This window comes from Luteimonas sp. MC1825, from assembly GCF_014764385.1.
GTDB lineage: Bacteria > Pseudomonadota > Gammaproteobacteria > Xanthomonadales > Xanthomonadaceae > Luteimonas.
The window spans coordinates 957,912-1,013,753 of record NZ_CP061714.1 but is presented as its reverse complement, the minus strand read 5'-3'; the positions used below and the strand labels follow the sequence as shown (position 1 = coordinate 1,013,753).

The following is a 55,842-nucleotide window of genomic DNA, read 5'->3' as shown; positions in this document are numbered from 1 at the left end:
GTTCAGCCGCCTCCCGCCATTCCGGCCTCCCCTCACGTGCCGCCGACGCCAGCCGTCGCGCCGCGGGCAGGCCTGCAGGTTCCACTGCGGTCGCAACAGCAACTCTGTGGATAGGGCCGGCGCCGTGAAAAGCGCTCGGATCGATTAAAGGGAGAGAGGATCGAAATGACACGACGCACTCGCAGCACCACGACAACGACCGCGCTCGCGGTGGCCATTGCAGCCGCCCTGGTCGCAGCACCCGCGGCTTACTCGGCTGGCCGGCAGCCCGCACTCGGCGGCGGCGCCAAGGTCTCCAAGGCCGCCAAGGGGCCGGTGTTTTCCAAGCCCGCACTGGCCTATGGAACCAACCTGAAGGCTCCGACCAACGAGGCCCATGACAGCTTCATCATCAGCTTCCAGAAGGGTGCCGCGCCCAGCGCGGCCGCGCTCCGCAACCACCTCCAGGCCGTGGGCAAGACCCTTGGCATCCAGATCGCGGTCGACCGCGACACGGCGACCGGCGCCAAGCTGGTCCGCACCAGCCGCGCACTCGACCGTGACGGCCTCAAGCAGCTGACCATCGAGCTGATGAAGAGCCCGATGGTCCGTGCGGTCGACCCGAACGGCCGCATGTATCGGGCGATGACGCCCAATGACGAGCTGTTCCCGCAGCAGTGGCATTACAAGGGCGGCGGAGAGGGCATGAATGCCGTCGAAGCCTGGGACTCGGTGGACGGCAGCGGCTACATCATCGCCGTGCTCGACACGGGACAGGTGGACCACGCCGACCTGGCCGGGCAGTTCATCGCCGGCTACGACTTCATCAGCGATCCGGCCAACGCCCGCGACAACGACGGCCGCGACAACAACCCGAACGACGAAGGCGACTGGGACGACAAGTACGACAGCTCCTGGCACGGCACCCACGTTGCCGGCACCGTGGCCGCGCTCACCAACAACACCCTCGGTGTCGCCGGCGTGGCGCACGGTGCCAAGGTGCAGCACGTGCGCGTGCTCGGCAATGCCGGTGGCACGTTCGCCGACATCAACGACGCCATCGTCTGGGCGTCCGGTGGCACGGTGCCCGGCGTGCCTGTCAATCCCACCCCGGCGCATGTCATCAACCTGAGCCTCGGTGGCTCCACGGTGTGCCCGACGGCCATGCAGGATGCGGTCAACATCGCGATCACCAACGGCACCACGGTGGTCGCGGCTGCGGGCAACTCCAGCGGCGACGTAGCCGGCTTCTCGCCGGCGAGTTGCGCCGGCGTGATCGCGGTCGCCGGCACCGGGCCGAACAACACTCCGTACGCGTCCACCAACTTCGGTCCGCGCATCAACGTGGCCGCGCCTGCCGGCAGCGGTTCGACTCCCGCCACCAACCAGGTGCTGTCCACCCTGAACACGGGGCTCGAAGGCCAGGCTGAAGATTCCTATGCCTGGTACGCCGGTACCTCGATGGCCTCGCCGCACGTCGCGGGCACCATCGCCCTGATGCTGGAAGCGGCCGGTGGCGACCTGGATACCCCGGAGATCGAGACGATCCTCGAGAACACCGCCTACGCCGCCAACGGTCTGATCCCGGGCTGTGACAACGCGGAGCGCTGGTGCGCCAGCATGATCGACGCCGGCCTTGCCGTCGCGGTCGCCGCCGGAGACGAACCGCTGCCCCCGGCTCCGCCGGCCCCGCCGGAGCCGCCGCCGCCGACCCCGCTCGAGAACGGCGTGACGGTCAACCTGCCGGACATGACCGCGAACGAAAGCCTGTACTTCGTGCTCGACGTGCCCGCCGACCAGGGCCTGCTGGAGTTCAACCTCGGTGCCGGCACCTCGGGTGACTCGGACATCTACGTCCAGTACAACCAGCGCCCGTCCAACTCCGTCTGGCAGTGCCGCCCGTGGACCGGTGGCACGGTGTCCGAGCTCTGCTCGTTCACGGCTCCCACGGCCGGCGAGTGGCACGTGCGGGTGAACGCGTACACGGCATCCGCCGGGTACACGCTGACCGGCACCTACGACGAGGACGGCCCGGAGCCGCCGACGACGACCGTGCTCCAGAACGGCGTCACGGTGTCCGGCCTCAGCATCGCGGCCGGCCAGGAACTGTTCTTCGTGCTCGACGTGCCTGCAGGCGCGACCGACCTGAAGTTCCAGATGGCGGGCAGCAATGGTGATGCCGACCTGTACGTCCGTCGCGGCAGCCTGCCGACCGACACGGCCTACGATTGCCGCCCGTACCTGGGTGGGACAAACGAGACCTGCACCATCGCGGCACCGGAGGCGGGCCAGTGGTTCGTCCGCCTGGACGGCTGGTCGGCGGCGACCGGCGTGAGCCTGACCGGCAGCTACGTGGGCGGCCCGGTGGGCGAGGCACCCACCAACGTGCGCGGCGCCTACGCCTTCGCCCTCAAGGCGCTGCGCATCCGCGTGCCGCTGTACTGGGACGGCGGCGATGGCGAGCAGGTGGACATCAAGCGCAACGGCGTGACCGTGGCGACGGTGGCCAACACGGGCTATGTCATGGATACGTTCACCGCCAGCGCGCCAGGCGCCGGCACGGTCACGTACCAGGTCTGCAACGCCGGCACCACCGAGTGCAATTCGGCCACGGTGAACTACACCGCGCGCCGCTGATCACCCGGTAACACGCCGCAAGCAAGGGGCCCGGTTCGCCGGGCCCCTTTCTGTTGCCGGCCGGGCCGCGCCGCCACGGCACCCGGCGCTGGCAATCCGCCGATTTGCCCCCAAATACCCGGCTCGGTAGGCTGCCTGATTGCCTTTGCCGGCCTGCCCCACCCCCCCTGCCCCACCCGGACCCCCACCCGATGGCGATGGACTACATCCGCATCCGCGGCGCGCGTACCCACAACCTCAAGAACATCGACCTCGACCTGCCGCGCGACAAGCTGATCGTGGTCACCGGCCTGTCCGGCTCCGGCAAGTCGTCGCTCGCGTTCGACACCATCTATGCCGAAGGCCAGCGCCGCTACGTCGAGTCGCTGTCCGCGTACGCGCGGCAGTTCCTGAGCGTGATGGAAAAGCCCGACATCGACCACATCGAGGGGCTGTCGCCGGCGATCGCGATCGAGCAGAAGTCGACCTCGCACAATCCGCGCTCCACCGTCGGCACCATCACCGAGATCTACGACTACCTGCGCCTGCTGTATGCGCGCGTCGGCCAGCCGCGCTGCCCGGACCACCACTACCCGCTGGAAGCGCAGATCGTCAGCCAGATGGTCGACCAGGTGCTGGCGCTCGACCCCGAGCGACGCTGGATGCTGCTGGCGCCGGTGGTGCGCGAGCGCAAGGGCGAGCACGCCCAGGTCTTCGAGCAGCTGCGCGCGCAGGGCTACGTGCGCGTGCGCGTGGACGGCGCGCTGTACGAGCTCGACGCCGTGCCACCGCTGGCGTTGCGCCAGAAGCACACCATCGAAGTGGTGATCGACCGCTTCAAGGTGCGCGACGACATCGGCCAGCGGCTGGCGGAATCGTTCGAGACCGCGCTCAAGCTCGGCGACGGCATGGCGGAGGTGCGCGCGATCGACGGCGAAGACGTGCCGCCGCTGCTGTTCTCGTCGCGCTACAGCTGTCCGGTGTGCGACTACGCGCTGCCGGAGCTGGAGCCGCGCCTGTTCTCGTTCAACGCGCCGGCCGGCGCCTGCCCGACCTGCGACGGCCTCGGCGTAAGCGAGTTTTTCGACCCCGTGCGCGTGGTGGTGCATCCGGAGCTCAGCCTCGCCGCCGGCGCGGTGCGCGGCTGGGACCGCCGCAACCACTACTATTTCCAGCTGATCGCATCGTTGGCCAAGCACTACGGCTTCAACGTCGACACGCGCTGGCAGGAACTCCCCGAGGACGTGCGCGAGGCGGTACTGTTCGGCAGCGGCAAGGATCTCATCGGCTTCACCTACGTCACCGAGGGTGGTGCGCGCAGCCAGCGGCGCCACCGCTTCGAAGGCGTGGTGCCCAACCTCGAGCGTCGCTACCGCGAGACCGAATCGGCCGCGGTGCGCGAGGAGCTGTCGAAGTACGTCAGCGAGCGCGCCTGCCCGGACTGCGGCGGCGCGCGCCTGAACCGGTCGGCGCGCAACGTGTTCGTGGCGGAGCGGCCACTGTCGTCGCTGGTGGTGCTGCCGATCGACGAGGCGCTGCGCTTCTTCACCAGCCTGGAGCTGCCCGGCTGGCGCGGCGAAGTGGCCAGCCGCATCGTCAAGGAGATCCGCGAGCGCCTGGGCTTCCTGGTCGATGTCGGCCTCGACTACCTGACCCTCGAACGCAAGGCGGACTCGCTGTCCGGCGGCGAGGCCCAGCGCATCCGCCTGGCCAGCCAGATCGGCGCAGGCCTGGTGGGCGTGATGTATGTGCTCGACGAGCCGTCGATCGGCCTGCACCAGCGGGACAACGAGCGCCTGCTGGGCACCCTGGTGCGCCTGCGCGACCTCGGCAACACCGTCATCGTGGTCGAGCATGACGAGGAGGCGATCCGCCTGGCGGACCACATCGTCGACATCGGCCCCGGCGCCGGCGTGCACGGCGGCGAAGTGGTCGCCGAAGGCAGCTACGACGACATCCTCAAGGCGCCGCGTTCGCTGACCGGGCAGTTCCTGTCCGGCAAGCGCCGGATCGAGATACCTGCCGTGCGCCACAAGGCGAACCCGAAGATGCTGCTGACCCTGCGCGGCGCGTCGGGCAACAACCTGAAGGACGTCGACCTGACCATCCCCTCGGGGCTGTTCACCGCGATCACCGGCGTGTCCGGCTCCGGCAAGTCCACGCTCATCAACGACACCCTGTACGCGCTGGCCGCCAACGAGATCAACGGCGCGTCGCACACGCCGTCGCCGGTGCGCGAAGTGCACGGCCTGGACCTGTTCGACAAGGTGGTCGACATCGACCAGTCGCCGATCGGGCGCACGCCGCGCTCCAACCCGGCGACCTACACCGGCCTGTTCACGCCGCTGCGCGAGCTGTTCGCGCAGGTGCCGGAATCGCGCGCACGCGGCTACGGCCCCGGGCGTTTCAGCTTCAACGTGCGCGGCGGTCGCTGCGAGGCCTGCCAGGGCGACGGCCTGATCAAGGTCGAGATGCACTTCCTGCCGGATGTCTACGTGCCCTGCGACGTCTGTGGCGGCAAGCGCTACAACCGCGAGACGCTGGACGTGCTGTACAAGGGCCACAACATCCACGACGTGCTGGAAATGACCGTCGAGGCCGCGCTGGACCTGTTCCAGGCGGTGCCGTCGATCGCGCGCAAGCTGGAAACGCTGTCCGACGTCGGCCTGAACTACATCAAGCTCGGCCAGTCGGCGACCACGCTGTCGGGCGGCGAGGCGCAGCGCGTCAAGCTGTCCAAGGAACTGTCGCGCCGCGATACCGGGCGCACCCTGTACATCCTCGACGAGCCGACCACCGGTCTGCACTTCCACGACATCGAGCACCTGCTGGGCGTGCTGCACAAGCTGCGCGACGACGGCAACACGGTGGTCGTGATCGAGCACAACCTCGACGTGATCAAGACCGCCGACTGGGTGATCGACCTCGGCCCGGATGGCGGTCACCGCGGCGGGCAGATCATCGCGCAGGGCACCCCGGAAGAGGTCGCCGCCATGCCGCAGTCGCACACCGGGCGTTTCCTCGCGCCGCTGCTCGGTGCGCACGCCGGGATGCCCGCGGCCGCCCCCGGCGACAAGCCCGCTCCACCCCGATCCAGGGGCCGCACCGGCACGCCGACGCGCGGCCGCAAGACCAGGAAGATGACATGACCCACGCTCCCGGAGAACACGGCAAGCTGCTCCACCGCATGCCCATCGAACTGCGCTGGCGCGACCTGGACGCCTTCAACCACGTCAACAACTCCAACTTCATGACCTATCTCGAAGAGGCGCGGATCCGCTGGTTCGAGACCTTGGGCGAGGAATGGGTGACCGACGCGGTCGCGCCGCTGCTCGCGGCGGTGCAGATGAACTACCGCCAGCCGATTCCCTATCCGTCGTCGATCGTGGTCGAGTTGACGGCGGACCGCGTGGGCAGCAGCAGCGTCACCCTGGGCCACCGCATCACCAGTGCCGACGGCCGCGTGCTGCACGCCGACGGGCACGTGGTGATGGTGTGGGTGCTGCGCGCAAGCGGCCGGCCCACGGCGCTCCCCGAAGGCGTGCGCAGCGTCGCCGGCGGCTGACGCGCCTGCGTCAGCCGGTTCCGGCGGCGTCGAGCCTGCTGCCGCGCAGGCCATGGCGGATCATCAGCCGATACAGCGTGACCCGGGAAATCGCCAAGTCGCGCGCCGCGGCCTGCAGGTGGTGGCCATTGCGCAACAGCGCGCGCTCGATCGCCATGCGCTCGCCCTCCGAGCGCGCCTCCGACAGGGTCGTCGGTTCGTATGCCCTGCTGTCCAGGCGCAGGTCGCGGGCGCTGATCCTGGGACCCTCGGCCATCACCACGGCCTGGCGCACGCGGTTGACGAGTTCGCGCACGTTGCCCGGCCAGGCATGGTCGTGCAGCGCGCGCAGTGCATCGCGGCTGAAACCGCGGGTGCGGCCGCCGCCTTCGCGGCCGTGGCGCACCAGCGCCCAGCCGGCGAGCAGCGCGATGTCGGCGCCGCGTTCACGCAGTGGCGGCATGTCCAGCTCGATCACGCGCAGGCGGTGGTAGAGGTCCTCGCGGAAGCGCCCGGCGGCGACCGCCGCTACCAGGTCGACGTGTGTCGCGCAGATGATCCGCGCATCGGTGGGGATGTCGTCGTGGCCCCCGAGGCGCTGCAGCGTGCCCTGCTCGAGGAAACGCAGCAGCGACGCCTGGGACTCCAATGGCAGGTCGCCGATCTCGTCCAGGAACAGCGTGCCGCCATGGGCGAGCTCGATGCGTCCCAGCTTGCGCTGGTTGGCACCGGTGAACGCGCCGCGCTCGAAGCCGAACAGCTCCGACTGCACCAGGCTCTCTGGAATCGCTCCGCAGTTGATGACGACCAGCGGGCCGGCGTGGCGCGATGAATGGCGATGGATGGCCGAGGCGGCCAGTTCCTTGCCGGTACCGGTCTCGCCGCTGATGAACACCGGCGCGTCGGTCATCGCCGCACGCTGCAGGCGCCGGTACAGCGCCTGCATCGCCGGGCTGTCGCCGATCATGCCTTCCGGGCGCGGTGCCACCGGCTGGCCGACCCCGCCGCAGTCGCCCAGCCCCGCCATGCCATAGGCATGGCCAAGCACCATGGCCAGCAGGTCGTCGTGGCAGGGCAGTACCACGTAGTCGTGGCAGTGGTCGAGCACCAGCCGCCGGATGCGATCCATGCGTAGCTGGCCCGAGGAGATCCCCGCCACCCAGCCCACCCCGCCGCAGGCAAGCGCCGGCAGGATGTGGCCGAACCCGCGCTCGCCGAGGCGGTCGCAGTCGCGCAGGTCGATCAGCCCGACCTGGCAGCGCGGGCTCGCGCCGGCCAGGAGTCCGAGCACCTGGTCGGCCTCGGTCACCAGTCGCGGTTGCCATCCCCGCTCCACCACGCCCGCCGGGAAGGCATGGTCGCCATCGCGCCCTGCGACCACCCAATGGAGAATCTCGCGCACCTCCGCGCTTTTCGGCATGCAGTCGCTCCGTTCCCGCCCCCCCGGGTCACGCCTCGTTCCGGTCCACAGCAGTCAACGCACGCCCCGCGCGCGACCGGACATGGCCGGGGAAACGTCACGGGCCTAGAACGCGACGGGTACGCGCACCACGAGCGACAGGTCGGGCGTATCACGGGTGAGGCCGGCGCCCAGCGCGAAGTTCAGGCTGGTGCGGTCATTGAGGCGGTAGGTCGCGCCGAGCAGCAACGTGCCCAGCACGATGCGCACCGAGCCCGGCATGTCGCTGCCGTTCTGGCGCGCGCGGCCGATGATGTTGTGGTCGTAGCCGATGCTGATCGCGGCCTTCTCGTTGAGCGCCAGGCCCATGCCGATGTTGAAGCCGAGGACGTCGCCGGGATCGATCTCGCCGATGAACTCCGTGGTGGTCTGCGGGAATCCCTCCGGCGCGCCACTCAGCACGGTCCGCGAGAGGTCGTCGCGCGCGAAGTTGTGCAGGTAGCTCAGGCTGCCGAAGAACACCACCGGGTCGGAGGCGAACACCCAGGTCACGCCGGGCTGCACGGCGGCGAAACCGCTGCCGGTCGGCAGTTCCAGCGGCAGGCCGGTGCCGGTGGCGTTGGACACGCAGCGCGTCACGCAGTCGGTGACCACGTCGAACAGGTCCTTGCCGGTGCGCGTCTTGTAGCGCAGCCACAGCACGTAGTACGGGTGCTCGGGGCCGCGGTTGGCCAGCTGGTAGCGCGCGCTCAGCTCGATGTCGCCCACGCCGCGGCCGTCGGAGGTGAACACGCTGTCCTGCGCGGTGCCGGTGAAGATCTCGCGGCTGACGGTGTCGCCCTTGATGTAGACATACGGCACCCGCGCTTCCACCTCGAAGCGCTTGCCCAGGCCGTAGCGCGCACCGAGGGTGGCGGTCACGCTGGTGGTCTTCACCTGGCGCACGTCGATCAGGCCGATGAGGATCGCCGGGATGATCGTGTACCCGATCAACGCCACGCGGTCGTTGGCGTAATAGCCGGTCTGCAGCGAGGGCTCGAGGATCAGCTTGCCCTTCGGCGTCAGCACGCCGGGCTGGTCGAAGATCTGCGCCACCTCGGGGGGCCGGTCGTAGGTTTCCGGCGCCTGGCCCACGCGCGTGTCGCCCGGTGCGTCGCCGCGCGCTGCCATCGCGTCCCCGGCCGCACCCGCCGGCGCCGCCTGGCCGGCCGGGCCGCGGGCACGGAAGTCATCCAGGGCCAGCGCATCCACGCCCGATGTCGCCGCGTCCCAGGCCGCCTGCTGGTGCATCACCTGCGTGCGCAAGGCCTCGATTTCGCGCGCCTGGGCCTCGACGCGCGCTTCGAGTGCCGACAGCCGGGCATCGTCCTGGCCAACAGGCAGTGGCTCGCCTGCGCGCGCGGACAGCACCGGCACCAGCGCCAGTGAAATCGCCCAACTCAGGACAACACCGCGGCGGCGCGGCAGCGCCCCGCTCCCGATCCGCATCTCCATGCCTTGCGCTCCCCGTTGGCTCACGGTGTACCGATGGCGCCGATGCCGGCCATGCCCATGGCGTCGGCGAAATTGGCCGCCTGCAACATTCCCAGCGCGGTCGTGCCCGCCTCGATCGTGGTCATGACGCGGATGTCGGCGCCGTCCAGCGTGTTCTGCAGCACGAGCCCCGCGCCGACGCCGGGCTCGAACACGTTGCCCGCGCCCACCTGCACCAGCTGGGTATCGCGCAGCCGCGCGAGTTCATCCGTCTGCGCCGCGGTGATGTTGGCCACGTCCGGGACCTCGATGCGCAGCGACGACACCAGCTCGCCGTTGACCCACGCCTGGCGCTCGAACCCGAAGGACACCAGCATCCCGCCCGGCAGCACGTAGCCTCCGCGCAGGGTGGCCAGGCGGTCCGCATCAACCGGCGTCCAGCCCGCCGGCAGGCCATCGGCCGATGCCGCGGGCGCCGACCAGCCGACCGCCCCGGCCGCAAGCAGCCCGGTGACCAGCAGATGCCACATCCAGCGTTTCGTCGAGAACGTCTTCATGGTCAGATATCCCCCGGTCCGCGGCGGCTCAGCACCACGTCCTGAAGTCCCTGCCGCTGCACGGCCAGGGCGATGGGCGCCAATGGCGCGGCGCGCCAGTCGCGTGAAGCGTTGAATGCCGCGAGCTCGCGGCGGTTGTGCACGACGAACAACACCCGGTTGTCCCACAGCCGCTCGAGGTCGCCACGCTTGAGCAACCGCGTGCCACGCGCCGGGTCGCCGAGCAGCACGCGCCCGTCGCGCATGCCCTTGACCACCACGAAGTGGCGGTAGCCGCGGTCGTTGATCAGGATGATCGCCGGCAGGCCCTCTTCCAGCAGCTTGTCGAGCGGCAGTTCGAAGCCGTCCGCCTCGTAGCCGCGCGCCTGCAGGTACTCGCGCATGTCCAGCAGTGAAAAACCCTCGCGACGGATGCGCGCCTGGTCGCCGCGCGCGTACATCGCCTTGAACACGTCGGCCTCGCCAACCGGCTGGCCGTACTGGTAGGTGAGCAGCGTGGCCACCGCCGCGGAGCCGCAGCTGAAGTCGTATTGCTGGCGGATGGTGGTGCGGTAGCGCGCCTCCTTGAGGCTGGTGACGCGAATTGCGTAACTGCCGCCGTTGGGTACGCGGATCTCGGCAGGTGAACCGCTGGCGCCGCACGGTGCGGCCGCCTGCAGCAGGCCGGCGACGGCCAGCACGAGGCACGGCGCGGCCAGGCGCGGCGTCACGGGGCCGGTCCGCCGAACTGCACGTTCACCGCGGTGCCGTTCTGGATGAGCACGTTGTTGCCGCTGTTCTGGATCACGGTGCTGATGCCCGCGGCATTGCCGAACGCGCCGCCACCGACCACGTTCTGGCCGGTCACGTTGTCGTGTGCGACGTTGCCGGTCACGGTGCCGGCGTTGTCGACTTCGACCAGGATGCCCGGATCCAGGCCGACGTTGCCCGATTGCATCTGCAGCGCGTCCCCACTGACAACCGGCCCGAGGCCGGCCACGGCAGCCGTATCCGGCGCCGGTGACGCCAGCGCAACGGCGCCGGCCATGATCAAGATCGCGATAGCAGGCATGGCGGTTGCTCCTGGGCGCAGCGCGGGTGCGCCGCGGACATGCCGCGGCGCACACATCCGGTCAGACGCTCAGGTCACGGACCGCCCACGCTGAGGTTGGCCTGCACCGTCACGCCCTGCTGGATCAACGAGGAGGCGCCGCTGTTCTGCGCCATCACCATCAGCCCCGCAGCGGCATTGGCCGTGCCATCCATCGAGTTGGACATGTCGAACGAGCCCGCGTCGGCCCAGGCACTGCCGCCACTGCCGCCGTCGCCGCCGCTGCCGCCGGTGCCGTCACCGCCATTGCCCGCGCCGCCGGTGCCGGACCCGCCGTTGCCGCCAGTGCCGGACGTGGTGCTCGCGTTGCCACTGCTGCCGTCGTTGCTGGCCGTGGTCGCGCCGCCGGTGGCGGTCGCATCCGCGGTCGCGCTGCTGTCGGACGTGGCGGACGAGTCGGAACTCGCATCACCCGCGCCGCGCTCACGCGCGCGCGCGCGCGAATCGGCCGTGGAATCCGAGTCCGCATCGCTGCCCGCACCGTTCATGCCGATGGCGCCGGAATCGCCGTCGCGTCCGCTGAGGGCATACCCGTCACCGCTGTCGCCGCCGTTGCCGCCGTCACCGTCGCCGCCGCTGCCGCGCCCGCCGCGTCCTTCGCCGCCATCGCCGCCGCGCGCGCCACTGGCGTCGCCGCTGTTGCTGGCACTGTTGCCGATGCCGAAGATGAGGTTGCCGGTCACCGTGCCTTCGAGGTAGGTCTTGGCGATCGCGCGGTTGCTGTTGAACGAACTGTTGACCTCGGTGGTCGCGGTGCTGGCGTTGGCTGCCGAGGCATTCGACATGCCAAGGCCCAATGCGGCATCGGCGTGGTCGCGGTTGTCACCGCTGCTGTTGTCTTCTTCGTTCGTCGCGTTGTTGTCGCCGCGGCCGGTTTCGGTCTGGTCCTGGGCCCAACCCGGCGCCGTCATGCCGATACCCAACAACACCGCCACGGCCATCATGCTCTTACGGATGCGCATCTCGTTCTCCTTGGGGGATGTCGCGCCGTCTCGCGTGGGGAGGTCCGCGTGGATGGCGCCACGGATCATCCTTTGCAGGATCGATGCCAACTCCGGAAAGGAGATGCAAGCAACTGATTCCAGTGATTTTTTACGCGGCGCCTGGACCGCAGGCATGGCCACGGGCGAGCCAGCGCAGGCAATACGTTTCATTCCTGCAGCACGCGCTGGCAGGCGGCGCGCAGAAGCCGGGGGCGCAGGCTGCCCGGAGCGCGCCATGGCGCGGGCAACGGCGGCCCGGCGGCGGCCGGCGACGTGTTCCACATCCGCACAGGCGCATGCAGGCGACCGGTACTTCGGCCCTTCGCGCTGCCCGCCACCGGCCCGCTCAGCGTGCGCGGGGAGACCTCACCTCGAATGCGCCCTCGATGGTGCGGCCGTCGGCGAGCACGAACCGCAGCACCGCGCGTTGGCCGGCAGCCGGGGTGGCGACCGGACGCATCAGCATGAGGTGCAGGCCCCCGGGCTCCAGCACGGCCTCGCCACCCGCGGCGATCGCAAGCGACGGCACCGCGCGCATGCGGCTCACGCCGTCGGCCAGCGTGGTCTCGTGGATCTCGACACGGCCGAATCCGGCGCCCGAGGCCGCAACGACCTGCACCGCGGTCGCACAGGGATTCACGATGCGCGCGAAGCCGGCCAGCATCGGCATCGGCACCGGTGGCGGCCGCAGCCAGCCGTCGACCACGCGCGGCAGGCAGCCGGCGGCGGCGTCCTGCGCGGCCGCCGAGGGGGCCAGTGCGAGCAGCGCGAGCGCAAGCGGCAGGGAGCGAAGCATCTTGTCCATGTGCCTATGATATCGGCCCGATCCGCTTACGAGCATCCGCATGCCGGCCATCATCGACACCATCCGCCACGACGGCGCCATCATCGAACTGCGGCTTGCGCGCGCGCCGGTCAATGCGCTGAACCCCGAGCTCTGCCGGGCGATCGCGGACGCGGTGCCGGCGGCCGTGGCCGCGGGCGCGGCCGGCATCGTGCTGTCGGGTGGACCGAAGGTGTTCTCCGCCGGCCTCGACGTGCCGTACCTGATGTCGCTGCAGTCGCCGGACGAAGTTGGCGCCGCGTGGACGGAGTTCTTCGCCGCGGCCCGCGCGCTCGCGCTGTCGCCGGTGCCGGTCGCCGCGGCGCTGGCCGGGCACGCGCCCGCCGGCGGCTGCGTGCTCGCGCTGTGCTGCGACTACCGGGTGATGGCGAGCGGCGGGTACCGCATCGGCCTCAACGAGACCCAGGTGGGGCTGGTGGCGCCGGAGGGCATCCAGCGCCTGCTGCGCCGCGCGGTCGGCGTCAACCGCGCCGAGCGGCTGCTGGTGGGCGGCGAACTGGTGGAATCGGAGCGCGCGCTGGCGATCGGGCTGGTCGACGAACTGGCGGAGATCGACGAGGTCGTGGTGCGCGCCCGCGCGTGGCTCGAAGCGCTGCTGCAGCTGCCGCGCGATCCGGTGCTGCGCACGCGCGCGATCGCCCGCGCCGACCTGCTCGCGGCGCTGGAACCGGAACACATCGGTCTCGATCGCTTCATCGAAGACTGGTACGCGCCCGACACCCAGGCAGGGTTGCGAGCGCTGGTGGAGCGCCTCGGCAAGAAGTGACGCTCAACCGGAACCGGTGGCCACCGGCCGCGCGGGATCCTCGATCCAGCCGCTCCATGAGCCGGTGTAGAGCCCGGCTCCATCAAGCCCGGCATGCGCCATGGCCAGGAGATGGTGGCAGGCCGTCACGCCGGACCCGCACATCGCCACCACGTCGCCCGGCGGGCGTCCGTCGAGCAGCGTGGAGAACTCGCTCGCAAGTCGCTTGGACGACTTGAAGCGCCCGTCCTCGAGGTTGGCCGCGTAGGGCCGCGAGCGTGCGCCCGGCACGTGGCCGGCCACGCGGTCGATGGGCTCCACTTCGCCGCGGTAGCGTTCGCCGGCGCGGGCATCGAGCAGCAGGCCGCCCTCCGCAAGATGCGCCTGCACGCGCGCGGCATCGAACAGTCGGCTGCGGTCAAAGGCCAGCGGCTGCGCCACCGACTGCGGAACGAGGGGGGAGGCGGCATCGAGCGGCAGGTCCTGCGCGCGCCACGCGGCCAGGCCGCCATCGAGCACCGCCACCGCCGCATGCCCGGCCAGGCGCAGCAGGCACCACGCGCGCGCGGCGAACGCCCCGTCGGCGGCGTCGTAAACGACCACCTGGCTGTCTCCGGCAATACCCCACCCGGCCAACGTGCGCGCAAATGCCGCCTCGCCCGGCCACGGATGCCGGCCCGCGCCCGGCGCATGCGCGCCCGACAGATCGCGTTCGAGATGCGCGTAGTGCGCACCCGGGACATGCGCCACGCGCCAGTCCGCCTCGCCCGAGCCGGCACCGGAGGCCGTGGCGAGCGCAAAGCGCGCATCGAGGACGACGAGTCCGGGCGTGCCCAGGCGGGCGGCCAGTTGCGTCGGCGATACCAGGGTGGTCCAGGTCTCATGCGGATTCATCACCGGCCTCCGGCGGCCTGCAGGCGTTGCCGCAGGTTGTACAGGATGGACGCTGTCGCGCCCCAGATGCGCTGCTCGGGCGCCCGCTGGTGGCGGCGGTATTCGAACACCTCGCGCGCGCGGCCCGCGAACTCGATGGCGATGCTGTCGAGGTTCTCCGGCGCCATCAGCCAGTCCAGCGGTACCTCGAACACATCGGCCACCTCGCCCGGCCGGGGTCGTGGTTCGAAGCCTGCCGGGATGCGCGCCACCACCGGCAGCACGCGGAAGCCGGTCACGGTGGCCAGGGGATCGAGATAGCCGAGCACGCGCGCCTGTGCCGGTGCCAGGCCGATCTCCTCCTCCGCCTCGCGCAGCGCGGCCGCCACCGGCCCATCGTCGCCAGGATCCACCCGACCACCCGGGAAACTGACCTGGCCCGCGTGATGGCGCAGCCCGTCGTGGCGACGGGTGAGGATGACGCCGGTATCGGCATCGCCGATCAGCGGCACCAGCACGGCGGCATCGACCAGGCGCGCGTCGGCGGGCAGCAGGTCATGCAGGTCGTGGAGGTTCCAGGCGGGCCCCGCCGGCACCACGCCAGGCGGATTGAGCGCCGCCTGCAGCAGGGCATCGGCGAAGGCGGCCTCCATCAGCCGCGGCGCGCCTCGCGCGCGGGCAGCACGTCTTCCATCATGCGGAGGCGTTCGTCGTCGCCCATCGCCAGCCACGCGGCGATCTCGTGGCCGCTGCGGTGGCAGCCGTCGCAATAGCCGTCGTCGGCCATCGTGCAGACGCCGGTGCAGGGACTGAGGACGGCACGGAAGGCGGTGGTCATCGGGGGTTCCGGAAGGCGCGGGCTGCGCGGATCCGCGCGGCCCACATGCGGACGCGCCGGCTCGAAGGCCGGCGCGTCCAGGTTCACCGCGCAGCCTGCTGGGCCGCGCCTGTTGCCGCCGGGGCGTCGCCGCCCCGTGGCGCTTACTTGACGCTGACCAGCTTGACGTCGAACACGACCGCCTGGTTGGCCATGCGGCCGGCACGCATGTCGCTGCCGTAGGCCTTGTTGCCCGGGATCACGACTTCCCAGCGCGCGCCCGACGGCATCTGCAGCAGCGCCTCGCGCAGGCCGTCCAGCGGCACCTGGCTCACCTTCAGGGCCACCGGGCCCGGCGTCTGGCCGGCCGCCACCTGGCTGGTGTCGACCAGGACGGTGCCGTCGGGCAGCGAACCCTTGTAGGTCAGCTGCACGTCGCTCGCCTGGGTGGGCTTGGCGCCGTTGCCGGCCTCGATGACGCGGTACTGCACGCCGCCCGGGAGTTCCTTCACGCCTGCCTTGGACTTGTTCTGGGCCAGGAACGCGTCGCTCGCGGTCTTGTTGGCGGAGCTCAGCTTGGCGAATTCCGCCTCCATCTTGGCCTGCTGGCGCTTCTGCATGTTTTCCACGGCCACGCGCAGCTGGTCGACGCCGACGGTCGGCTCCTTCTTCGCGTAGCCGTCCTGCAGCGCCTTGATGACGGTGTTGACGTCGACCGCTTCGCCACGCGCGGTGAGGTCGGCAAGTTCGGCGCCGGTGTTGTAGCCGATCGCGTAGCTCAGCTTCCCCTTCTCGGAGGTGGTGTCCTGCGCGGCGGCGGTGCCCGCGACCAGGGTAAAGGCCGCGATGGCGGCAGCAAGCAAGCGCAACTTCATTCTGGGGACTCTCCGGGATTGCGAAACTGGGTGGGGTCCGAAACAAGCCGGGGCGGTCTGGCCGCCCGGTTGGACACGGTAGGATACTGGCCACAGTGCTTAACCGCCACTGACGACCTTCCGATCCGACCACGCCTGCGGCGCCGAGTTCCCACGCCCGCCGCGCCGCTGCCAGAGACCCCGCATGACCGATTCCCTGCTGCTGACCTCCGACCACGGCGCCGTGCGCGTGATTTCCGTGAACCGCCCGGAAAAACTGAATGCGCTGAACCGCGCCACCATGGAGGCGTTGCATGGCGCCTTCGACAGCGCGGCCGCCGATCCCGGCGTGCGCGCCGTGGTGCTGACCGGCAGTGGCGCCAAGGCGTTCGTCGCCGGCGCCGACATCGCCGAGATGGCGGCGCTGAGCGCGGTCGAGGCCCGCGAGTTCTCGCTGGTCGGCCAGCGCCTGATGCGGCGCATCGAACGCATGCCCAAGCCGGTCGTGGCCATGGTCAACGGCTTTGCGCTGGGCGGCGGCCTGGAACTGGCGATGTGCTGCCACCTGCGCATCGCCGCCGACACGGCCAAGCTCGGCCTGCCCGAGGTCACGCTGGGCCTGCTGCCCGGTTTCGGCGGTACCCAGCGCCTGTTGCGCCTGTCCGGCCGCGCCGCCGCGCTCGAACTCACCCTCGGCGGCGCGCCGGTCGATGCCGCACGCGCGCTGGCGCTGGGCCTGGTGAACCGCGTGGTACCGGCGGCCGAACTGGAGGCCGAGACCATGCAATTCGCAACAAGGCTCGCCACCGGCGCACCGCTGGCGATGCGCGCCATCCTCGATGCCATCCATGTCGGCGGCGAGTGCGCGATCGATGACGGCCTGGAATACGAGAGCGCGCAGTTCGGCCTGGTGTTCTCCACCGGCGACGCCCGCGAGGGCATGACCGCCTTCCTCGAGCGCCGCAAGCCGGCGTTCGAAAACCGCTGAGGCACGGCGTGGCGGCGGGCGCAGGCGACGAGAGCGATCCGCGCGGCCCCGCGGTGGCTGCGCGCGCGCTGTTGCGGCTGGTGCGTGGCGACGATCTGGATGCCGCCATCGAAGCCGGCCTGGCCCGGTTCACCCCGTGCGCCGCGCTGTCCAACGACGAAAACGCCGAACTCGCCGCGGCGCGCGACCGCCTGCTCGTCGCCTGGGCCGCGCGCGAGCGTTACCTGGCGCGTGTCGCCCGGCTCGCGCGCCGCGCCGCCGCGCGCAAGGCCGCGCGCGCCGCGCCACCCGCGACCGGCGCGCCATCGGCGGACCTGCCTGCCGCGTCTTCGACAACGACGGGCGCCGGCACGCTGCCGGCGTCGCCGCCCGCACTTCCCGCCGCCGCGGCCGCGGCACTGGCGCGCGCCCGTGCCCGCATGGCGGGCAAGCCGTGAGCCCTCCGGAGCGTCGCGGCCGCGTCATGCCCAACGCGGCGGTCGGCGAGATGTTCGCGCGGCTGAAGGAACTCAACCCGACGCCGGCCACCGAGCTCGAGTTCACCACGCCCTACGAACTGCTGGTCGCGGTGACGCTGTCGGCGCAGGCCACCGACGTCGGCGTCAACAAGGCCACGCGGCGGCTGTTCCCGGTGGCCAACACGCCTGCCGCGATCGCCGCGCTCGGCGAGGATGGCCTGAAGCCGTTCATCAACACCATCGGCCTGTTCAACGCCAAGGCCGCGAACGTCGCGGCGATGGCGCGGCTGCTGCTGGAGCGCCATGGCGGCGAGGTGCCGCGCACGCGCGAAGAACTCGAAGCGCTGCCCGGCGTCGGCCGCAAGACCGCCAACGTGGTGCTCAACACCGCATTCGGCGAGCCGACGATGGCGGTCGACACGCACATCTTCCGCGTGTCCAACCGCACCGGGCTCGCGCAGGGCAAGGACGTGCGCGCGGTCGAAGACCGGTTGCTGCGCCGCGTGCCACGCGACTACCTGCACGACGCCCACCACTGGCTGATCCTGCACGGCCGCTACGTGTGCAAGGCACGCCGGCCGGAATGCCCGGCCTGCGTGCTGCGCGACCTGTGCACGTATCCGGACAAGACGCCTGGGATCGCCGGATGAAGGGCTAGCGCCAGCGCGGGCTCAGCGCGAGGCCTGCGACACCAGCGTGACCCGCGGATCAAGCGGCAGCACCGTCTTGCTGGAAAAGCGCTGGTCGTCCGGCCCGGTCCAGCTGCAGGCCTCCGGCGTCGAATGGGCGCCGAGGTAACACACAGGCCACAGCAGCGTTGCCGCCACGGACGCGCCGCCCACCCCTTCGGTGGCAAAGCGCCACTGGCGTGATGCATTCACCGCAGCGGTGGCCATCGCCCGCGACACCGAGCCGGTGGCCGCGTGCACGTCGGCCGCGCGCACGTTGCCGCCGGCATCGACCTCGAGCTTCAGCACCACCATGCCCTCGTGGCCGGCGAGCTGGTCGCGCATCGGATACTCCGGCGCGGTGGTCGCGGCGAGCGCCGGGCCGGTGGTCGCCGACACCACGCTGTAGCCGCCGGGTTCGCCATGCGCGTCATCCACGACCACGCGCAGATAGGTACGGGCGGCCGCGCCCGCCTGGTCGACCGGCCCCGGATGGAACACCCAGGCGCGGATCTCGTCGGCGAGCGCGTCGGTCACCGCACCGGGCACGGCGCCATGCGGCGCGAGCCGGGTGATGTGGCCGTCGGCATCGAGGTCGAGCACGAAGGTGTGGACCTGCTGCGCGGCGTGGGCGGAGGCGAACGGCAGGGCCAGCGCGAGGAAAAGTGGAATCGCAGTGCGTTGCATGATGGTGCTCCCGCGCCGCAGCGCATCGGATGAATGCACCCGATGACACTATGTCCGCGTCCGCAGTGGGTTACACCCTTATGACAACCCCTGCTTGCGCCGATGGACGGCATTGTTCCGCCGACAGGCGGTCAAGCGACCTCACGCGTGGTGGCCGATCCGCAACCATTTGGTCGCCACCCACTTCTCGCCTTCGACCACCGGCGCGCCGCCATGCAGCGTCCCTGTCATCGGGTGCGGCCGATCGTAGGCGAAAAACACCGCGTTGCCCTTCACCGCGGCGACTTCGAAGCGCGCGTCGGGAAACGTGGTCGCGCCGCCGCGTGCCGGGGTGTTGAGGTACATCACGATCGACGCCACGCGCTGGCCACCGCGCGCCAGCGCCACGTGCGCGCCCGGGGTGGCGGGATCGAAATAGTCGTAATGCGGGCGGTACTCGGCACCCGGGCCGTAGCGCAGCAGCTGCAGCCCTTCGCCATGTTCGAGCGGCCAGTCGACCAGTGCCGCCAGGCGCTGCTCGATGCGCGCACACAGCGCGTTCTCGCCGCGCCGGAAGAACATGCCTTCGCTGGTACGCGCCGGGTGCGCCTGGTCCGCGCCGGTCTCCGGATCGAACACCGGCGAGGGCGCAAGCCGTTCGCGGCCAAGCGCCACCAGCGCATCGCATTCGTCACCCGAAAGCACGCCGCCGAACACCACCACGCGCGGATGCAGCAGGTGGGCCAGCACCGCGACCTCGCGGTCGCCGGCATCGATGAGCGACGGTCCGTTCAAGACGATCGGCGACGGCACCTTCTGCGGCAGCGGCAGCCCGTGATCGAGCGCGTGCGCGTCGAGATGGCGGCGCATCGCGTCCTCGATCGCCACCGCGGCCGCGTCGCCGTCCCAGCCGCGCCCGACCATGTCGCCGAGCACCTCGTCCGGCGAAGCGCCGGAACGCACGCGATCCAGCAGCCACTGCACGAGGGCGGCGTCGACGACGGGTGTGTCCATGAGCGGTTCCTGCAGGGGTTCGTGGCGATGGGCTGCAAGCAGGCCGCGCCAGTGTGACGGTGCGATGACACCGATGACACGCCGCCGGCGTGCACATGTCGCACCACTGCAAGAAAGCTGTCATCGACGCTCCCTATCGTGGCCTCCGATACGTCCGCCCCGCAGCGGCGCGGCGAACCGCGAGACAAGGCACGCCGCCACACCTGCCTGTCTTCGCCAGCAGTCACCACCCTTCCGGAGAGAACCGATGTCCATGCGCCACACGTCCAAGGCCCTACTCACGACTTTCGGCGCAGTGCTCGCGCTCAGCGCCTGCGGAGGCGGTGCCGACCGCGTCGCGTCACCGGGTGAGGGCGCATTCCCGCCGCCGCCGCCGACTGCCCCGCCGCCGCCGCCGACCACGCCTCCGCCGCCGCCGCCCACCGGTGGCCCCGCCGCGGACTGCCCGACCGGCTTCACCAACATCGGCACCGTCGCCGAGGGCTCGCTGCGCGCCTGCCGCCTGCCCGAGCGCATCGTCGGCAACCTGCTGGTCCCGGAGCGCGACGGTACCGTCTACGCCATCAGCGGCCGCGTCGCGGTCGGCGACGACCAGGGCGGCGACATCAACAACGAAGCCGCCGGCGCCCAGGAAGGCGTGCTGACCATCGAGCCTGGCGTGACCCTGTACGGCTCCGCCGGCGCCGACCTGCTGGTCGTCAACCGCGGCTCGCAGATCTACGCCCAGGGCACGGCCACCAAGCCGATCACCCTCACTGCACGCGCCGACATCGAGGGCCAGACCAACGCCAACTCGATCGGCCTGTGGGGCGGCCTGGTGCTGCTCGGCCGCGCGCCGATCAACGCCTGCCCGGGCACGACGGTCTCCGGCACGCCGGAATGCCAGGCGACCATCGAGGGCACCGACGGCTTCTACGGCGGCAACGCGCCGCGCGACAACAGCGGCATCGTCAAGTACCTGCGCGTCAAGCATTCCGGCTTCGAGGTCACGCCCAACAACGAGCTCAACGGCATTACCCTCGGTGGCGTCGGCGACGGCACGGTGTTCGAGTACGTGCAGGTGCACAACAGCTCCGATGACGGCATCGAATGGTTCGGCGGCACGGTGAACGGCCGCTACATCGTGGTCACCGGCGCCGACGACGACAGCCTCGACACCGACACCGGCTGGAACGGCGCGCTGCAGTACGGCATCGTCATCCAGCGCGCCACCGGCGGCGACCGCATGAACGAGTGGTCGAGCATCCGTCGCGAGCCCTACTCGAACCCGAAGGTGGCCAACTTCACCTACGTCGGCCGCGCCGGCGGCGGTGCCGCGATCACCCTCAACCAGGGCACGCAGGCTGCGTTCTACAACACCGTGGTCACCCGCCCCGCCGGCGGCACCGGCGCCGCCCTGCAGTGCCTGAGCATCTCCGACGAAAACACCACCGGCACGTTCGGCTCGGTGTTCTTCTCCTGCCCCACCCCGTTCGCCGACGCGCGCGCCGAGGCGGCGTTCACCTCCGGCACCGGCAACTCGGTCGGCACCTCGACCCTGGCCAACGTGTTCGTCAACGGCGCCAACGAAAGCGCGGTCGCGGCATTCCAGGGCCTGACTTCGGTCGACAGCCATTTCCAGCAGGTCGATTACATCGGCGGCGTGCGCAACGCCGGCGACACCTGGTGGCAGGGCTGGACCTGCGGCCTGACGGCCGACACGTCCTGCTGACGGACTGATGCGACACGGCATCACTTCGGCGCGGGGCGGCCATGACGGCCGCCCCGCGTTCCATCCAGGCCGCAACCGGCAACGCACAGCGAAGGTCACTACATGAAACGCACTCCGTCACGCAGCGGCCTGTCCGTCGCGATCACCACCCTGCTCGCCTGCCAGGTCGCGTGGGCCCAGCAGCCCGCCTCGCCACGCGGTGACGCCGCCATTCCGGCGCAGGCCACCATCGTGCAGGCCACGCTCGCGCAGGCGGCCGGCACGCAGGACGCCGCCGCGCAGGCGGCCTCCACGCCAGCCCAGCTCGACGCGGTCGAGGTGCGTGGCGAATACATTCCCGAACCGATGCTGCAGACCGCCGAAGTCGCCTCGTTCATCACCCGCGAGGACTTCGAGCGCACCGGTGACGGCGACGCCGCCGCGGCACTGTCGCGGGTTTCGGGCGTGAGCATCGTCGACGACAAGTTCGTCTACGTGCGTGGACTCGGCGAACGCTACTCGTCTGCGCTGCTGAACGGCTCGCCCCTGCCCAGCCCCGAGCCGATGCAGCGCGTGGTGCCGCTGGACCTGTTCCCGGCCGAGGTGCTGCAGGGCATGACCGTGCAGAAGACCTACTCGGCAAAGTACCCCGGCGAGTTCGGCGGCGGCATCATCGACCTGCAGTCGCTGACCATTCCCGACGCGCCGTTCTTCAAACTGAGCGTCGGCGGCGGCGGCAACAGCGTCACCACCGGCGAGAAGGGCCTGACCTATTACGGCTCCGAGGATGACTGGTCGGGCTACGACGACGGCACCCGCAAGATGCCGCGCGCGCTCCAGGACGCGATCGCCACCGGCCAGCGCGTCGACCTGGGCGGCGACTTCAGCCGCGAAGACATCCGCCGCATCGGCCGCAGCTTCCAGAACGCCAACCTGAACCTGCTGCAGGAAAACGACAGCATCAACCCGGACGGCAACGTCGGCGCCAGCGCCGGCTACACGGCCGAGATGGGCGAGGACGCGCGCATCGGCTTCATCGCCGTGGCCGGATTCGAGAACACCTGGCGCACCCGCTTCGGCGACCAGCAGCAGGGCGTGTTCGTCAACGATGTCGTCGAATACGACTCCGACTACGATTTCCTCTCCACCCAGAACAACGCACGCACCAATGTGCTGCTCGGTGCCGGCTACGAGTGGGGCGGCAACAAGCTCGGCCTGACCACCCTGTACGTGCACGACACCATCAAGGAGGCGCGCAGCCGCTCCGGCGTGGACAACCTCGCCGGCTTCGAGGCGCGCGACGACTACACCGAGTGGTTCGAGCGCGAGCTGATCAACCACCAGCTCACCGGCAGCCACGCCTTCGGCGAATACGACGACCTGAAGATCGAATGGCGCGCCGCCACCGCGCGCGCCACCCGCGACATGCCCTACGAAAAGGGCATCCGCTACGAGAACGTCGACGGCTACTGGAGCCACGACGCCTCGCGCGTGCAGAACTACACCCGCTTCAGCGCGGTCGAGGATACCGTGGACAGCGCCGGCCTCGACGTCACCTGGCGGGTGCCGGTCGAGCGCGACCTGACGCTCGGTTTCGGCGGCGCGTACATGGACAACGAGCGCAATGCGTGGGCCCGCGAGTTCAAGTTCCTCGCGCTCGACGGCGCCCTGCCCTTCCACAACCGCTACCAGCGGCCGGACTACCTGTTCTCGGACTACAACCTCAGCCAGGACCTGCTGCGGCTGCGCGAGACCACCGGCGGGTTCGGTGCCTCGTCCTATGACGCCGCGCTCGAGGTCAAGGCGCTGTACCTGCAGGCGGAAGGCGAGATCACCGCCAACCTGCGCGCCACCGTGGGCGTGCGCTACGAGGACGCGACCCAGTCGGTGACCCCGTACGACGTCATCACCGGCATCGCCCAGGCCGCCCCGGCGCCGCTGGAGAACGATTACTTCCTGCCGGCGCTGACCCTGACCTGGAACATCGCCGACAACCGCCAGCTGCGCTTCGGTGCCTCGCGCACCATCGCCCGCCCGCAGTTCCGCGAGATGGCACCGCAGCAGTACAGCGATCCCGACAGCTTCCGCCAGTTCTACGGCAACCCGTACCTGGTGGACAGCGAGCTCACCAACTTCGACGTCCGCCACGAGTGGTTCTTCGGCTCGGGCGAATACTTCACGGTCGGCGCGTTCCACAAGACCATCGACAAGCCGATCGAGACCAACATCAACGTCGGCGGCGGCGGCACCATCTTCCAGAGCTTCCTCAACGCACCGGAAGCCACGGTCTATGGTGCCGAAGTGGAGTTCAAGAAGTACTTCGACGATGTGTTCGCCGCCGACTGGTGGGGCGCAAACCGGCTGTACCTGGCGACCAACTACACCTGGTCGCAGTCCGAGGTGAATGCCGACGAAGGCGACACGGTGCAGCCCTTCGGCTACCCCGCGCCGGTGGACGCGCGGCTGTTCGTGCGCGACGGCAGCGACATGCAGGGCCAGTCCGAGCACATCGCCAACCTGCAGTTCGGCGTGGAGAACGAGGCCACCGGCCTGCAGGCGACGCTGATCGCGAACCATGTCAGCGAGCGCGTCTCCGCACGCGGCCGCCCCGGCCAGCCCGATTACATGCAGGAGCCGGGCACCACGCTCGACTTCGTGCTGCGCAAGGGCTTCAACCTCGGCGACACCGCGATGACCCTGGGTTTTGCCGCGCGCAACATCCTCGACACCGAGTTCGACGAATACCAGGAGCGCGGCGGGCAGAAGGTGCACGTGCTGCGCTACGACCCGGGCGTGACGTATTCGCTGAGCCTGTCCGCGGAATTCTGAGCACGCCACCGTCCGACAGGGGGCGGGGCCGCGAGGTCCCGCCCTTTTGCGTTCCCTGCAGTCTTGCGACGGTTTCATGTCAATTGACACCGGATTGTCACCAAACGTTCGCATGATCTGACCACCGCGCGGATCCGCCGCGCCGCCGAGTCCGTCATTGGCCACGTCGTTCGCCCTCCAAGCCCCGCACGCACTGCTCGCCCGCGCCCGCGATGCGGGGCTCCTGCGCCGCGTGGCCACGGCCGCCGTCATCGCGTTGCTGGCCGTGCAGGCCGCCCGCCTGGCCTGGCTGCTGCTGGTGCCACCTGCACCCGTTGGCGCGGCGCCGACGTTGCCGCGCGCCTCGATCGCCGCGGCGCGCCCCGAACGCCTTGCCCTCGACGCCTTCCACCCTGCAACCGCCACCGTGCATGCGTCGGCCGACAGCTCCGGTCTGCGTCTGCACGCTGCGCGTCCAGCGATGGATGCCGGTGCCGGCGCGGCGATCATCGCCGGCAAGGACGGGCGGCAGCAGGCCTTCGTGGTCGGCGACGAAGTCGCGCCCGGCGTCGTGCTCGTCGCGGTCGCACATGGCCATGTGACGTTGGCGGCGTCCGGCACCCGCAGCGAATTGCGCTTCGCCGCGCCGGCAGGCGGCACGCCCTCGGCCGCGTCACGCCAGGCGCCGGCGGCCTTGCCGGCAGCGCGCGCACCCGCCCCCACCGGCGGCGCGGCCAACGTCGATCCCGCGCAACTGCTCGCGCAGGCGGGACTTCGCCCCGTCCAGGCCAACGACGGCCAGCCCGCCGGCTACAGCGTGATCCCGCGCGGCGACGGTGCGGTCCTGCGCCAGGCCGGCCTCCAGGCCGGCGACGTGCTGTTGTCGGTCAATGGCCAGGCGCTCACCCCCGAGCGGTACGCCGCGCTGCCCGCGGAACTCGCGGGCAGCCGCACGATCACCCTCACCTACGCGCGCGACGGAACGACGCACACCACGACCCTGCAGGCAGACACCCCTTGAAACAGCGACTCCTCGCCACCGCCCTCGTCATCGCGCTCGCGCTGCCGTCGCCGACCGTCGCACTAGCGCAGGCGTCCGCCGCCGGCGCCGCCGTGACCGCGCAGGACGCCGACATCCGCGCTTTCATCCAGGACGTGGCACGCGCCACCGGTACCACCTTCATCATCGACCCGCGCGTGCAGGGCAGCGTCAGCGTCACCCGCGACCGCGCCATGGACGAGGCCGAACTGCTCGGCGTGCTGCTGGCGGTGCTCCGCGCCAACGGCCTGCTGGCGGTACCGGCCGGCAGCGGCGCCTACCGCGTGGTGCCCGACGACATCGCCGCGCAGCAGCCCGGCGGGGGCTCGGGTGGCTCCGCGTTCACCACCCAGGTCCTGCCGCTGGCGATGGTGGATGCGCGCATCGCCGCGGAGACACTGAAACCACTGGTCGGCCGCGGCGGCGTGGTGGTGCCCACGCCGCAGGGCAACGCGCTGCTGGTCGCCGACTACGCCGACAACGTGCGCCGCATCCGCGGCCTGGTGGCACAGATCGACAGCGACACCGCCAGCATCGACACCATCACCCTGCGCAACAGCTCCGCGCGCGAGGTCGCCGCCACCGTCGGCGGCCTGTTCGCCAGCGGCGGTGAAGCGCGCAACGGCCAGCTGTCGATCCTGCCGGTGGAGGGCAGCAACTCGATCGTGGTGCGCGGCGATCCACGCGTGGTGCAGCGCGTGGTGCAGACCATCCTCGAGCTCGACCGCCGCGCCGAGCGCACCGGCAACGTGCGCGTGGTCAAGCTGCAGCACGCCAGCGCCGAACAGCTGCTGCCGGTGCTGCAGCAGCTCGTCGGCCAGGCCACAGATGGTGGGGACGGCACCGCCGTCGCGGCGCCGGCGCAGGCGGGTGACGCCGCCACCGCCACGGTGATCACCGGCAGCCAGGGCAAGCGCCCGACGATCGTGCGCTACCCGGGCTCGAACTCGCTGATCATCAACGCCGACCCCGAGACCCAACGCCTTCTGGCCGAGGTCATCACCCAGCTCGACACCCGCCGCGAACAGGTGCTGGTGGAGGCGATCGTGGTGGAGATCTCCGACAACGCCGCGCGCAGGCTCGGCGCGCAGCTGCTGATCGCCGGCAAGGAAGGCAGCAACATTCCGTTCCTCGCCACCCAGTTCCCCGGCGCGAACCCGGGCATCATGCCGATCGCCGGTGGCGTGGCCGCGCAGCGCGCGCGCAACGCCAACAATGGCGGCGACGAAGAGGACTCCGTGCTCGACCTCGCGCGCAACGTCGCGGTGCAGTCGTTGCTCGGCCTCAACGGCGCCCTCGGCGGCATCGCCGGCGGCAACGACAACGCCACCTTCGGCCTGATCATCGACGCGGTGAAGAGCGACACGGCGTCCAACCTGCTGTCGACGCCGTCCATCCTCACCCTCGACAACGAGGAGGCGCGGATCCTGGTCGGCCAGGAAGTGCCCACCACCACCGGCGAAGTGCTGGGCGACAGCAACAGCAACCCGTTCCGCACCATCCAGCGCCAGGACGTCGGCATCCAGCTCGAGGTCACGCCGCAGATCAACGCCGGCGGCGGCATCACCCTCACCCTGCGCCAGGAGGTCTCCTCGATCGCCGGGCCGGTGAGCGAGGACTTCTCGGAGCTGGTGCTCAACAAGCGCGAGCTCGAGACGCGGGTGCTGGTGGACGACGGCGCGATCGTCGCGCTCGGCGGACTGCTCGACCAGAGCGACCGCAACACCGTCGACAAGGTGCCGCTGCTCGGCGACATCCCGATCATCGGCAACCTGTTCCGGCACAAGTCGCGCTCCAGCGACAAGACCAACCTGATGATCTTCATCCGCCCGACCATCGTGCGCAGCGCGCGCGAGGCGCAGGCGATGACCGCGCCGCGCTACGACTACATGGTGCGCAGCCAGGGGCCGGTTTCCGGCGAGCGCGAGGCGGCACTGGAAGCGCTGGTGCGCGACTACCTGCGCACCACGCCGCCGACCATGCCGGCGCCCGCCGCCACGCCTGGCGCGATGCCCCTGCCTCCGGCACCGACCACGGACGCCGCGCCACTGCCCGCCGGGACCGACACCGCGCGATGAGCGAGCCGCTGCCCGCCTTCACCTATGCCTTCGCCAAGCGCCACGGCGTGCTGCTGCTCGGCATCGGCGAGGCGACCGCGCGCGTGGGCCTGTGCGACGACGCCGATCCCGCTGCACTGCTCGAAGCACGCCGCAGTCTCGGGCGCGCGCTCGAGGTCGAGCTGCTGCCACGCTCCGCCTTCGACCGCCGGCTGTCGGAGCTGTACGCCGACGCCGCGCTGGCCGCGGGCGCCGGGGATCTCGACCTGCCCGGCAACCTCGACGCGCTGGCCGACGACATCCCCGCGAGCGCCGACCTGCTGGAAGCGCAGGACGACGCCCCGGTGATCCGCCTGATCAACGGCCTGATCGCCGAAGCCGCGCGCAGCGGCGCGTCCGACGTGCACGTCGAACCGTTCGAGTCCGCGCTGGTGGTGCGCATGCGCGTCGACGGCGTGATGCGCGAGGCGCTGCGCCTGCCGGCGCGCATCGCGCCGCTGCTGGTGTCGCGGGTCAAGGTGATGGCGCGCCTGGACATCGCCGAAAAGCGCGTGCCGCAGGACGGCCGCATCGGCCTGACGATGGGCAGCAAGGCGCTGGACGTGCGCGTGTCCACACTGCCCGCGCGCGGCGGCGAACGCGTGGTGATGCGCATCCTCGACAAGGACCAGGGCGGCCTGCCGCTCGCCGAGCTGGGCATGCAGCCGGACGTGCTGGACGCGCTGCAGCGCGCGCTGCGCGTGCCCAACGGCATCATCCTGGTCACCGGCCCCACCGGCGCCGGCAAGACCACCACGCTCTACGCGGCGCTGGCCACGCTCAATGACGGGCGGCGCAACATCCTCACCGTCGAGGATCCGATCGAGTACGCCATCGACGGCGTCGGCCAGACCCAGGTCAACGCCCGCGTCGGCATGACGTTCGCCGCTGGCCTGCGCGCGATCCTGCGCCAGGACCCGGACGTGGTGATGGTCGGCGAAGTGCGCGACCCGGAGACCGCGCAGATCGCGGTGCAGGCCAGCCTCACCGGGCATCTGGTGCTGTCCACGGTGCACACCAACGACGCGCCTGGTGCCGTCACCCGCCTGCGCGACATGGGCATCGAGCCGTTCCTGCTCGCCTCCACCCTGCGCCTGGTGCTGGCCCAGCGGCTGCTGCGCCGGCTGTGCCGGCGCTGCCGCGAACCCGTGGTGGCCGATGCCGCGACCGCGCGCCTGCTCGCCGCCCAGGGCCAGCCTGACGCGACCGGCGCGGTGGTATACCGCGCGGTCGGCTGCGCGCAGTGCAGCCACGCCGGCTATACCGGACGCATCGGCATCCACGAAGCACTCACCGTCGACGAGCGCATGCGCCAGCTGATCGGCGCCGAGGCCGACGAGGACGCGCTGGCCGCGGCCGCGTTCGCCAGCACCGGCCGCCTTGGAGACGCCGCGCGCGCCGCGGTGCTGCGCGGCGAGACCACGCTCGAGGAAGCCATGCGCGTCACCCGCCAGGAGTCCGACCATGCCGGCGTTTGACTACGCCGCCTACGACGTCGAGGGCCGCAGCCGCGAAGGCGTGGTGCAGGCCGGCAGCGCGGCCGATGCGCGGCGCGTCCTGGAACGGCGGCGTCTGCTCCCGGTGCGCGTTGAGCCGGCCACCACCACGGCGGCGACGACTGCGCCGGGCCGTGGCCGCTTCAGCGCCAAGGACCTGACCCTGCTCACGCGCCAGCTCGCGACCCTGGTCGCGGTGGCACCGCTCGAAGAGGCGCTGCGCACCATCGGCAGCCAGGCCGAGCGCCCCGCCGTGCGCCGGGTGGTGATGGCCACCCACGCCCATGTGCTGGAAGGCTTCCGCCTGTCCGACGCGATGGCGCGCCAAGGCAAGGCGTTCCCGCCGCTGTACCGCGCGATGGTCGCCGCCGGCGAAGGCACCGGCGCCCTGCCGGCGATCCTCGAGCGCCTGGCCGACCTGCAGGAACACGAGCAGCAGGTGCGCGGCAAGCTGGTCTCGGCGCTGGTCTATCCGGCGGCGCTGGCACTGACCGCGGTGCTGGTGGTGATCGCGCTGATGGCGTTCGTGGTGCCGCGGGTGGTCGAACAGTTCGAATCCATGGGCCGCGAGCTGCCGCTGCTGACCCGGATCGTGATCGGCGTGTCCGACGCCATGGCCACATGGGGCCTGCCGGTGCTCGCGCTGTTGGCGGTGCTGGGCGTGGCGACTGCGCGCCTGCTGCGCCGGCCCGGCCCGCGGCGCACGTTCGATGCCGCGCTGCTGAAATCGCCCGGGCTGGGCCGCTTGTTGCGCGACGTGCACGCTGCACGCATGGCGCGCACCCTCGCCACCATGGCCGACAGCGGCCTGCCGCTGATCGAAGGCCTGGCGATCACCGCGCGCACCGTGGGCAACAGCGTGCTGCGCGAGGCCACGGGCGCCATGGTTGAGGTCATCCGCGAGGGCGGCAGCCTGTCCAGCGCGATGAAACGCGCCGGCGTGTTCCCGCCGACGCTGCTGTACATGGCCACCAGCGGCGAGGACAGCGGCCGCCTGGCACCGATGCTCGACCGCGCCGCGGACTACCTGGAACGCGAGTTCAACACCTTCACCAGCGTGGCGATGAGCCTGCTCGAACCGCTGATCATCATCGTGCTGGGCGCGGTGGTGGCGGTGATCGTGCTCGCGATCATGCTGCCCATCCTGCAATTCAACGCCCTCGTGGCCGGCTGACCGGAGACCCCGACATGCATCGCCCCCGCAGCACCTTCCCCCGTGTCCATCGTGCGCGGCCCGCGCGTGCGGCCGGCTTCACCCTGGTCGAACTGATGGTCGCGATCGTCATCATCGGCCTGCTGTCCACGGTGGTGATGATCAACGTCATGCCCAGCCAGGATCGCGCGATGGCGGAGAAGGCACGCGCCGACATCTCCGTGCTCGAGCAGGCGATGGAGACCTACCGCCTCGACAACCTCGCCTATCCGTCCACGGCGCAGGGCCTCGACGCGCTGCTCAAGGCGCCGGCGGGGCTCGCGCGCCCGGAGCGCTACCGCAAGGGCGGCTACATCCGCCGCCTGCCCGCCGACCCCTGGGGCAACGCCTACCAGTACCGCCAGCCCGGCCGCGACGGCAGCTTCGACGTGTTCTCGTTCGGCGCCGACGGCGTCGAGGGCGGCGAGGGCGACGGTGCCGACATCGGCAACTGGGGCTGAGTGGACGTCCTCGTGCGCATGCAGGGCTTCACCCTGGTCGAGCTGATGGTCGCCCTGGCCGTCATCGGCCTCGCCGGCGCCGCCGTGGCGCTGACGCTGCCGCCGGGTGACGACGTGCTGGTCGAAGAGGCCGACGCGTTCGGCGCTCGCCTCGCTCACGCGCGCGACGAAGCGATCCTCGGCATGCGCACCATCGAGGTGAGCGCCACCGCGCGCGGATACGAATTCCGGCGCCGGCGCTTCGACGGCTGGCAGCCGCTCGACGGCAAGGCGTTCGCGACGGTCGCCTGGCAGCCGGGCACGCAGGCCGTCCTGCCGCAGGGGCACGCGCGCACGAGCGTGCGCTTCGATCCCACCGGTGCCAGCGAACCGGTGACGCTGGTGCTGCAACGCGAGGGCCGCAGCGCGCGGATCATGGTCGATGGCGGCGGCGGGATCGACGTCGATGCCGGCGCACGCTGAGCACGGCGCGCGCTCACCCCGCGCCTCCGGCTTCTCGCTGATCGAGATGCTGGTCGCGCTGGCGGTGTTCGCCCTCGCCGTGCTCGGCCTGCTGAACCTCGCGGGCGAGAGCACGCGCACCGCGGTGGCGATCGAGGAACGCGTGCTGGCGGCGGTCGTGGCGGACAACGTCGCGGTCGAGGCAGCGACGATCGACGCGCGCCTGCTCGGCGATGACGCGCACGGGACCGAGACCGCCGGCGGCCGCGACTGGCGCTGGACGCGCACGGTGGCGCCCACCGCCGATGCATCGTTGCTGCGCATCGACGTCACGGTCATGGCGCCGGGCGAAGCACGCGTGGCCGCCGAGCTCGCGCTGTTCCGGGGCGTGCCGGAATGACCGGGTCGCGCGCCGCTGTCCGCGCCCGCCGCGACGCGCGGCAGCGCGGTTTCACCCTGCTCGAAGTGATGGTGTCGCTGGCGATCTTCGGCCTGATCGCCGCCGCCGGCGTCGCGGTGATGGCCTATGCCGCCGACAGCCAGCAGGCGCTGCGCGAACGCATGGCGCGACTGGGCGAGTTCCAGCGCGCGCGCGCCCTGCTGCGCACCGACCTGTCGCAGGCGGCGACGCGGCTGGCGCGGCGCAGCGACGGCTCGCCCGCGCGCGACGCCTTCATCGGCGGCCGTCCGGATGAATCCGGGCCGCTGTTCGCCTTCGTGCGCCGCGGCCACGAGAACCCGGACGGCGCGCCGCGCGCGTCGCTGCAGCACGTCGAGTACCGGATCGTCGCCGGGCGCCTGGAGCGCAGCGCGCGGCCCGCGCTGGACGGCACGGCCGCGGCGCGGGCACGCGTGCTGCTGGACGGCATCACCCGGGCGCGCGTGGCGTATTTCGACGGCGAGGCCTGGAACGACGGCTGGCATGGCGGCGCCGCCAGCCTGCCGCGCGCGGTGGAGCTGGAGCTGGCGCTGGACGATATCGGCGAGGTCCGCCAGCGCTTCCTGCTGCCGGGGACCACGCCGTGAGCGCCGCGCGCGAACGCGGCGCCGCGCTGCTCACCGTGCTGCTGCTGGTGGCGGTGATGACGGTGCTGCTGGTGGCGGTGATGGACGACATCCGATTCGGCCTGCGCCGTACCGGCAACGCGCAGGCGCTGGCACAGGCGCAGTGGTTCGCGCTCGGCACCGAGGAGCTGGCGCGCGGCCGCATCCTGCAGCTGGGCCGGCCCGATGGCCGCACGACGCTTGAAGGCGGCTGGAACGGCCGGCCGTTCGTGTTCCCGATCGACGACGGCGCGATGCGCGTGCGCGTCGACGACGCCACCGCCTGCTTCAACCTCAACAGCGTGGTCGAAGGCGCCGTCGGCCAATGGACGGTGCGCGAAGCCGGCGTGCGCCAGTACCTCGCCCTGCTGACTGCACTCGGATTCAACGCGGCGCAGGCGGGCGCCATGGTCGACGCGCTGGTCGACTGGATCGACAGTGACAGCCTGCCGCGCGCGGCCGGTGCCGAGGATGCCGCCTACGCCGCACGCGTGCCCGCGTCCCGCACCGCAGGCACCCTGCTGACCGAGGTCAGCGAACTGCGCGCGGTCGTCGGCCACGACCACGACGCGTACCTGCGCCTGCGCCCGCACGTCTGCGCCCTGCCCGACGCCGCGCTGGCGCCGGTCAACATCAATACGCTCGAGGACGGCGACGCCGTGATCCTCGCCATGCTCACCGGCAACGCGCTCGATATCGCGGCGGCGAAGCGGCTGATCGCCTCGCGCCCGCCCGACGGCTGGCGCGACATCGCCGCGTGGTGGGCGCAGCCCGCGCTGGCCGCGGCGGTCGCCCTTGACCCGGAACTCCAGCAGGTGCGGCTGCGCACGCGCTATTTCACGCTGCACTCGGAGGTCGAATACGGCGGCGCCGAAGTCGTGCTGAGCGCCCTCTTGCAACACGATCCCGGTGGCCCGGTACGGCTGCTGGCACGACGATGGACCCACGACGAATGAGTACGCGCATCCTGTGGCTGCCCGCGGACCCGCTGGCGCACGCCACCTGTTTCCATCTCGACGACGCCGGCCGCGTACTGGCGCGTGCAACGCTTGCGCCCGACGCGCCGCCCGACCCGCCGGCATTCTCCGCTGCGCCGCGCACGGTACTGGTGGTGCCCGGCGCGGACGTGCGTGTCGACTGGCTGGAGCTGCCCGCGCGCAGCGCCGCGCAGGCCCTGGGCGCCGCACGCGCCCTGCTCGCCACGCGTCTTGCGCACCCCGCCGACCTGCACGTGGCACTGGCGCCGGATGACGGACAGGCCACGCGCATGGTGGCGGCCGTGGACCCGCGCCACCTGCTCGACTGGCTGGCCCGTGCCATGGCATTCGGCATGCGCGCGGACGCCGTGGTTCCCGAGCAGCTGCTGTTGCCCGCTGCACCGGGCGGCGCCTGCGACAGCGACGACCATGGCGCCTGCGTGTTCGACGCCGGCGACCGCTGGCTGGTGCGCGGCGCCGCCCTCGCCTTCAGCGCCGAGCCGGCGCTCGCCGCACGCGTGCTCGCCGGCCGCGCGCACCAGGTGCTGCCGGCGGATGACATCGCCACCCTCGCCGCGCGGGCGCTGCAGCCGGACATCGACCTGCTGCAGGGCGCGTTCGCACCGCCCGCGACCCGGGCGCGGCCGGCCAACCGCAGGCGGATGGCCTGGCTGGTGGCCGCGCTGCTCGCCTCACCGCTGCTGCTGGTGGCGGCGCAGGCGTTGCGGCTGGAGCTGGCCGCGCGCGACCTGCAGCAGCGCGCGGCGGCAACGGTGCAGCGGGTGCTGCCGCGCAACGGCGACGGCAGCGCCGCTGCGCGGACCGATCCGGCAACGCTGCGCGCGCACCTTGACGCAGCGCGTGCGCCGCTGGCATTTTCCGCCGCGACGGGCGCCCTGTTCGCGGCGGTCGCGTCGCGCCCCGGCACGTATCTCACGGCGCTCGACTACCAGCGCGGAGACCGGCTGCGCGCATCCCTGTTCCATGCCACGCCCGACGACCTGGACGCCATCCGCGGCGCGCTCGCCGTCGATGGCTGGCAGCTGGTGGAGGGCACCGGCAGCGACGCCCCCGGCGGGCTGCTGACCGGCATCACGCTGGAGCCCGGGGCATGATCACGACCGCGAGACTGGCCACTTGGTGGCACGGACTGGCGGCGCGCGAGCGCGCCATGGTGGCGACCATGCTGGCGCTGCTAGCCGCGTTCGCCTGGTGGTACGGGCTGCTCGGACCGCTGCGCACGCTGCGCGATGGTGCCGAGGCCCGTTACGACCAGGCCGCCGCAGCCCTGCAGGCGGTCGAGGCGGAGGTCGGCGCGCTGTCCCACGGCGATGCCACCACGCCACCCCCGCACCCGCAGGGCCTGGAAGCCTTGCAGCAGCGCGTGCTGGACAGCGCGCGCATCGCCGGCCTGGCGCCGAGCCGGCAGCGCACCGCCGCCGATGGCACGTTCAGCCTCGAATTCGACCGCGTCGCCTCGCCCGCGCTGTTCGCGTGGCTGGGCACGCTGGCCAGCACCGACCGCATCGCCCCCGCGACCCTCCACGTGGAACGCGCCGACGGCCAGCTGCGTGCCGAGGTCGGTTTCACCGGAGTCGCGCCATGAGCATGCGGCGTGACCTGGCCTGGGCAGGCGTGGCGTTCCTGTTGGCTCTTCTGTTGCTGGTGCCCCTGCAGTTGCTGCTGCCGCGGATCGGCCTGCCGCCCGGCCTTGGCGCGGTGGAAGCCGGAGGAAGCCTCTGGAACGGGCGGCTGCGCGCGGCGCACTGGCGCGGCCAGGCCGTGGGCGACCTCCGGATCGGGCTGGCGCCGCTGCCGCTGCTGGCAGGACGACAGCAGTTGCACCTGCGCAACGACAGCGCGCGCGTGGTGCTGTCGCGCGGACGCCTGGCGGGGCTGGGCGACGGCGACGGGGTGGTACCGCTGCCCCCGTTCGCGGGAGTCGGCCTGCGTGCGCTGCTCGAAGACGCGCGCCTGCTGTTCGATGCCGGCGGCTGCCGCGAAGCCGGTGGCCGCGTGCGCGTGGAGTTGACGCTGCCGCTGGACACGCTGCCGCCGATGATCCTGGCCGGCATACCAGCCTGCGAGGGCGATGGCGGACGCCTGGTCCTCGTCCCGGAGGACGCCAGCGCTCCGCTGGGGCTGGAGGCCACGCTGGACATCGAAGCCGACGGCCGCTACCGGCTGCAGGCCCTGGCCCGCGGCGACAATCCGGCATTCCGCGCCGCGCTGCAGGCCGCCGGCTTCCAGGCTGCGGCCGGAGGCATGAGCCGGGTGTCCGAGGGACACCTGAACTGAGGCGAGGCGCGGGCTGCAGTGTTGCGGGCAGGGGGTGCAGCCCTTGCGTAAACTGGCCGGTACCCCCGAACCCAGGTTCCCTGCCATGCCGCGTTCCCTGCTTGCCGTCGCCCTCCTGTCCGCCGCCGTCATCGCCCCGCCGGCGCGCGCGGAGGTTCCACTGGGCACGGTGGCCGGTTCCGACGTGGCGTTCGAGGGCATGTTCCAGGTCGACGGCAACTGGTTCGACAACGACCTGGCCGACCTGGACGGGCGCGCCGATGGGCGTGACCGCGCCACCGGCATCCGTCGCTTCGAACTGGTGCTCAAGGGCAGCGGCCCGGGCGGCTTCGGCTGGGTGGTCGGTTACGACGTCGAGAACGAGAGCTACCTCGACAACAACATCAGCTGGCGCTTCGGCGGTGACGGCGCCCCCAGCCACACCCTGCTGCTGGGCCAGGCCAAGCAGCCCAGCGGCCTGGAGGAGCTGTCCTCCAGCCGCAACAACGACTTCATCGCCAAGGCGGCAGCCACCAACACCTTCGCCCCCGGGCGCCGACTGGGTGCCTCCTGGGCCTATGACGCCTCCGATTACGGCACAACCGTGGCCTGGTTCGGCCGCGAACTGACCAGCGACGGCGCCCATGGCGCGGGCTACGCTGCGCGCGGCTGGTGGGCGCCGCTGCGCACGGACGGACAGGTCCTGCACCTGGGGATGAGCCACGTCGACCGCGACACCCCTGGCGACAGCCTGCGCCTGCGCGCGCGGCCCAATGCCGATCTGTCCGCGGTCCGCCTGGTCGACAGCGGCACCCTGCCCGACGCCGACCGCGTGGCCACGACGGGCCTCGAGGCAATGTGGATCACCGGCCCCGTCAAGCTGCAGGGCGAGTACTTCCTGGCGCGCGCCGATCGCATCGGCACCGGCGGCTACGACGCCGGCGGCGGCTACGCGAGCGCGATGTGGAATCCCGGCGGCACGTCCTGGGGCTACCGCGGCGGCCTGCCGCGGACCACGGTCGGCGAGGGCGGCCTTTGGCAGCTCGGCCTGCGCTACGACCAGCTCGACCTCGACGACGGCGGCGTGCACGGCGGACGCATGGACGCCTGGACCGTGGGCGTGAACTGGTACTGGCGCTCGAATGCCAAGTTGATGCTGAACTACGTGGACGTGGCCAGCCGCCGCACCGATGCCGCCAGCGGGCTGCGCATCCACGACGATCCGTCGATCGTCGAAGCGCGCGTCCAGCTGCACTGGTAAGCGCTGTCACGGCGCCGTCAAGCGGCTGCAACAGGCGCGACACCGCAGGCGTCCAGGCTGCTCCTGAAACGGGAGCAGCGCATGCACTACGCGATCGTCAGCGAAACCTACCCGCCGGAGATCAACGGCGTGGCACTCACCGTGCAGGACCTCGAGCGCGGCCTGCGCGCCCGCGGCCACACGGTGGACGTGGTGCGGCCACGCAACCCCGGCGACCGCGCGCCGGCCGCGCATGAACTGCTGACGCGCGGCGCCGCACTGCCGCGCTATCCCGGCCTGCGCTTCGGCCTGCCGGCTGCGGGGCGGCTGCGCCGGCATTGGCACCGGCAGCGTCCGGACGCGGTGTACATCGCCACCGAGGGGCCGCTCGGCTGGTCCGCGCTGCGCGCCGCGCGCGCGCTGGGCATCCCCGCGGCCACCGGCTTCCACACCCGCTTCGACCGCTACCTCGCCGACTATGGCGCGCCGTTCCTGGCAGGCCCCGCGATGCGCTGGATGCGGCACTTCCACAACCGTGCCGATGCCACCCTGGTGCCCACGCAGGAACTGCGGGACGCGCTGGCCGGCGCGGGATTCGCCCGCCCGACCCTGCTGTCGCGCGCGGTCGACACGGACCGCTTCGACGCCTCGCGGCGCTGCAACGCGCTGCGCGCCGAATGGGGGATCGACGCTGACGGGCTGGCCGTGGTGCACGTGGGCCGCATCGCCAGCGAGAAGAACCTCGGACTGGCGGTCCGCGCCTTCCGTGCCCTGCAGCGCGAGCGGCAAGGCGCGCGCATGGTGTGGATCGGCGACGGCCCGCAGCGCGCCGCGCTTGCCGCGGAACACCCGGACTTCGTGTTCCGCGGCATGCGCCGAGGCGACGACCTGGCGCGACACGTCGCCAGCGGCGACCTGTTCCTGTTCCCGAGCCTGTCGGAAACCTTCGGCAACGTGACGCTCGAGGCGATGGCCAGCGGCGTGGCCACGGTGGCGTTCAACTACGGCGCCGCGCGCGAGCACCTGCGCCACGGCCTGCACGGTGCCGCGCCCACTCCAGGTGACGAGGATGGCTTCATCGGCGCGGCGTGCCGGATCGCGCTTGAAGACGATGCGCGCCGCGAGATGGGCCGGCGCGCACGCGCCGCCGTTGCACCACTGCGCCCGGCCAGCGTGGCCGCGGAATTCGACGCCATCCTGCAGCGCATCGGCAGGCACCGGGAGACCCCACATGCCGCGACCACCCGCGCCAACGCCCTCGCCTGACGCCGCGCGCGGCGGCGATCTTGCCTGGTGCCTGCGCACCAACGGCTGGTGCGCCACGACGCACGTGCTGCGCGTCTTCGCCACCGTAAGCCGGCTCGGCGACGGCGTGGCCTGGTGCGTGCTGATGGCGGCGCTGGTGGTGCTGGATGGCATCCAGGGGCTGGCGGCATCGGCACACCTGGCGGCCACCGGCGTGGTCGCGCTGCTGCTGTACAAGGCGCTCAAGCGCTGGACGCGGCGGCCGCGGCCGTTCGCCACCGACGTGCGCGTCCGCGCCTGGATCGCCCCGCTCGACGAGTTCAGCTTTCCCTCCGGGCATACCCTGCATGCGGTGGCCTTCACCATCGTCGCGCTGGCCTACTACCCGCAGCTGGCGTGGCTGCTGCTGCCGTTTACCGCGCTGGTTGCGCTGTCGCGCGTGGTGCTGGGCCTGCACTACCCCAGTGACGTGCTCGCGGCCACGGCGATCGGCGCGGCGCTGGCCGCGGGGTCCCTTGCACTGGGCCGCATGTTGCCGGCCATCGGCTGAGCGCGACGCGCTCATGCACCACGTCCGGACAGCGCGTACCAGTCCACCTTGCGGGTCAGCACCATGATCGCGGCCAGGATCGCGAACAGCAGGCCGGCGCCCAGCACCAGCGCGTTGTCCTCCGACACCAGCAGGCCGTAGAGCGCGGCATAGAGCAGTGCCAGCATGGCGGCGAAGCCGACGCCACGCAGCACGCCGCGCAGCACCGCGGACAGGTAGAAGCCGATCAGCCCGATGCAGGCCGACGCCGCGACCAGATAGGCCCATCCGAAGGCGATGTGTTCACCGAGGCTGACCAGCAGCAGGAAGAACAGCGCGATCGCCAGCCCCACCAGCGCGTACTGCACGGGATGGATCGGCAGCTGCCGCAGCAGTTCGAACATGAAGAAGCCGACGAAGGTCAGGACCACGAACAGCACGCCGTACTTGGTGGCGCGCTCGGCCTGCAGGTAGGCGTTTACCGGGTCGATCAGCGCCACGCGGACCGCGCTGGTCTGCGCCCCGTCCGCGCCGCCTGCGTGCCGGGCGACATCGGGGGCGTGGCGGTATTCGCGCTGCGCGCCGGTGGCGAGCGCCGCCACCTGCCAGCGCGCGCGGAAGCCGTCGGCGCCGATGTCGTGCTGTGGCGAGAGGCCCTCGAACTTCGGATGCCGCCACGACGACTGCAGGCGCAGGTCGTTGCTGCGCGCCACCGGCAGCATGGCGAACGACTCGGTGCCGCGCAGCTCGAGCGCGAGCGCGGTCGCGAACGCCAGGCGCTGCCCCGCGCGCGGTGCCGCCAGGCGCGCATGCAGTCCCGGCCCGTCGGCATGGCCCAGGCCCTGCACCAGCGGCAGCGCCTTGCCGTCGAGCGTGAACACCGGCAGCTCGCGCAGTCCGCGCACATCGGCGATGCCGTGCGCCAGCCACGGCCGGCCGATGCGCCGCACGCGGCCGACTTCGTCGGGGATGCGCGCGTCGAAGCGCGCCCGCAGCGAGCCGGACCACTGGTACACCCGCACCTGGTGCAGGCCGCGGCGGCGCGTGTCCGGCGCCAGCGCGCCATCGACCAGCAGGGTCTCCGGGAAGAACGTCCACTGCCGCTCGCGCGTGCGCGTCACCTTGTGCAGGATGCCGGCCGCATCGCGCACGTCCTCTTCGACCTCCTCCACGTACGGCACCACCAGCACCGGTCCCGCCAGCACCTGCGCCCCGCCGAAGCCCGCCACCACGCTGGCCACCGCTTCCGCGCGTCGCGCCTGGCGCTCGTCGATCACGCCGCGGACCATCGCCAGCGCCACCAGGATCGCCAGCGTCATCGCCGCGACCATCACCACCTTGAACCAGAGACGCATGTCGCCCTCACGAACGGAGAAGAGAGCGGACAGGCTGCTGGCGGCGAGTGGCGGCACGACGGGGCCACGATGAAGCGAGGGTGAAGCGCGCGGCGAGCGACGCGACACCGGATTGCCACGCGCTACCGCAGGGTGCACGCGTTACCTGATCGGCTGCAGCGGCAACACCAGGCTGGCGACGGCACCACCACCGTCGCGGTTGCGGAGCGCCGCGCGCCCGCCGTGCAGCGCCGCGACCTCGGCGACGAAGGTCAGGCCCAGGCCACTGCTGCGGCCGCGGTCGCCCGGTCGCGGCAGCGAGTAGAAGCGTTCGAAGACGCGTCCCGCGGCGTAGTCGGGGATCCCCGGGCCGTCATCGGCGATGTCCACCTCCACGTGACCGTCGACGTGTCGCAGTGCCACCAGCACGCGGCCGCCGGCCGGCGAAAAACCGATCGCGTTGTCGACGAGGTTGGCCAGCGCGTGGCGGAGCAGGAACGCATCCCCCGCCACCACCGCGGGCAACGGCGAGGTCTCGACCTGCAGCGCAAGGCCGGCCGCGGCCATCCGCGGCGCCGCATCCTCGCAGACCTCGGCGACCAGGGCCGCGACGTCCACCGCAACCGGCGCGTCGAGCTGCTGCCTGTGCTCCACCGCGGCCAGCGCCAGCAGCATGTCGATCATCGTCGCCATGCGCGTGCTCTGCGCGCCGATGTGGCCGGCGAAGCGCACGCGGTCGGGATCGGGCAGCGGCGATTCCAGCAGCTCCGCCGCGCCGCGGATCGCGGCCAGCGGCGCCTTCAGTTCGTGGGTGAGCGTGTGCACGTAGCGCTCGACGTACTGGCGGTCTTCCAGCCGCAGGCGCATCGACTCGATCGCGCGGCCCAGGTCGGCGAACTCGCCGGCGGAGTCCGGCAGCACCGCGCGTTCGCCGGCGGCGGCGGCATCGGCATAGCGGCGCAGGCCACCGAGCTGGCGCGCCAGCCACCACGCTGCCAGCAGGCCCACCAGCAGCGACGTGCCCAGCAGCACCCAGCCCCAGCGCATCACCACCGCCTGGCTGCGCGCGATGAACGGCGCCATCGCCTGGTTGGGCTTGGACACGGTGAGCACGCCGGCGATGCGCGCGCCATCCAGGATCGGTGCCGCCACATGCATCACCGAGCTGGCGTCGTCGGCCGGGTCGCTGCGCGTGGAGCGCGCGCCGTACTCGCCGCGCAGGGTGCGATGCACGTCGTTCCACTTCGAATAGTCGCGGCCCAGGTCGCGCCCGGCGGAGTCGAACACCACGATGCCCCGGGCATCGGTGACCGTGATCCGGTAGCTCACCGCGTGCTTGTCGAAGCCCCAGATGCGCGCGCCCGGGTCGCGCGCGGCCAGTGCGCGCACGCGCGTGGCGAAGCGGCCGACGTCCATGCGCCCGGCCAGCAGGTCGTCGGTGGCCAGCTCCGCCAGCACGTTGGCGGTGTCGGCCAAGGTGTCCTCCATCGCCTGGCGCACGCCGGGCTTCACCTGCTGCACGAACACCCGTCCGAGCAGCAGCGCCGCCAGCGCGACGATCACGAAGTAGCCGAGCAGGATCCGCAGGCCGATGCGCACCGTGCTTCAGCCGACGTCGAGCGAGTAGCCGACGCCGCGATGGGTGCGCAGCGGGTCGGCCGCGGCATCCGCCGCGCGCAGCTTGCCGCGCAGCGTCTTGACGTGGGTGTCGATGGTGCGTTCGCCGCTGTCGCCGGCGTCGTGCCAGGCGCGGTCGAGCAGTTGCGCGCGGCTGAGGATGGCGCCGGGCCGCCGCAGCAGCTCCGCGAGCAGCGCGTACTCGTAGCGGGTGAGCTCGAGCTGGGTGCCGGCGAACGCGATCCGCCGCGCGTCCGCATCGTGCTCGAAACGGCCGTTGCGCCGCACGCCGCCGCCGTCGGTGTCCGCGACCGGATGGCGGCGCAGCCGCGCGCGCACCCGCGCCACCAGCTCGCGCGGCGAGAACGGCTTGGCGATGTAGTCGTCGGCGCCAAGCTCCAGGCCCAGCACGCGGTCGAACTCGTCGCTGCGCGCGGTGAGGAACACCACCGGCAGCGCGCTGAACGCCCGCAGCCGCCGGCACACCTCGAATCCGCCGACGTCTGGCAATCCGACATCCAGCAGCACCAGGTCGATGCCGCCGGCGCGCACGCGCTCGGCCACGCCGCCGCCCAGCAGGTGGTGCTCCACGGCAAAGCCCTCCGCGCGCAGCGGATAGAGGATGGTCTCCGCGATCGCCAGGTCGTCCTCGACCAGCAGCACGGTGGAGCGGGTGGCGGCATCGGCGGTCATGGCGGAAGAGCATACCCGCGGCCGGGGGCCCGCCCGCGTATCCTTGGCGCGATGAACTACCGCCACGCCTTCCATGCCGGCAACCACGCGGACGTGCTCAAGCACGTCGTCCTGCTGGCGCTGTGCGAAGCCCTGACCGCCAAGCCCGCGCCCCTGTTCGCGCTCGACACCCACGCCGGCCGTGGCCGCTACCGGCTGCGCGCCGACGCGGCGCTGCGCACCGGCGAGGCCGAGGAAGGCATCGAGCGCCTGCTGGCCGAGGACCCGCGCGTGCCCGCGATCACGCGCTACCTGGCCGCGGTGCGCGCCTGCCGCAAGGCGCACGGCAACGATGCCTACCCGGGCTCTCCGTGGCTGCTGGCGCATGCGCTGCGCGAGCAGGACCGCATCGCCTGTTGCGAGATCCAGCCAGCCGAGTACGCGGTGCTGGCGGAAGGCTTCGAACACGACCGCCGCGTACGCGTGCTGCCCACCGACGGCTACGCGACGATGCGCTCGCTGCTGCCGCCGCGCGACGGCGATGCGCGCATCGGCCGCGGGCTGGTGCTGATCGACCCGCCCTACGAAACCCAGCTCGCCGAATTCGACGACGCGCTGGCTGCGATCCGCGAAGGCCTGCGGCGGTTCCCGCAGGGGGTCTTCGCGCTGTGGTACCCGATCAAGCTGCGCCGCACCCTGGGGCCGTTCCAGCGCCGCGCCGCGGACCTCCCGGCCAAGTCGGTGCTGGTGACCGAACTGCTGGTGCGCCCCGACGACTCGCCGCTGCGCATGAACGGCAGCGGCCTGGTGGTGGTCAATGCACCGTGGAAGTTCGACGCCGCGCTGACGCCGGCGCTGGCCGCGCTGGCCGGCGCGATCGGCGGCAAGGGTGCCTCGTCGCGCGTGCAGTGGCTGCGCGGTCCGGAGTGAGGGCGGGCCGGCCGCGCCGGCGATGTAAAAAAGGGCTTCACTTCGACCGTGCGAGCATCCGCCCATGGTCGCTCGCAACCGTCTCCCGCCCTGGCACGAGGAAGTCCGCCTCGCCAACGGCCGCAACATCGTCATCCGGCCCATCCGGCCCGATGACGCGCCTGCGCTGCGCGCCGGCTTCGAGCTGCTGCAGCCCGAAGAAGTCCGCCAGCGCTTCCTTGACGACGTGCCGGAAATGACCCCGGAACTCGCTCACCGCATGACCCACCCCGACAGCCGCAGCGAGTTCGCGCTGGTGGTGTCCGAACCCTTGCCGCCGGGCGAAGCGCTGATCGGTGGCGTGGCCCGGGTCGCGGTGGTGCCGGGCACGCGTGATGCGGCGTTCACCGTGCTGGTCAGCAGTTACGTGGCCGGCATGGGCCTGGGCCGGCACCTGATGCGCCGCGTGGTGCGCTGGTCGCGCGGCAAGAAGCTGGACCGCGTGCACGGCGACGTGCGCGAGGACAATGCGCCCATGCTCGCCCTGCTCGACTCCATGGGCTTCAGCCGCGCCCCCGGCGGGGCACCGGGGCTGGTGCACGCGGTGCTCGACCTCGCCCCGGCCGGCGCCAACGGCACGTCCGGCCCGGATGTCGGGGCTGGGCCCGGCGAGGGCGAAGCCGCCGAGCGCGGGTAAACTGGTCGGCCTTGCGCTGGAGCGGATCGACCGCTCCGGCGCTGCCGTTGTTTTGAAGTGCCGATGACCGACAAGCCCCAGCCCAGCTCCCTTCTCCCACTGCTTCCCGTCCCGCCGCTGCCCGGCCCCGGCCGCCCGCGCGCCTGGTGGCGCGCGCCGGCGTCGCGCTCGGCACTGGCCTGGTTCGTGGCCGGTGCCGCGCGTGCACACGGCGGTGTGCTGCTCGCCGTGGCCCGCGACAACCACGCGGCCACCCAGCTCGAGACCGACCTGCACACCCTGCTGGCCGGCGACGCGGCGTTGCCTGTGCTGGCGTTCCCGGACTGGGAAACCCTGCCCTACGACCGCTTCAGCCCGCACCCGGACATCATTTCCCAGCGCCTGGCGACCATGCGCCGGCTGCCGACGCTGGCGCGCGGGATCGTGGTGGTGCCTGTGCAGACCCTGATGCAGCGCCTGCCGCCGCTGTCGTACGTGGTCGGCAACAGCTTCGACCTGCGCGTCGGCCAGCGCCTGGACCTCGACGCCGAAAAACATCGCCTGCAGTCGGCCGGCTACCGCAACGTGCCGCAGGTGTTCGACCCCGGTGACTTCGCGGTGCGCGGCGGCCTGCTCGACGTGTATCCGATGGGCGCCGACGCCCCGTTCCGCGTCGAGCTGTTCGACGAGGACATCGACACCATCCGCGCCTTCGACCCGGAGAGCCAGCGTTCGCTGGACAAGGTGGACGCGGTGCAGCTGATGCCCGGACGCGAGGTGCCGCTGGACGAGGCCGCGACCACCCGCGCGATGACCGCACTGCGCGAACGCTTCGACATCGACACCCGGCGCAGCGCGCTGTTCCAGGACCTGAAGGCCGGGCTGGCGCCGGCCGGCATCGAGTACTACCTGCCGCTGTTCTTCGACGATGCCGCCACCGCCACGCTGTTCGACTACATCGGCGACAAGGCGCTGCCGCTGGTCGACGACGGCGCATCGGCGGCGGCCGATCATTTCTGGGCGCAGGTGGGCGAGCGCTACGAGCAGCGCCGCCACGACATCGAGCACCCGGTGCTGTCGCCCGACACGCTGTGGCTGCCGCCCGACGCCCTGCGCGCGCGCTTCAACGCCCGCGAGCGCATCGACGTGGCCGGTGCCGGCCACGCGCGCCTGGCCGAGGCCGCGCCGCTCGGCGACCAGCCCGCGCCGGAGCTGCCGCTGTCCGGTCGCCACGAGCAGCCGGCGTCCGAACTGAAGTCCTTCCTCGCCAGTTATCCGGGTCGCGTGCTGGTCGCCGCCGATACCGCCGGTCGCCGCGAGGCGCTGCTGGAAGTGCTCGACGCCGCCGACCTGAAGCCGAAGGTGGTGGCCGGCTTCGGCGAGTTCCTGGCGGCGGGCGGCCCGGCGTTCGCGATCGCGGTGGCGCCGTTCGACGACGGCTTCGCACTCGATGGCGCGGTGGCTGGCGGCACGCCGGTCACGATCCTCACCGAGCGCCAGCTGTTCCCCGAGCGCGCGGCGCAGCCACGGCGCCGCAAGCGCGCCGGGCGCGAGCCGGAAGCGATCATCCGCGACCTCGGCGAACTCACCGAAGGCGCACCGATCGTGCACGAGGACCACGGCGTCGGCCGCTACCGCGGCCTGGTGACCTTGAACGCCGGCGGCATCGCCGCCGAATACGTCGAGATCGAATACGCCAAGGGCGACCGCCTGTACGTGCCGGTTGCGCAGCTGCACCTGATCAGCCGCTACTCGGGCGCCTCGCCGGACACCGCGCCGCTGCATTCGCTGGGCGGCGAGCAGTGGACCAAGGCCAAGCGCAAGGCCGCCGAGAAGGTGCGCGACGTCGCCGCCGAACTGCTCGAGATCCAGGCCAGGCGCCAGGCGCGCGTGGGCCTTGCGATCGACCTTGACCGCGCGATGTACGAGCCGTTCGCGGCGAGCTTCCCGTTCGAGGAAACGCCCGACCAGCATGCGTCGATCGAGGCCGTGCTGCGCGACCTGCAGTCGGCGCAGCCGATGGACCGCGTGGTCTGCGGCGACGTCGGCTTCGGCAAGACCGAGGTCGCGGTGCGCGCGGCATTCGCCGCCGCCGCCGGCGGCAAGCAGGTCGCGGTGCTGGTGCCCACCACGCTGCTGGCCGAGCAGCACTACCGCAACTTCCGCGACCGCTTCGCCGACTGGCCGCTGCGCGTGGAAGTGCTCTCGCGCTTCAAGACCGCCAAGGAGATCAAGGTCGAGCTGGAGAAGGTTGCCGAGGGCGGCATCGACGTCATCATCGGCACGCACCGCCTGCTGCAGAAGGACGTCGCCTTCAAGGACCTGGGGCTTGTGATCGTCGACGAGGAGCAGCGCTTCGGCGTGCGCCAGAAGGAAGCGTTGAAGGCGCTGCGCGCCAACGTGCACCTGCTCACGCTCACCGCCACGCCCATCCCGCGCACGCTCAACATGGCCATGGCCGGGCTGCGCGACCTGTCGATCATCGCCACCCCGCCCGCGCACCGCATGGCGGTGCAGACCTTCGTGGTGCCCTGGGACGACCAGCAGCTGCGCGAGGCGTTCCAGCGCGAACTGGCGCGCGGCGGTCAGCTGTACTTCCTGCACAATGACGTGGAATCGATCGGGCGCATGGAGCGCGAGCTGCAGGAGCTGGTGCCGGATGCACGCATCGGCATCGCCCACGGGCAGATGCCGGAGCGCGAGCTGGAGCGGGTGATGCTCGATTTCCACAAGCAGCGCACCAACGTGCTGCTGTGCTCGACCATCATCGAGTCCGGCATCGACATCCCCAACGCCAACACCATCATCATCAACCGCGCCGACCGCTTCGGCCTCGCCCAGCTGCACCAGCTGCGTGGCCGCGTCGGCCGCTCGCACCACCGGTCGTACGCCTACCTGGTGGTGCCGGACAAGCGCTCGATCAGTGCGGACGCGAAGAAGCGCCTGGAAGCCATCGCATCGATGGACGAGCTGGGCGCGGGCTTCACCCTGGCCACGCACGACCTGGAGATCCGCGGCGCCGGCGAGCTGCTCGGCGAGGACCAGAGCGGCCAGATGGCCGAGGTCGGCTTCAGCCTGTACACCGAGCTGCTGGAGCGCGCGGTGCGCTCGATCAAGCGCGGCGAGCTGCCCGATGTCGACGGCACGGCGGCGCGCGGTTCCGAGGTGGAGCTGCACCTGCCTTCGCTGATCCCCGACGACTACCTGCCCGACGTGCATACGCGGCTGACGCTCTACAAGCGTGTCAGTTCGGCGCGTTCGGTCGACGACCTGCGCGAGCTGCAGGTGGAGATGATCGACCGCTTCGGGCTGCTGCCCGATCCGGCCAAGCACCTGTTCGCGGTCGCGGAGCTGAAGCTGGCAGCGACCGCGCTCGGCATCCGCAAGATCGACCTCGGCGCGAGCGGCGGCCGCGTGCAGTTCACCGAAAAGCCGTCGGTCGATCCGATGGCGGTGATCCGCATGGTGCAGGGCCAGCCGAAGGCCTACCGGATGGACGGCCCGGACAAGCTGCGCATCACCCTGGAATTGCCGACGGCGGAAGAGCGCATCAAGGCGGCGCGGGGATTGCTGGCGGTGCTTGCCCCGGGCGGTTGATCGCGCGTTCATTCCGATTGACGCGCCGGGCGCGCATGCGCATGATGCGCGCGCCCACGAACGGGCGACCTACTTTCAGGGAATACGGATCAACATGAAGAAGCACCTCATCCTCGCGTCCGCGCTGGCGCTGGCTGTCATTTCTCCTGCCGCCATGGCGGTCGACGGCGGCGCCGGTTTCGTCCGCGCCGAAGTGGGCCAGAGCGATGTCCAGCTCGACTACGCGGGCTTTTCGGAAAGCGAAACCGACACGTCCGCCACCTTCGGCGGCGGCTACTGGTTCAACCGGTATTTCGCGGTCGAAGGCCACATCGGCACCCTGTACACCGAATACCTCGGCTACGACACCGACCTCGACTTGGTGTCGATGGGCGTCGGCGTGGCCGTGAAGCGCAACTTCGGTGCCGACGGGCACGGCTTCTTCGTCGGCGGTCGCACCGGCGTGGCGCGGCTGACCGCGCAGGTGCGCGAGGACGACTGGGACGTGGTGGACGACGCGCATTCCACCAAGGCGTATTTCGGTGCCAGCGTCGGCTACGACTTCAACCGCCGCTGGGGCGTGTCGTTGAACTGGGATCGCCGCCAGGCCGATTTCGAAGGCGTGGACGTGGATGTCGACACGATCGCCATCGGCGGCGAATTCCGCTTCTGAGCCTGCAGTCCGGATGGACAGACGGCCGCCTCCGGGCGGCCGTCCTGTTTCCATCAAACGTTGAAATGGCAGACGGTGATGTCTTCTCCGGGATCGAAGCCCGGATAGATGCGCTGCATCTCCCGCAGGAGCCCTGCGAGCGACCGGCACTTCGGATCGTGCTCGAACGCGATGTCGCTCTGCGACAGGTCCGAGAACTTCTTCAGGGCCGTCTCGAGTGCCGTCGGCGGCGAGAGGCTGCCGTCGCGCAGCCGCAGACGGACTTGCGGAACCGGATGCCACCGGTCGCCACGGCGGATCGTGGTGTTGCGACCGGGATGGAAGATCGGGTTGTCGAACTCGAGTGTCGGAATCATTCCTGGGACCGCTTCACCGGTGTCGGGGCCTTGGCGGCGGAATCCGCGATGCGCCACAGGTACAGGCCGGCGTGGGTGCGGAACGGCCCCCAGCGCGCGCCGCGCGCGGCCAGCTCGCGCGGGGTCGGCATCGCGTCCGCACGGTCGAGGAGCTGCGCACCCTTGCGGATGCCAAGGTCGTCGACCGGCAGCACGTCGGGGCGGCCGAGGCGGAACATCAGCATCATCTCCACCGTCCAGCGGCCGATGCCGCGGATCGGCACCAGGGCGGCGACGATGGCGTCGGCGTCCAGGGTGGACATGCGCCGGAGATCGGGGATCTCGCCGCGTGATTCGCGCGCGGCCAGGTCGCGCAGCGCCAGCGCCTTGTTGCCGGACACGCCGCAGGCGCGCAGCGTGGCGTCATCGACGCGCGCCAGGGTGTCGAAGTGCAGCCGCGTGCTGTCGATCGCCGCTTCCACGCGGCCGACGATCGTCGCGGCGGCCTTGCCGCTCAGCTGCTGGTAGAGGATGGCGCGCGCCAGCGCATCCACCGGATCGAATGACTTGCGCCAGCGCACATCCGCCTGGATCGGGCCAAGGCGACGGATCCAGGTGCCCAGTTTGCGGTCGCGGCGCGACAGCCAGGCCTCGGCCTCGGCGGTGTCGTAGCCGCGGGCATACCGGGGCACGGGCTCAGTCCCGCAGCGCCGCGGCGGCGTGCAACAGCCAGCCGGCCATCATCAGCACGCCACCAAAGGGCGCCAGCCGCGTGGGCAGGCCGTGGAAGTGCGCGCCGGCCAGCGAGCCCGAGAACAGCAGCACGCCGGCCAGCAGCATGCACAACGCCGCCAACGCCACCCGACCGGGTGCGCGTGGCGCCAGCGCGGCCAGGGCTACGCCGTGGCCGAACGCGAACACCGCGGCCAGCATCAGCCGCGATCCTTCCTCCGCCGCGGCCACGTGCGACGCGTACGCGGCGAGGGCCACGGAACCCGCCGCAAGGATCGCCCCGCAGGCCGCGAGTGCCCGCCCCAAACGCAGCGCGCCGCATCCTGGGATGCGGCGCGCGGCAAGACCATTCACTGGAACGTACGTCCGTGCGTCAGCGCTTGAGCACCCAGCGCACTTCGAACTCGCCGTCGGCGGTGAAGGCCTGGTCGATGCCGTTCTTGTACAGCTCGTACGGGCGACCGATGACTTCCTCGCCCTGGGTCAGGGTCCAGGCGCGCACGGCGTTGCGCACGTTGTCCAGCTCGGCCATGTAGCCGACGTAGTCGCCGGTGGCGACGCGGGTGGCTTCGCTGTGCGCATAGGTCACCGGACCCATGAGGTTCAGGCCGGTGAGCGCTTCGGTCGCGGCCACGGCAGGCGCGGCCTCGGCCTCGGCCTGCTGGGCGGCGGCGTCGGCACCCTCGCCGTCGGCAGCGGCGGCGGCCGGGGCCGGCGCGCCCGCGGCGCGGCGACGCACGGGCTGCACCACGTCGAAGGTGTAGGTGTCGCGCGCGAACTCGGTGCTCACGATGCGCAGCGGACCGGCCGCGACCAGGCCGTTGGCGTCCATCGTGCGCTTGATCCACTCGGCGTTGGCCTTCATCGAGGTCTTGATCTTCTCGTTGTTGCGCTCCACCGCGCCGGCGTTGACCACCAGCAGGTGCTCGGCCGGGACGTCCACGAACTCGAGGCCGCTCAGGCGGACATCCGCGGCGCGGTAGTCGATGTTGGGCACCGAGGCGAGCATGTTGCTCAGCCGGCCGAGGCCGAGCTTGACGCTGTCACCGATGTTGCGGCTCACGTACAGGCCGGCGTAGCGGCCCAGCAGATCCCAACCGTACTTCACGTCGTAGGTCTGGGTGATCTCGACGTTGCGGTTGTTGCGGCCGGTGGGCTTGAGGGTGAACACGCTGCGCTTGTCGCTGCCGCGCTTCTCGTCCTGGATCGCGTAGACCACGCGCTGGTCCTCGTCGGACTCCACGATCTCCCAGCTGCCGTTGGATACCTCGGACTTGTAATCGATGCGCGCGCCCACGCCCGAGTCGGGGCCGGAGCGGTTGAGCTGGACGTTGCCCAGCGCAAGGGGATGCCAGTCGTCGAAACGACGGAAGCTGTTGATGGTGTCGAATACGATCGAGAGCCTGCGATTGGTCTCGACGCTCTCGGAGAGGTGGCGGCTTGACGGCAGCAACACGCCGACGATCACGAACAGCACCGCGACGATCGCGATGGAAATCAGGAGCTCGAGCAAACGGGTCATACAGGGTTCTCCGGGACCAGGACCGGCCGGGGCCGGGGCGCAGACCGCCAATCCTATCAAGATTGCCCGCGCGGCTGCGAGCAATCCGAGTGGCGAATGTCAGACGAGCTGGAGTTCGAAGGCCTTGAGCACGGCGCGGGTACGGTCGCGGACGCCGAGTTTGCTGAGGATGTTGGACACGTGGTTCTTGATGGTGCCCTCCGCCACGCCCAGCGAATTGGCGATTTCCTTGTTGGAAAAGCCCGAGGCCATCAGGCGCAGGATCTCGGTCTCGCGGTCGGTCAGCGGGTCGGGGCGGTCGAGGCTGACGAACTCGTTGCGCATGTGCTCCAGCCCCGACAGCAGCCGCTGGGTGACCGCCGGCTGCACCAGCGAGCCGCCGGCGGCCACGGTGCGGATGGCGCCCACCAGCTGCTCCAGCGACACGTCCTTGAGCAGGTAGCCCTTGGCGCCGGCCTTGAGCCCGGCCAGCACGAGCTGGTCGTCGTCGAAGGTGGTCAGGATGATGGTCGGCGGCAGCGTGCCCGCCGCGGACAGCGCCTGCAGCGCTTCCAGCCCGGACATCATCGGCATGCGCATGTCCATCAGCACCACGTCCGGGCGCGACTCGGGAATTACGGTGACGGCGTGGCGGCCATCGATGGCCTCGGCCACTACCTCGATGCCGTCGTCCAGCGCCAGCAGCGAGCGGATCCCCTGGCGGACCAGGGTCTGGTCGTCGACCAGGCAGACCCGGATCGGCGGCGGGCGGGTCTCGGTTTGCGTATTCATGTCGACTCCGGGAGGGTCTGGGAGGGGCCCGACCCGGACGGGTCGAGCACTGGCCTGGCGATATCGGTGGCGTCATCGAGCGGCAGCCGCAGGCGCAGCACGAAGCCCTGGCCCGGCGATGTCTCGGCGGCGACCTCGCCACCGTACGCCGCCAGGCGCTCGCGCATCCCGCGCAGGCCGTTGCCGGCGGTGAAGCCCTCGGCCCCGCGCCCGTCGTCGCGGGCCTCCAGCCGCACCGCGCCGCGCTCCACCTGGTACTTCAGGCGCAGGATGCTGGCCTGCGCATGGCGCACGGTATTGGTGATGATTTCCTGGGTGCAGCGCAGCAGCACGTGCGCGCGCTCGGGATCGTCGAGCAGGAACGGCCGCGGCAGGCTGATGTCCACCGTGAGACCGGGCACGTTGTCGGCCAGCGGCAGCAGGGTGGCGGCCATGTCGATGGCCTCGTTGCCGCGGATCTGGCTGACCGCCTCGCGCACGTCGCTCAGCAGCAGCCGCGCCAGGGTATGCGCCTGGCTGACGTGCTCCTGCGCCTTGCCGCTGGTGAGGTGGTTGGCCACCTCCAGGTTCAGGCTGAGCGCGGTCAGGTGGTGCCCCAGCAGGTCGTGAAGCTCGCGCGAGATGCGCGTGCGCTCGTTGACGCGCACGCTCTGCGCCAGCAGCGCGCGGGTGGCACGCAGCTCGGCGTTCAGCCGCCGCTGCTCGTCGCGCGCCTGCGCCTGTTGCCGGGCCACCAGGCCGGTCACGAAGGCGAAACCGGTGAAGCCGACGTACAGGCTGGCCTGCAGCACCGCCTCGCCCCAGGAGAAATCGAAGCCGCGCACATAGACCGGCACGATCACGAACTCGCACAGCACCAGCATCGCCACGCCCTGCCAGACCGGCAGCAGCCACGGCAGCACGCAGGCCACCACCATCAGAAGGATGCTGCCCAGGCCGCTCTGGCTGTAATAGCTGATCGCGATCGCGCTGCCGGCCAGGCAGGCCAGCAGCAGCTTGTCGAGCAGGGTCACCCGGCGCTGGCCGAGCGCGCGCGTCAGCCAGCCGTAGCAGGCGCCGAACGCCAGCCACGCCAGCCACGCGAAGCCGCCGCCGGTGGCCGCCACCACCTCGCCCGCCCCCAGCGCGCCGCGGTCGGGCTGCGGCAGGGTCAGCAGTAGCAGCGGCAGCCCGATCACCGCCCAGGTGAACAGGCCCGCGTAGCGCAACAGGCGATTGTGGTCGAAGCGCGCGAGCATGGACCCATGGTAGGGGCAATCGCCCGCGGCGGAGCCGCCCGGAAGTCATGACGGACGCGGTGGCACCCCCGTCGCCGCCCGCCGGCGCACCATGCGATAATCCCGCCGTCTTCCGCAGCCGCCGTCGATGGCCCCCTTGGCCCCGGCGGCGCGTTGCCAGTACATGTTTTCTTCCACGGAGTCTGGAATGTCGATTGTCATCCGCGACGTGCGCGAGCACGAGCTGGATTCCGTCCTTGCCCTCAACAATGCCGCCGGCCCTTCGATCCTGCCGCTCGATTCGGGACGGCTGCGCCGCTTCTACGAAACCGCCGAATATTTCCGCGTCGCCGAGCGCGACGGCACCCTGGCCGGGTTCCTGGTCGGCTTCGGCTCGGCCAGCGACCACGCCACCAGCAATTTCCACTGGTTCGCGGCGCAGTACCCGCACTACTTCTATATCGATCGGGTGGTCGTCGCCAGCCGCCGCCGCGGTGGCGGCGTGGGCCGCGCGTTCTACGCCGACGTCCAGAGCTACGCCGAGCTGCGCTACCCGGTGCTGGCCTGCGAGGTGTTCGTGGAGCACGACAGCGACCCGGCGCGCATCTTCCACGGCAGCTTCGGCTTCCGGGAGATCGGCCAGCACGTGATGCCCGAGACCGGCATCCGCGCTTCCATGCTCACCAAGGACCTGTGCAGCTATCCGTGGGTGCATTCGCACTACGGCGACGCCCTGCCCGACGAGCCCTGGCTGCTGCAGCCGCGCGTGGCCAGCGAGGCGCAACTGGCCACGGGCACCTGATGATGGCCCAGGCGCATGACGCGGCGGCGGCGGGATTCGAACCCGCGGGTGAACTCAAGATCGGCCAGGTCGGGATCGCCAACCTGCGCGTGCGCACGCTCGACATCGACCGCCTGGCGGCGGAGATGCGCGAGCGCGTGCTGCGCGCGCCCAAGCTGTTCGAGCGCGGCGCGGTGGTGGTGGATTTCGGCGGCCTGCCCGGCATCCCGGACGCGGCCACCGCGCGCGCGCTGATGGACGCCCTGCGCCAGGCCGGCGCGCTTCCGGTGGCATTGGCCTGGGGCAGCAGCGAGAACGAGAAGCTCGCGCTCGAACTCGGCCTGCCGGTGCTGGCGCGCTTCCGCGCCTCGTACGAATCCGCCGGGCAGCCGGGTGCGCAGGCCGCGGCACCCGCGCCCGCGCCGGCCCCTGCCGAGCGCGCGCCGGCGCGCAAGCGTGCGGCCGACGAGCCCGGCGCCGCCCCGGCGACCTCCGGCGGCGCCGGCCTCATGCAGACCACCGCGGTGCGTTCCGGCCAGCAGGTCTATGCCGCCGACCGCGACCTGACCGTGCTCGCCGCCGTGGGCGCGGGCGCCGAGGTCATCGCCGACGGCTCCATCCACATCTATGGCGCGCTGCGCGGGCGTGCGCTCGCGGGCGCCCAGGGCAATCCCCGCGCGCGCATCTTCTGCCGCGAGTTCCATGCCGAACTCGTCGCCGTCGCGGGCCACTACAAGGTTCTGGAAGACATCCCGGAAGAACTGCGCGGCAAGGCCGTGCAGGTCTGGCTCGATGACGACCAGCTCAAGATCGCAGCGCTCGTCTGAAGCGCGCACACACTCACAGGAGAGAGACGTTGGCCGAAATCATCGTAGTCACATCCGGCAAGGGCGGCGTCGGCAAGACGACCACCAGCGCAAGCCTTGCCTGCGGCCTCGCACGGCGCGGCAAGAAGGTCGCGGTCATCGACTTCGACGTCGGCCTGCGCAACCTCGACCTGATCATGGGCTGCGAGCGCCGCGTGGTGTACGACTTCGTCAACGTCACCCAGGGCGAGGCCACGCTCAAGCAGGCGCTGATCAAGGACAAGCGCTTCGACACGCTGTTCATCCTCGCGGCGTCGCAGACCCGCGACAAGGACGCGCTCAACAAGGAAGGCGTGGAGAAGGTGCTGAAGGACCTCGCCGCCGACGGCTTCGACTACATCGTCTGCGACTCGCCGGCCGGCATCGAGAAGGGCGCGTTCCTGGCGATGTACTACGCCGACCAGGCGGTGGTGGTGGTCAACCCCGAAGTCTCGTCCGTGCGCGACTCCGACCGCATCATCGGCCTGCTCGACTCCAAGACGCACCGCGCCGAGAACGGCGAACCGGTGAAGTCGCACCTGCTGGTCACCCGCTACAACCCGGCGCGCGTGGGCGACGGCGAAATGCTGTCGATCACCGACGTCGAGGACGTGCTGGGCCTGAAGACGGTCGGCGTGATCCCCGAGTCGGGCGACGTGCTGAACGCCTCCAACAAGGGCGAGCCGGTGATCCTGGACATGGAGTCCCCGGCGGGACAGGCCTACGACGATGCCGTCGCCAGGCTGATGGGCGAGGAGCGGCCGATGCGCTTCACCCAGCTGGAGAAGAAAGGTTTCTTCAGCAAGCTGTTCGGGGGTTGAGTCATGGGCATGTTTGATTTCCTGAAGCCGAAAACCAAGAACACCGCGTCGATCGCCAAGGAGCGCCTGCGCATCATCGTCGCCCAGGAGCGCAGCACGCGCGGCGCACCCGACTACCTGCCGCTGCTGCAGCGCGAGCTGCTGGAAGTGATCCGCAAGTACGTCAGCGTCGACGTCGAGGCGGTCAAGGTGGACCTGATCAAGGACGGCGACCATGACGTGCTCGACATCTCGGTGGCGCTGACCGACGAGCGCGCCTCGGCCGGCTGAGGCCGCGGTGGCCGATCCGCGCACCGCGGCGGAGCTGCCCGCGGGTCCTTCAACGACGGCAGGCGTGCTGCGCCTGCGCGACATCGCGTTCGCCGACGCCGCCGCCCTGCTCGCCCGCCACGGCCTCACGCTGGTGCGCGTCGATGATGGCGCGCCGATTCCCGGCAGCTACTGGGGCGACGACGAGGCCGGGATCATCGGCAGCACCGTGCATGCGCGGGGCGACACGCCGGTGCATTCGCTGCTGCACGAAGCCTGCCACCTGGTGGTGCTGCCACCCGAGGCGCGCGCGCGCGTGCACACCGACGCCACCGACTCGATCGCCGAGGAAGACGCGGTCTGCGTGCTGCAGGCGCTGTTCGGCGACGAGCTCCCCGGCGTCGGCCGCGAACGCGTGCTCGCCGACATGGACGCCTGGGGCTACACCTTCCGCCTCGGCTCGGCGCGCGCCTACTTCGAACACGATGCCGATGCCGCCTGGACCTGGCTGCAGGCGCGCGGCCTGGTCACCGCCTGCCGGGCGCTGGCACCGCCTTTCCACACTTGCGACACCCGCGACGGCGCTCTAGCCTCGCAGCCTGCCCCACGCCACCAGGAATCCCCGCCGTGACCACACGCCACGCCCTGCTTGCCCTCGCGGTCACCGCGAGCCTGACGCTTGCCGCGTGTTCGCGCGCGCCGGAACAGCCCGCCGATGGCCGGCTTTCGCAGGCGGAACTCGACAAGGAGACCGCCGACGAGTTCGTCGCCCGGGTCAACCGCGAGCTTGCGGAGCTGACGCCCGAGTTCACCGCGTCGCAGTGGATCTCGTCGACCTACATCAACGACGACAGCCAGCTGCTCGCGGCCAAGGGCAACGAGCGCTTCCTCGCGCAGACCAAGGCGTGGGTCGAGCAGGCGCGGCGCTTCGAGGGCAAGGAGATGTCGCCGGAAACGCAGCGCGCGATCAACCTGCTGCGCCTCGGCACCGCCATGCCGCCGCCGCGCG

General features: G+C 71.3%; 53 protein-coding genes and 2 pseudogenes (1 of these 55 cut by a window edge). 34 read left to right on the top strand and 21 right to left on the bottom strand.

The features are described from left to right. Positions 1–165: 165 nt before the first annotated feature. From IDM46_RS04670 to IDM46_RS04660, 3 genes are all read left to right on the top strand, one after another. The gene (locus IDM46_RS04670) at positions 166–2,616 is read left to right on the top strand and encodes a S8 family peptidase (RefSeq protein ID WP_185114947.1); all 2,451 of its coding nucleotides are present in this window, start codon (positions 166–168) and stop codon (positions 2,614–2,616) included. 191 nt (positions 2,617–2,807) lie between these two features. After that, the gene (uvrA, locus tag IDM46_RS04665; RefSeq protein ID WP_221441773.1) at positions 2,808–5,744 is read left to right on the top strand and encodes an excinuclease ABC subunit UvrA; all 2,937 of its coding nucleotides are present in this window, start codon (positions 2,808–2,810) and stop codon (positions 5,742–5,744) included. Next, positions 5,741–6,160, top strand: a complete 420-nt coding sequence (locus IDM46_RS04660; protein ID WP_182821998.1) for a thioesterase family protein — start codon at positions 5,741–5,743, stop codon at positions 6,158–6,160. Before uvrA ends, IDM46_RS04660 begins: the two co-directional genes overlap by 4 nt. A 10-nt stretch (positions 6,161–6,170) precedes the next feature. Here the strand turns inward: IDM46_RS04660 and IDM46_RS04655 are convergent, their stop codons facing one another. The 7 genes from IDM46_RS04655 to IDM46_RS04625 all read right to left on the bottom strand — a co-directional run bounded on the left by IDM46_RS04655 (position 6,171) and on the right by IDM46_RS04625 (position 12,446). Next, positions 6,171–7,559, bottom strand: coding sequence for a sigma-54 dependent transcriptional regulator (locus IDM46_RS04655; RefSeq protein WP_185114946.1), 1,389 nt, complete (start codon positions 7,557–7,559; stop codon positions 6,171–6,173). Between the two features lie 105 nt (positions 7,560–7,664). Continuing rightward, a complete protein-coding gene (locus IDM46_RS04650; RefSeq protein ID WP_185114945.1) occupies positions 7,665–9,032 on the bottom strand; it encodes an acetate kinase in 1,368 nt (455 codons plus the stop codon). 20 nt (positions 9,033–9,052) lie between these two features. Continuing rightward, positions 9,053–9,568: a hypothetical protein gene (locus IDM46_RS04645; protein WP_182822003.1), complete on the bottom strand. Its 516-nt coding sequence runs from the start codon at positions 9,566–9,568 to the stop codon at positions 9,053–9,055. Positions 9,569–9,570: 2 nt separating this feature from the next. After that, positions 9,571–10,278, bottom strand: coding sequence for a C39 family peptidase (locus IDM46_RS04640; RefSeq protein WP_223878027.1), 708 nt, complete (start codon positions 10,276–10,278; stop codon positions 9,571–9,573). Continuing rightward, complete coding sequence (locus IDM46_RS04635; RefSeq protein WP_182823966.1) at positions 10,275–10,619, bottom strand: carbon storage regulator; 345 nt, start codon at positions 10,617–10,619, stop codon at positions 10,275–10,277. Before IDM46_RS04635 ends, IDM46_RS04640 begins: the two co-directional genes overlap by 4 nt. Positions 10,620–10,693: 74 nt before the next feature. Beyond that, positions 10,694–11,620: a hypothetical protein gene (locus tag IDM46_RS04630; RefSeq protein ID WP_185114944.1), complete on the bottom strand. Its 927-nt coding sequence runs from the start codon at positions 11,618–11,620 to the stop codon at positions 10,694–10,696. 367 nt (positions 11,621–11,987) lie between these two features. Beyond that, the gene (locus IDM46_RS04625) at positions 11,988–12,446 is read right to left on the bottom strand and encodes a copper chaperone PCu(A)C (RefSeq protein WP_185114943.1); all 459 of its coding nucleotides are present in this window, start codon (positions 12,444–12,446) and stop codon (positions 11,988–11,990) included. A gap of 40 nt (positions 12,447–12,486) precedes the next feature. Here IDM46_RS04625 and IDM46_RS04620 point away from each other — a divergent pair, with 40 nt between their 5' ends. Further along, positions 12,487–13,251: an enoyl-CoA hydratase/isomerase family protein gene (locus tag IDM46_RS04620; RefSeq protein ID WP_182822009.1), complete on the top strand. Its 765-nt coding sequence runs from the start codon at positions 12,487–12,489 to the stop codon at positions 13,249–13,251. Positions 13,252–13,254: 3 nt separating this feature from the next. Here the strand turns inward: IDM46_RS04620 and IDM46_RS04615 are convergent, their stop codons facing one another. The 3 genes and pseudogenes from IDM46_RS04615 to IDM46_RS04605 form a co-directional block, all read right to left on the bottom strand. Beyond that, a complete protein-coding gene (locus IDM46_RS04615; protein ID WP_185114942.1) occupies positions 13,255–14,124 on the bottom strand; it encodes a sulfurtransferase in 870 nt (289 codons plus the stop codon). Next, a pseudogene (locus IDM46_RS04610) lies at positions 14,124–14,941 on the bottom strand (CoA pyrophosphatase). Before IDM46_RS04610 ends, IDM46_RS04615 begins: the two are co-directional and overlap by 1 nt. A 143-nt stretch (positions 14,942–15,084) precedes the next feature. Further along, positions 15,085–15,795, bottom strand: coding sequence for an FKBP-type peptidyl-prolyl cis-trans isomerase N-terminal domain-containing protein (locus IDM46_RS04605; RefSeq protein ID WP_182822013.1), 711 nt, complete (start codon positions 15,793–15,795; stop codon positions 15,085–15,087). A gap of 184 nt (positions 15,796–15,979) precedes the next feature. Here IDM46_RS04605 and IDM46_RS04600 point away from each other — a divergent pair, with 184 nt between their 5' ends. Genes IDM46_RS04600 through nth form a run of 3 tightly spaced genes read left to right on the top strand, consistent with a single transcriptional unit; the run spans position 15,980 to position 17,870 of the window. Next, positions 15,980–16,762, top strand: a complete 783-nt coding sequence (locus IDM46_RS04600; protein ID WP_185114941.1) for an enoyl-CoA hydratase-related protein — start codon at positions 15,980–15,982, stop codon at positions 16,760–16,762. A gap of 53 nt (positions 16,763–16,815) precedes the next feature. Beyond that, positions 16,816–17,199, top strand: coding sequence for a hypothetical protein (locus IDM46_RS04595; RefSeq protein WP_182823774.1), 384 nt, complete (start codon positions 16,816–16,818; stop codon positions 17,197–17,199). A gap of 26 nt (positions 17,200–17,225) precedes the next feature. Continuing rightward, positions 17,226–17,870 carry an endonuclease III gene (gene nth / locus IDM46_RS04590; protein ID WP_185115261.1) on the top strand — a complete coding sequence of 215 codons (645 nt, stop codon included), beginning with the start codon at positions 17,226–17,228 and terminating at the stop codon, positions 17,868–17,870. 21 nt (positions 17,871–17,891) lie between these two features. Here nth and IDM46_RS04585 read toward each other — a convergent pair whose 3' ends face one another. After that, complete coding sequence (locus tag IDM46_RS04585; protein WP_185114940.1) at positions 17,892–18,575, bottom strand: TonB family protein; 684 nt, start codon at positions 18,573–18,575, stop codon at positions 17,892–17,894. Between the two features lie 141 nt (positions 18,576–18,716). Next, complete coding sequence (locus IDM46_RS04580; RefSeq protein ID WP_182822020.1) at positions 18,717–19,568, bottom strand: 2OG-Fe(II) oxygenase; 852 nt, start codon at positions 19,566–19,568, stop codon at positions 18,717–18,719. 247 nt (positions 19,569–19,815) lie between these two features. On the opposite strand from IDM46_RS04580, the gene IDM46_RS04575 reads away from it, so the two are divergent. The 17 genes from IDM46_RS04575 to IDM46_RS04495 all read left to right on the top strand — a co-directional run bounded on the left by IDM46_RS04575 (position 19,816) and on the right by IDM46_RS04495 (position 38,124). After that, positions 19,816–21,279, top strand: coding sequence for a hypothetical protein (locus tag IDM46_RS04575; RefSeq protein ID WP_182822022.1), 1,464 nt, complete (start codon positions 19,816–19,818; stop codon positions 21,277–21,279). A gap of 102 nt (positions 21,280–21,381) precedes the next feature. After that, positions 21,382–24,087, top strand: coding sequence for a TonB-dependent receptor (locus tag IDM46_RS04570; protein ID WP_185114939.1), 2,706 nt, complete (start codon positions 21,382–21,384; stop codon positions 24,085–24,087). A 157-nt stretch (positions 24,088–24,244) separates the two neighbouring features. Continuing rightward, positions 24,245–25,087, top strand: a complete 843-nt coding sequence (locus tag IDM46_RS04565; RefSeq protein ID WP_185114938.1) for a type II secretion system protein N — start codon at positions 24,245–24,247, stop codon at positions 25,085–25,087. Positions 25,088–25,116: 29 nt separating this feature from the next. Then, on the top strand, positions 25,117–27,183 hold the full coding sequence (gene gspD / locus IDM46_RS04560) for a type II secretion system secretin GspD (RefSeq protein WP_223878054.1): 2,067 nt from the start codon (positions 25,117–25,119) through the stop codon (positions 27,181–27,183). Beyond that, a complete protein-coding gene (gene gspE, locus IDM46_RS04555; RefSeq protein ID WP_185114936.1) occupies positions 27,180–28,679 on the top strand; it encodes a type II secretion system ATPase GspE in 1,500 nt (499 codons plus the stop codon). Before gspD ends, gspE begins: the two co-directional genes overlap by 4 nt. Then, positions 28,666–29,871, top strand: a complete 1,206-nt coding sequence (gene gspF / locus IDM46_RS04550) for a type II secretion system inner membrane protein GspF (RefSeq protein ID WP_185114935.1) — start codon at positions 28,666–28,668, stop codon at positions 29,869–29,871. Before gspE ends, gspF begins: the two co-directional genes overlap by 14 nt. A 14-nt stretch (positions 29,872–29,885) precedes the next feature. Beyond that, complete coding sequence (gspG, locus tag IDM46_RS04545) at positions 29,886–30,350, top strand: type II secretion system major pseudopilin GspG (protein ID WP_182822035.1); 465 nt, start codon at positions 29,886–29,888, stop codon at positions 30,348–30,350. Then, positions 30,351–30,812 carry a GspH/FimT family pseudopilin gene (locus IDM46_RS04540; RefSeq protein WP_182822037.1) on the top strand — a complete coding sequence of 154 codons (462 nt, stop codon included), beginning with the start codon at positions 30,351–30,353 and terminating at the stop codon, positions 30,810–30,812. Further along, positions 30,796–31,191: a type II secretion system minor pseudopilin GspI gene (gene gspI, locus IDM46_RS04535; protein WP_182822039.1), complete on the top strand. Its 396-nt coding sequence runs from the start codon at positions 30,796–30,798 to the stop codon at positions 31,189–31,191. The genes IDM46_RS04540 and gspI overlap by 17 nt, the downstream gene beginning before the upstream one ends. Beyond that, entirely contained in the window at positions 31,188–31,817 is a 630-nt protein-coding gene (gene gspJ, locus IDM46_RS04530; protein ID WP_182822041.1) for a type II secretion system minor pseudopilin GspJ, read from the top strand. Before gspI ends, gspJ begins: the two co-directional genes overlap by 4 nt. Beyond that, positions 31,814–32,791: a type II secretion system minor pseudopilin GspK gene (gene gspK, locus IDM46_RS04525; protein ID WP_223878026.1), complete on the top strand. Its 978-nt coding sequence runs from the start codon at positions 31,814–31,816 to the stop codon at positions 32,789–32,791. The genes gspJ and gspK overlap by 4 nt, the downstream gene beginning before the upstream one ends. Further along, on the top strand, positions 32,788–33,927 hold the full coding sequence (gene gspL / locus IDM46_RS04520; protein ID WP_182822043.1) for a type II secretion system protein GspL: 1,140 nt from the start codon (positions 32,788–32,790) through the stop codon (positions 33,925–33,927). The genes gspK and gspL overlap by 4 nt, the downstream gene beginning before the upstream one ends. Further along, positions 33,924–34,418, top strand: coding sequence for a type II secretion system protein GspM (gene gspM, locus IDM46_RS04515; RefSeq protein ID WP_182822045.1), 495 nt, complete (start codon positions 33,924–33,926; stop codon positions 34,416–34,418). The genes gspL and gspM overlap by 4 nt, the downstream gene beginning before the upstream one ends. After that, complete coding sequence (gspN, locus tag IDM46_RS04510) at positions 34,415–35,110, top strand: type II secretion system protein N (RefSeq protein WP_185114934.1); 696 nt, start codon at positions 34,415–34,417, stop codon at positions 35,108–35,110. The genes gspM and gspN overlap by 4 nt, the downstream gene beginning before the upstream one ends. 85 nt (positions 35,111–35,195) lie before the next feature. Then, complete coding sequence (locus IDM46_RS04505; RefSeq protein WP_185114933.1) at positions 35,196–36,350, top strand: porin; 1,155 nt, start codon at positions 35,196–35,198, stop codon at positions 36,348–36,350. A gap of 81 nt (positions 36,351–36,431) precedes the next feature. Then, positions 36,432–37,595 (top strand): glycosyltransferase family 1 protein, encoded by a 1,164-nt coding sequence (locus IDM46_RS04500; protein ID WP_185114932.1) that lies wholly within the window; start codon positions 36,432–36,434, stop codon positions 37,593–37,595. Next, entirely contained in the window at positions 37,561–38,124 is a 564-nt protein-coding gene (locus IDM46_RS04495; RefSeq protein ID WP_185114931.1) for a phosphatase PAP2 family protein, read from the top strand. The genes IDM46_RS04500 and IDM46_RS04495 overlap by 35 nt, the downstream gene beginning before the upstream one ends. A gap of 11 nt (positions 38,125–38,135) precedes the next feature. Here IDM46_RS04495 and creD read toward each other — a convergent pair whose 3' ends face one another. From creD to creB, 3 genes are all read right to left on the bottom strand, one after another. After that, on the bottom strand, positions 38,136–39,458 hold the full coding sequence (creD, locus tag IDM46_RS04490; RefSeq protein WP_185114930.1) for a cell envelope integrity protein CreD: 1,323 nt from the start codon (positions 39,456–39,458) through the stop codon (positions 38,136–38,138). A 141-nt stretch (positions 39,459–39,599) separates the two neighbouring features. Next, on the bottom strand, positions 39,600–41,036 hold the full coding sequence (gene creC / locus IDM46_RS04485; protein WP_185114929.1) for a two-component system sensor histidine kinase CreC: 1,437 nt from the start codon (positions 41,034–41,036) through the stop codon (positions 39,600–39,602). A gap of 6 nt (positions 41,037–41,042) precedes the next feature. Further along, the gene (gene creB / locus IDM46_RS04480) at positions 41,043–41,747 is read right to left on the bottom strand and encodes a two-component system response regulator CreB (protein ID WP_185114928.1); all 705 of its coding nucleotides are present in this window, start codon (positions 41,745–41,747) and stop codon (positions 41,043–41,045) included. A gap of 51 nt (positions 41,748–41,798) precedes the next feature. Here creB and rlmJ point away from each other — a divergent pair, with 51 nt between their 5' ends. The 4 genes from rlmJ (at position 41,799) to IDM46_RS04460 (ending at position 47,560) form a co-directional block, all read left to right on the top strand. Next, entirely contained in the window at positions 41,799–42,656 is an 858-nt protein-coding gene (rlmJ, locus tag IDM46_RS04475; RefSeq protein ID WP_185114927.1) for a 23S rRNA (adenine(2030)-N(6))-methyltransferase RlmJ, read from the top strand. 64 nt (positions 42,657–42,720) lie between these two features. Beyond that, entirely contained in the window at positions 42,721–43,332 is a 612-nt protein-coding gene (locus IDM46_RS04470; RefSeq protein ID WP_185114926.1) for a GNAT family N-acetyltransferase, read from the top strand. Positions 43,333–43,395: 63 nt separating this feature from the next. Then, entirely contained in the window at positions 43,396–46,908 is a 3,513-nt protein-coding gene (mfd, locus tag IDM46_RS04465) for a transcription-repair coupling factor (RefSeq protein WP_185114925.1), read from the top strand. A gap of 94 nt (positions 46,909–47,002) precedes the next feature. Further along, positions 47,003–47,560 carry an outer membrane beta-barrel protein gene (locus tag IDM46_RS04460; protein WP_182822067.1) on the top strand — a complete coding sequence of 186 codons (558 nt, stop codon included), beginning with the start codon at positions 47,003–47,005 and terminating at the stop codon, positions 47,558–47,560. A gap of 53 nt (positions 47,561–47,613) precedes the next feature. Here IDM46_RS04460 and IDM46_RS04455 read toward each other — a convergent pair whose 3' ends face one another. From IDM46_RS04455 to IDM46_RS04430, 6 genes are all read right to left on the bottom strand, one after another. After that, a complete protein-coding gene (locus IDM46_RS04455) occupies positions 47,614–47,916 on the bottom strand; it encodes a hypothetical protein (RefSeq protein WP_185114924.1) in 303 nt (100 codons plus the stop codon). Further along, positions 47,913–48,587: a DNA-3-methyladenine glycosylase 2 family protein gene (locus IDM46_RS04450; protein WP_185114923.1), complete on the bottom strand. Its 675-nt coding sequence runs from the start codon at positions 48,585–48,587 to the stop codon at positions 47,913–47,915. Before IDM46_RS04450 ends, IDM46_RS04455 begins: the two co-directional genes overlap by 4 nt. A 4-nt stretch (positions 48,588–48,591) precedes the next feature. Then, positions 48,592–48,957 carry a DUF423 domain-containing protein gene (locus IDM46_RS04445; RefSeq protein ID WP_185115259.1) on the bottom strand — a complete coding sequence of 122 codons (366 nt, stop codon included), beginning with the start codon at positions 48,955–48,957 and terminating at the stop codon, positions 48,592–48,594. Between the two features lie 43 nt (positions 48,958–49,000). After that, positions 49,001–50,149 (bottom strand): SRPBCC family protein, encoded by a 1,149-nt coding sequence (locus IDM46_RS04440; protein ID WP_185114922.1) that lies wholly within the window; start codon positions 50,147–50,149, stop codon positions 49,001–49,003. Between the two features lie 99 nt (positions 50,150–50,248). Continuing rightward, on the bottom strand, positions 50,249–50,920 hold the full coding sequence (locus tag IDM46_RS04435; protein ID WP_182822075.1) for a response regulator transcription factor: 672 nt from the start codon (positions 50,918–50,920) through the stop codon (positions 50,249–50,251). Then, positions 50,917–52,158 carry a sensor histidine kinase gene (locus tag IDM46_RS04430; protein ID WP_185114921.1) on the bottom strand — a complete coding sequence of 414 codons (1,242 nt, stop codon included), beginning with the start codon at positions 52,156–52,158 and terminating at the stop codon, positions 50,917–50,919. Before IDM46_RS04430 ends, IDM46_RS04435 begins: the two co-directional genes overlap by 4 nt. Positions 52,159–52,345: 187 nt before the next feature. On the opposite strand from IDM46_RS04430, the gene IDM46_RS04425 reads away from it, so the two are divergent. The 6 genes and pseudogenes from IDM46_RS04425 to IDM46_RS04400 form a co-directional block, all read left to right on the top strand. Next, complete coding sequence (locus tag IDM46_RS04425; RefSeq protein WP_182822079.1) at positions 52,346–52,939, top strand: GNAT family N-acetyltransferase; 594 nt, start codon at positions 52,346–52,348, stop codon at positions 52,937–52,939. Further along, on the top strand, positions 52,939–53,745 hold the full coding sequence (gene minC / locus IDM46_RS04420; protein ID WP_223878025.1) for a septum site-determining protein MinC: 807 nt from the start codon (positions 52,939–52,941) through the stop codon (positions 53,743–53,745). The genes IDM46_RS04425 and minC overlap by 1 nt, the downstream gene beginning before the upstream one ends. A 29-nt stretch (positions 53,746–53,774) precedes the next feature. Further along, entirely contained in the window at positions 53,775–54,584 is an 810-nt protein-coding gene (minD, locus tag IDM46_RS04415; protein WP_182822081.1) for a septum site-determining protein MinD, read from the top strand. A gap of 3 nt (positions 54,585–54,587) precedes the next feature. Further along, complete coding sequence (minE, locus tag IDM46_RS04410; protein WP_182822083.1) at positions 54,588–54,854, top strand: cell division topological specificity factor MinE; 267 nt, start codon at positions 54,588–54,590, stop codon at positions 54,852–54,854. 64 nt (positions 54,855–54,918) lie between these two features. Further along, positions 54,919–55,368 (top strand): annotated as a pseudogene (locus tag IDM46_RS04405) (hypothetical protein); the annotation flags it as partial. Positions 55,369–55,460: 92 nt separating this feature from the next. Further along, on the top strand, positions 55,461–55,842 hold the 5' portion of the coding sequence (locus IDM46_RS04400; RefSeq protein WP_185114920.1) for a M2 family metallopeptidase. The gene runs 1,589 nt beyond the window's last position; only the first 382 of its 1,971 coding nucleotides appear in the window; the start codon lies at positions 55,461–55,463; its stop codon lies off the right edge, out of view.

Excerpts from the sequence above, each read along its gene's own strand:
- IDM46_RS04670 (WP_185114947.1), top strand. The coding sequence starts at position 166 with ATGACACGACGCACTCGCAGCACCACGACAACGACCGCGCTCGCGGTG.
- uvrA (WP_221441773.1), top strand. The coding sequence starts at position 2,808 with ATGGCGATGGACTACATCCGCATCCGCGGCGCGCGTACCCACAACCTC.
- IDM46_RS04660 (WP_182821998.1), top strand. The coding sequence starts at position 5,741 with ATGACCCACGCTCCCGGAGAACACGGCAAGCTGCTCCACCGCATGCCC.
- IDM46_RS04655 (WP_185114946.1), bottom strand. The coding sequence starts at position 7,559 with ATGCCGAAAAGCGCGGAGGTGCGCGAGATTCTCCATTGGGTGGTCGCA.
- IDM46_RS04650 (WP_185114945.1), bottom strand. The coding sequence starts at position 9,032 with ATGGAGATGCGGATCGGGAGCGGGGCGCTGCCGCGCCGCCGCGGTGTT.
- IDM46_RS04645 (WP_182822003.1), bottom strand. The coding sequence starts at position 9,568 with ATGAAGACGTTCTCGACGAAACGCTGGATGTGGCATCTGCTGGTCACC.
- IDM46_RS04635 (WP_182823966.1), bottom strand. The coding sequence starts at position 10,619 with ATGCCTGCTATCGCGATCTTGATCATGGCCGGCGCCGTTGCGCTGGCG.
- IDM46_RS04630 (WP_185114944.1), bottom strand. The coding sequence starts at position 11,620 with ATGCGCATCCGTAAGAGCATGATGGCCGTGGCGGTGTTGTTGGGTATC.
- IDM46_RS04625 (WP_185114943.1), bottom strand. The coding sequence starts at position 12,446 with ATGGACAAGATGCTTCGCTCCCTGCCGCTTGCGCTCGCGCTGCTCGCA.
- IDM46_RS04620 (WP_182822009.1), top strand. The coding sequence starts at position 12,487 with ATGCCGGCCATCATCGACACCATCCGCCACGACGGCGCCATCATCGAA.
- IDM46_RS04615 (WP_185114942.1), bottom strand. The coding sequence starts at position 14,124 with ATGAATCCGCATGAGACCTGGACCACCCTGGTATCGCCGACGCAACTG.
- IDM46_RS04605 (WP_182822013.1), bottom strand. The coding sequence starts at position 15,795 with ATGAAGTTGCGCTTGCTTGCTGCCGCCATCGCGGCCTTTACCCTGGTC.
- IDM46_RS04600 (WP_185114941.1), top strand. The coding sequence starts at position 15,980 with ATGACCGATTCCCTGCTGCTGACCTCCGACCACGGCGCCGTGCGCGTG.
- nth (WP_185115261.1), top strand. The coding sequence starts at position 17,226 with ATGCCCAACGCGGCGGTCGGCGAGATGTTCGCGCGGCTGAAGGAACTC.
- IDM46_RS04585 (WP_185114940.1), bottom strand. The coding sequence starts at position 18,575 with ATGCAACGCACTGCGATTCCACTTTTCCTCGCGCTGGCCCTGCCGTTC.
- IDM46_RS04580 (WP_182822020.1), bottom strand. The coding sequence starts at position 19,568 with ATGGACACACCCGTCGTCGACGCCGCCCTCGTGCAGTGGCTGCTGGAT.
- IDM46_RS04575 (WP_182822022.1), top strand. The coding sequence starts at position 19,816 with ATGTCCATGCGCCACACGTCCAAGGCCCTACTCACGACTTTCGGCGCA.
- IDM46_RS04570 (WP_185114939.1), top strand. The coding sequence starts at position 21,382 with ATGAAACGCACTCCGTCACGCAGCGGCCTGTCCGTCGCGATCACCACC.
- gspE (WP_185114936.1), top strand. The coding sequence starts at position 27,180 with ATGAGCGAGCCGCTGCCCGCCTTCACCTATGCCTTCGCCAAGCGCCAC.
- gspF (WP_185114935.1), top strand. The coding sequence starts at position 28,666 with ATGCCGGCGTTTGACTACGCCGCCTACGACGTCGAGGGCCGCAGCCGC.
- gspG (WP_182822035.1), top strand. The coding sequence starts at position 29,886 with ATGCATCGCCCCCGCAGCACCTTCCCCCGTGTCCATCGTGCGCGGCCC.
- gspI (WP_182822039.1), top strand. The coding sequence starts at position 30,796 with ATGCCGGCGCACGCTGAGCACGGCGCGCGCTCACCCCGCGCCTCCGGC.
- gspJ (WP_182822041.1), top strand. The coding sequence starts at position 31,188 with ATGACCGGGTCGCGCGCCGCTGTCCGCGCCCGCCGCGACGCGCGGCAG.
- gspL (WP_182822043.1), top strand. The coding sequence starts at position 32,788 with ATGAGTACGCGCATCCTGTGGCTGCCCGCGGACCCGCTGGCGCACGCC.
- gspM (WP_182822045.1), top strand. The coding sequence starts at position 33,924 with ATGATCACGACCGCGAGACTGGCCACTTGGTGGCACGGACTGGCGGCG.
- gspN (WP_185114934.1), top strand. The coding sequence starts at position 34,415 with ATGAGCATGCGGCGTGACCTGGCCTGGGCAGGCGTGGCGTTCCTGTTG.
- IDM46_RS04505 (WP_185114933.1), top strand. The coding sequence starts at position 35,196 with ATGCCGCGTTCCCTGCTTGCCGTCGCCCTCCTGTCCGCCGCCGTCATC.
- IDM46_RS04500 (WP_185114932.1), top strand. The coding sequence starts at position 36,432 with ATGCACTACGCGATCGTCAGCGAAACCTACCCGCCGGAGATCAACGGC.
- IDM46_RS04495 (WP_185114931.1), top strand. The coding sequence starts at position 37,561 with ATGCCGCGACCACCCGCGCCAACGCCCTCGCCTGACGCCGCGCGCGGC.
- creD (WP_185114930.1), bottom strand. The coding sequence starts at position 39,458 with ATGCGTCTCTGGTTCAAGGTGGTGATGGTCGCGGCGATGACGCTGGCG.
- creB (WP_185114928.1), bottom strand. The coding sequence starts at position 41,747 with ATGACCGCCGATGCCGCCACCCGCTCCACCGTGCTGCTGGTCGAGGAC.
- rlmJ (WP_185114927.1), top strand. The coding sequence starts at position 41,799 with ATGAACTACCGCCACGCCTTCCATGCCGGCAACCACGCGGACGTGCTC.
- IDM46_RS04470 (WP_185114926.1), top strand. The coding sequence starts at position 42,721 with ATGGTCGCTCGCAACCGTCTCCCGCCCTGGCACGAGGAAGTCCGCCTC.
- mfd (WP_185114925.1), top strand. The coding sequence starts at position 43,396 with ATGACCGACAAGCCCCAGCCCAGCTCCCTTCTCCCACTGCTTCCCGTC.
- IDM46_RS04460 (WP_182822067.1), top strand. The coding sequence starts at position 47,003 with ATGAAGAAGCACCTCATCCTCGCGTCCGCGCTGGCGCTGGCTGTCATT.
- IDM46_RS04455 (WP_185114924.1), bottom strand. The coding sequence starts at position 47,916 with ATGATTCCGACACTCGAGTTCGACAACCCGATCTTCCATCCCGGTCGC.
- IDM46_RS04440 (WP_185114922.1), bottom strand. The coding sequence starts at position 50,149 with ATGACCCGTTTGCTCGAGCTCCTGATTTCCATCGCGATCGTCGCGGTG.
- IDM46_RS04435 (WP_182822075.1), bottom strand. The coding sequence starts at position 50,920 with ATGAATACGCAAACCGAGACCCGCCCGCCGCCGATCCGGGTCTGCCTG.
- IDM46_RS04430 (WP_185114921.1), bottom strand. The coding sequence starts at position 52,158 with ATGCTCGCGCGCTTCGACCACAATCGCCTGTTGCGCTACGCGGGCCTG.
- IDM46_RS04425 (WP_182822079.1), top strand. The coding sequence starts at position 52,346 with ATGTCGATTGTCATCCGCGACGTGCGCGAGCACGAGCTGGATTCCGTC.
- minC (WP_223878025.1), top strand. The coding sequence starts at position 52,939 with ATGATGGCCCAGGCGCATGACGCGGCGGCGGCGGGATTCGAACCCGCG.
- minE (WP_182822083.1), top strand. The coding sequence starts at position 54,588 with ATGGGCATGTTTGATTTCCTGAAGCCGAAAACCAAGAACACCGCGTCG.